This is a genomic window from Pseudomonas cichorii (assembly GCF_015471405.1).
Lineage (GTDB): Bacteria > Pseudomonadota > Gammaproteobacteria > Pseudomonadales > Pseudomonadaceae > Aquipseudomonas > Aquipseudomonas serbiensis.
The window spans coordinates 115,344-170,324 of sequence record NZ_BLVZ01000009.1 but is presented as its reverse complement, the minus strand read 5'-3'; the positions used below and the strand labels follow the sequence as shown (position 1 = coordinate 170,324).

Annotated in this window: 62 protein-coding genes and 2 pseudogenes (2 of these 64 running past the window's edge); 31 read left to right on the top strand and 33 right to left on the bottom strand. The window is 56.2% G+C overall.

Annotation, left to right across the window (positions count from 1 at the left end):
• The 7 genes from JL015_RS16110 to JL015_RS16080 all read right to left on the bottom strand — a co-directional run.
• Positions 1-147, bottom strand: the 5' end (the start) of a protein-coding gene (locus JL015_RS16110; RefSeq protein ID WP_201019153.1) for a GntR family transcriptional regulator. The gene continues 582 nt to the left of window position 1, outside the view; the window shows 147 of its 729 coding nt (coding positions 1-147); the start codon lies at positions 145-147; its stop codon lies beyond the left edge, outside the window.
• Positions 148-167: 20 nt separating this feature from the next.
• Positions 168-767, bottom strand: coding sequence for a nicotinamide riboside transporter PnuC (gene pnuC / locus JL015_RS16105; RefSeq protein ID WP_201019152.1), 600 nt, complete (start codon positions 765-767; stop codon positions 168-170).
• Positions 768-791: 24 nt separating this feature from the next.
• On the bottom strand, positions 792-1,628 hold the full coding sequence (locus JL015_RS16100; protein ID WP_201019151.1) for a 5'-nucleotidase, lipoprotein e(P4) family: 837 nt from the start codon (positions 1,626-1,628) through the stop codon (positions 792-794).
• Between the two features lie 8 nt (positions 1,629-1,636).
• Positions 1,637-3,784, bottom strand: coding sequence for a TonB-dependent siderophore receptor (locus tag JL015_RS16095; RefSeq protein ID WP_201019228.1), 2,148 nt, complete (start codon positions 3,782-3,784; stop codon positions 1,637-1,639).
• A 182-nt stretch (positions 3,785-3,966) separates the two neighbouring features.
• Entirely contained in the window at positions 3,967-4,845 is an 879-nt protein-coding gene (locus JL015_RS16090) for a sulfurtransferase (RefSeq protein ID WP_201019150.1), read from the bottom strand.
• Complete coding sequence (locus tag JL015_RS16085) at positions 4,842-5,996, bottom strand: phosphotransferase enzyme family protein (protein ID WP_201019149.1); 1,155 nt, start codon at positions 5,994-5,996, stop codon at positions 4,842-4,844. The genes JL015_RS16090 and JL015_RS16085 overlap by 4 nt, the downstream gene beginning before the upstream one ends.
• Positions 5,996-6,913 carry an ABC transporter substrate-binding protein gene (locus JL015_RS16080; RefSeq protein ID WP_201019148.1) on the bottom strand — a complete coding sequence of 306 codons (918 nt, stop codon included), beginning with the start codon at positions 6,911-6,913 and terminating at the stop codon, positions 5,996-5,998. Before JL015_RS16080 ends, JL015_RS16085 begins: the two co-directional genes overlap by 1 nt.
• Positions 6,914-7,217: 304 nt before the next feature.
• On the opposite strand from JL015_RS16080, the gene JL015_RS16075 reads away from it, so the two are divergent.
• Together JL015_RS16075 and JL015_RS16070 are read left to right on the top strand one after the other, a co-directional pair.
• Positions 7,218-7,622, top strand: a complete 405-nt coding sequence (locus tag JL015_RS16075; protein WP_025260451.1) for a MarR family winged helix-turn-helix transcriptional regulator — start codon at positions 7,218-7,220, stop codon at positions 7,620-7,622.
• Positions 7,623-7,632: 10 nt separating this feature from the next.
• A complete protein-coding gene (locus JL015_RS16070; protein WP_201019147.1) occupies positions 7,633-8,778 on the top strand; it encodes an HPP family protein in 1,146 nt (381 codons plus the stop codon).
• Here JL015_RS16070 and JL015_RS16065 read toward each other — a convergent pair.
• The 11 genes from JL015_RS16065 to JL015_RS16015 all read right to left on the bottom strand — a co-directional run bounded on the left by JL015_RS16065 (position 8,775) and on the right by JL015_RS16015 (position 18,593).
• On the bottom strand, positions 8,775-9,059 hold the full coding sequence (locus tag JL015_RS16065) for a DUF971 domain-containing protein (RefSeq protein WP_201019146.1): 285 nt from the start codon (positions 9,057-9,059) through the stop codon (positions 8,775-8,777). The genes JL015_RS16070 and JL015_RS16065 overlap by 4 nt on opposite strands.
• Positions 9,056-10,012 (bottom strand): HEAT repeat domain-containing protein, encoded by a 957-nt coding sequence (locus JL015_RS16060; protein WP_201019145.1) that lies wholly within the window; start codon positions 10,010-10,012, stop codon positions 9,056-9,058. Before JL015_RS16060 ends, JL015_RS16065 begins: the two co-directional genes overlap by 4 nt.
• Positions 10,013-10,019: 7 nt before the next feature.
• Positions 10,020-10,856 (bottom strand): ABC transporter ATP-binding protein, encoded by an 837-nt coding sequence (locus tag JL015_RS16055; protein ID WP_201019144.1) that lies wholly within the window; start codon positions 10,854-10,856, stop codon positions 10,020-10,022.
• Positions 10,853-11,641: an ABC transporter permease gene (locus JL015_RS16050; RefSeq protein ID WP_201019143.1), complete on the bottom strand. Its 789-nt coding sequence runs from the start codon at positions 11,639-11,641 to the stop codon at positions 10,853-10,855. The genes JL015_RS16055 and JL015_RS16050 overlap by 4 nt, the downstream gene beginning before the upstream one ends.
• Before the next feature lie 10 nt (positions 11,642-11,651).
• Positions 11,652-13,061, bottom strand: coding sequence for an ABC transporter substrate-binding protein (locus JL015_RS16045; protein ID WP_201019142.1), 1,410 nt, complete (start codon positions 13,059-13,061; stop codon positions 11,652-11,654).
• A gap of 130 nt (positions 13,062-13,191) precedes the next feature.
• Positions 13,192-13,437: a 4Fe-4S dicluster domain-containing protein gene (locus tag JL015_RS16040; RefSeq protein WP_201019141.1), complete on the bottom strand. Its 246-nt coding sequence runs from the start codon at positions 13,435-13,437 to the stop codon at positions 13,192-13,194.
• Positions 13,438-13,452: 15 nt separating this feature from the next.
• On the bottom strand, positions 13,453-15,189 hold the full coding sequence (locus JL015_RS16035) for a fumarate reductase/succinate dehydrogenase flavoprotein subunit (protein WP_201019140.1): 1,737 nt from the start codon (positions 15,187-15,189) through the stop codon (positions 13,453-13,455).
• A 214-nt stretch (positions 15,190-15,403) separates the two neighbouring features.
• Complete coding sequence (locus tag JL015_RS16030) at positions 15,404-16,150, bottom strand: GntR family transcriptional regulator (protein ID WP_201019139.1); 747 nt, start codon at positions 16,148-16,150, stop codon at positions 15,404-15,406.
• A gap of 187 nt (positions 16,151-16,337) precedes the next feature.
• Positions 16,338-17,654: a methyl-accepting chemotaxis protein gene (locus JL015_RS16025; RefSeq protein WP_201019227.1), complete on the bottom strand. Its 1,317-nt coding sequence runs from the start codon at positions 17,652-17,654 to the stop codon at positions 16,338-16,340.
• A gap of 223 nt (positions 17,655-17,877) precedes the next feature.
• Positions 17,878-18,138: a DUF1652 domain-containing protein gene (locus JL015_RS16020; RefSeq protein ID WP_201019138.1), complete on the bottom strand. Its 261-nt coding sequence runs from the start codon at positions 18,136-18,138 to the stop codon at positions 17,878-17,880.
• A gap of 215 nt (positions 18,139-18,353) precedes the next feature.
• Complete coding sequence (locus tag JL015_RS16015) at positions 18,354-18,593, bottom strand: hypothetical protein (RefSeq protein WP_201019137.1); 240 nt, start codon at positions 18,591-18,593, stop codon at positions 18,354-18,356.
• Between the two features lie 66 nt (positions 18,594-18,659).
• On the opposite strand from JL015_RS16015, the gene JL015_RS16010 reads away from it, so the two are divergent.
• Positions 18,660-18,893, top strand: coding sequence for a hypothetical protein (locus JL015_RS16010; RefSeq protein ID WP_201019136.1), 234 nt, complete (start codon positions 18,660-18,662; stop codon positions 18,891-18,893).
• A 133-nt stretch (positions 18,894-19,026) separates the two neighbouring features.
• Here the strand turns inward: JL015_RS16010 and JL015_RS16005 are convergent, their stop codons facing one another.
• A complete protein-coding gene (locus JL015_RS16005) occupies positions 19,027-19,215 on the bottom strand; it encodes a hypothetical protein (RefSeq protein WP_201019135.1) in 189 nt (62 codons plus the stop codon).
• 45 nt (positions 19,216-19,260) lie between these two features.
• On the opposite strand from JL015_RS16005, the pseudogene yejK (JL015_RS16000) reads away from it, so the two are divergent.
• Positions 19,261-20,249: pseudogene (gene yejK / locus JL015_RS16000) on the top strand (nucleoid-associated protein YejK).
• 52 nt (positions 20,250-20,301) lie between these two features.
• A complete protein-coding gene (locus JL015_RS15995; protein WP_201019134.1) occupies positions 20,302-20,703 on the top strand; it encodes a hypothetical protein in 402 nt (133 codons plus the stop codon).
• Between the two features lie 45 nt (positions 20,704-20,748).
• Here the strand turns inward: JL015_RS15995 and JL015_RS15990 are convergent, their stop codons facing one another.
• Complete coding sequence (locus JL015_RS15990) at positions 20,749-21,099, bottom strand: hypothetical protein (RefSeq protein ID WP_201019133.1); 351 nt, start codon at positions 21,097-21,099, stop codon at positions 20,749-20,751.
• Positions 21,100-21,559: 460 nt separating this feature from the next.
• The gene (locus tag JL015_RS15985) at positions 21,560-21,886 is read right to left on the bottom strand and encodes a hypothetical protein (protein WP_201019132.1); all 327 of its coding nucleotides are present in this window, start codon (positions 21,884-21,886) and stop codon (positions 21,560-21,562) included.
• Between the two features lie 181 nt (positions 21,887-22,067).
• Here JL015_RS15985 and JL015_RS27735 point away from each other — a divergent pair, with 181 nt between their 5' ends.
• The 3 genes from JL015_RS27735 to JL015_RS15970 all read left to right on the top strand — a co-directional run bounded on the left by JL015_RS27735 (position 22,068) and on the right by JL015_RS15970 (position 23,897).
• A complete protein-coding gene (locus JL015_RS27735) occupies positions 22,068-22,226 on the top strand; it encodes a hypothetical protein (protein ID WP_236250228.1) in 159 nt (52 codons plus the stop codon).
• Complete coding sequence (locus tag JL015_RS15975; RefSeq protein WP_236250227.1) at positions 22,223-22,882, top strand: hypothetical protein; 660 nt, start codon at positions 22,223-22,225, stop codon at positions 22,880-22,882. The genes JL015_RS27735 and JL015_RS15975 overlap by 4 nt, the downstream gene beginning before the upstream one ends.
• A 364-nt stretch (positions 22,883-23,246) precedes the next feature.
• Complete coding sequence (locus tag JL015_RS15970) at positions 23,247-23,897, top strand: hypothetical protein (RefSeq protein ID WP_236250226.1); 651 nt, start codon at positions 23,247-23,249, stop codon at positions 23,895-23,897.
• Positions 23,898-24,114: 217 nt separating this feature from the next.
• On the opposite strand, the gene JL015_RS15965 is transcribed toward JL015_RS15970, so the two are convergent.
• Positions 24,115-24,540 (bottom strand): hypothetical protein, encoded by a 426-nt coding sequence (locus JL015_RS15965; RefSeq protein WP_201019131.1) that lies wholly within the window; start codon positions 24,538-24,540, stop codon positions 24,115-24,117.
• 75 nt (positions 24,541-24,615) lie between these two features.
• On the opposite strand from JL015_RS15965, the gene JL015_RS15960 reads away from it, so the two are divergent.
• The 7 genes from JL015_RS15960 to JL015_RS15930 all read left to right on the top strand — a co-directional run bounded on the left by JL015_RS15960 (position 24,616) and on the right by JL015_RS15930 (position 27,267).
• The gene (locus tag JL015_RS15960) at positions 24,616-24,771 is read left to right on the top strand and encodes a hypothetical protein (protein WP_201019130.1); all 156 of its coding nucleotides are present in this window, start codon (positions 24,616-24,618) and stop codon (positions 24,769-24,771) included.
• Between the two features lie 39 nt (positions 24,772-24,810).
• Entirely contained in the window at positions 24,811-25,176 is a 366-nt protein-coding gene (locus JL015_RS15955) for a DUF4406 domain-containing protein (RefSeq protein ID WP_201019129.1), read from the top strand.
• Complete coding sequence (locus tag JL015_RS15950) at positions 25,122-25,622, top strand: hypothetical protein (protein ID WP_201019128.1); 501 nt, start codon at positions 25,122-25,124, stop codon at positions 25,620-25,622. Before JL015_RS15955 ends, JL015_RS15950 begins: the two co-directional genes overlap by 55 nt.
• 4 nt (positions 25,623-25,626) lie before the next feature.
• Positions 25,627-25,821: a hypothetical protein gene (locus JL015_RS15945; protein ID WP_236250225.1), complete on the top strand. Its 195-nt coding sequence runs from the start codon at positions 25,627-25,629 to the stop codon at positions 25,819-25,821.
• Positions 25,818-26,483, top strand: a complete 666-nt coding sequence (locus tag JL015_RS15940; protein WP_201019127.1) for a lambda exonuclease family protein — start codon at positions 25,818-25,820, stop codon at positions 26,481-26,483. The genes JL015_RS15945 and JL015_RS15940 overlap by 4 nt, the downstream gene beginning before the upstream one ends.
• Positions 26,483-26,725: a hypothetical protein gene (locus JL015_RS15935; protein WP_201019126.1), complete on the top strand. Its 243-nt coding sequence runs from the start codon at positions 26,483-26,485 to the stop codon at positions 26,723-26,725. Before JL015_RS15940 ends, JL015_RS15935 begins: the two co-directional genes overlap by 1 nt.
• A 203-nt stretch (positions 26,726-26,928) precedes the next feature.
• Positions 26,929-27,267, top strand: a complete 339-nt coding sequence (locus JL015_RS15930) for a hypothetical protein (protein WP_201019125.1) — start codon at positions 26,929-26,931, stop codon at positions 27,265-27,267.
• On the opposite strand, the gene JL015_RS15925 is transcribed toward JL015_RS15930, so the two are convergent.
• On the bottom strand, positions 27,239-27,664 hold the full coding sequence (locus JL015_RS15925) for a hypothetical protein (protein ID WP_201019124.1): 426 nt from the start codon (positions 27,662-27,664) through the stop codon (positions 27,239-27,241). The two genes, JL015_RS15930 and JL015_RS15925, sit on opposite strands and share 29 nt — an antisense overlap.
• Positions 27,665-27,678: 14 nt before the next feature.
• On the opposite strand from JL015_RS15925, the gene yejK (JL015_RS15920) reads away from it, so the two are divergent.
• On the top strand, positions 27,679-28,686 hold the full coding sequence (gene yejK / locus JL015_RS15920) for a nucleoid-associated protein YejK (RefSeq protein ID WP_201019123.1): 1,008 nt from the start codon (positions 27,679-27,681) through the stop codon (positions 28,684-28,686).
• A gap of 10 nt (positions 28,687-28,696) precedes the next feature.
• Here the strand turns inward: yejK (JL015_RS15920) and JL015_RS15915 are convergent, their stop codons facing one another.
• Positions 28,697-29,077: a hypothetical protein gene (locus JL015_RS15915; RefSeq protein WP_201019122.1), complete on the bottom strand. Its 381-nt coding sequence runs from the start codon at positions 29,075-29,077 to the stop codon at positions 28,697-28,699.
• A gap of 248 nt (positions 29,078-29,325) precedes the next feature.
• Between JL015_RS15915 and JL015_RS15910 the strand changes: the two genes are divergently transcribed.
• Positions 29,326-30,411, top strand: coding sequence for a DNA-methyltransferase (locus JL015_RS15910; protein WP_201019121.1), 1,086 nt, complete (start codon positions 29,326-29,328; stop codon positions 30,409-30,411).
• 12 nt (positions 30,412-30,423) lie between these two features.
• Here the strand turns inward: JL015_RS15910 and JL015_RS15905 are convergent, their stop codons facing one another.
• Complete coding sequence (locus JL015_RS15905; RefSeq protein ID WP_201019120.1) at positions 30,424-30,648, bottom strand: hypothetical protein; 225 nt, start codon at positions 30,646-30,648, stop codon at positions 30,424-30,426.
• Between the two features lie 81 nt (positions 30,649-30,729).
• Here JL015_RS15905 and JL015_RS15900 point away from each other — a divergent pair, with 81 nt between their 5' ends.
• Positions 30,730-31,683 (top strand): phosphoadenosine phosphosulfate reductase domain-containing protein, encoded by a 954-nt coding sequence (locus JL015_RS15900; RefSeq protein ID WP_201019119.1) that lies wholly within the window; start codon positions 30,730-30,732, stop codon positions 31,681-31,683.
• A gap of 11 nt (positions 31,684-31,694) precedes the next feature.
• Here the strand turns inward: JL015_RS15900 and JL015_RS15895 are convergent, their stop codons facing one another.
• Both JL015_RS15895 and JL015_RS15890 read right to left on the bottom strand, forming a co-directional pair.
• Positions 31,695-32,069, bottom strand: coding sequence for a hypothetical protein (locus tag JL015_RS15895; protein ID WP_201019118.1), 375 nt, complete (start codon positions 32,067-32,069; stop codon positions 31,695-31,697).
• Between the two features lie 170 nt (positions 32,070-32,239).
• Entirely contained in the window at positions 32,240-33,010 is a 771-nt protein-coding gene (locus tag JL015_RS15890) for a hypothetical protein (protein ID WP_201019117.1), read from the bottom strand.
• 357 nt (positions 33,011-33,367) lie between these two features.
• Here JL015_RS15890 and JL015_RS15885 point away from each other — a divergent pair, with 357 nt between their 5' ends.
• Positions 33,368-33,628, top strand: a complete 261-nt coding sequence (locus JL015_RS15885; RefSeq protein ID WP_201019116.1) for a hypothetical protein — start codon at positions 33,368-33,370, stop codon at positions 33,626-33,628.
• On the opposite strand, the gene JL015_RS15880 is transcribed toward JL015_RS15885, so the two are convergent.
• On the bottom strand, positions 33,625-33,879 hold the full coding sequence (locus JL015_RS15880; protein ID WP_201019115.1) for a hypothetical protein: 255 nt from the start codon (positions 33,877-33,879) through the stop codon (positions 33,625-33,627). The two genes, JL015_RS15885 and JL015_RS15880, sit on opposite strands and share 4 nt — an antisense overlap.
• Before the next feature lie 263 nt (positions 33,880-34,142).
• Here JL015_RS15880 and JL015_RS15875 point away from each other — a divergent pair, with 263 nt between their 5' ends.
• The 11 genes and pseudogenes from JL015_RS15875 to JL015_RS27725 form a co-directional block, all read left to right on the top strand.
• Entirely contained in the window at positions 34,143-34,508 is a 366-nt protein-coding gene (locus tag JL015_RS15875; protein ID WP_201019114.1) for a DUF4406 domain-containing protein, read from the top strand.
• 110 nt (positions 34,509-34,618) lie between these two features.
• Positions 34,619-35,539, top strand: a complete 921-nt coding sequence (locus JL015_RS27730) for a hypothetical protein (protein WP_236250224.1) — start codon at positions 34,619-34,621, stop codon at positions 35,537-35,539.
• Positions 35,536-35,778, top strand: coding sequence for a hypothetical protein (locus JL015_RS15865; RefSeq protein WP_201019113.1), 243 nt, complete (start codon positions 35,536-35,538; stop codon positions 35,776-35,778). Before JL015_RS27730 ends, JL015_RS15865 begins: the two co-directional genes overlap by 4 nt.
• Positions 35,775-36,098, top strand: a complete 324-nt coding sequence (locus JL015_RS15860; RefSeq protein WP_201019112.1) for a hypothetical protein — start codon at positions 35,775-35,777, stop codon at positions 36,096-36,098. Before JL015_RS15865 ends, JL015_RS15860 begins: the two co-directional genes overlap by 4 nt.
• A complete protein-coding gene (locus JL015_RS15855; RefSeq protein WP_201019111.1) occupies positions 36,095-36,433 on the top strand; it encodes a hypothetical protein in 339 nt (112 codons plus the stop codon). The genes JL015_RS15860 and JL015_RS15855 overlap by 4 nt, the downstream gene beginning before the upstream one ends.
• A 46-nt stretch (positions 36,434-36,479) precedes the next feature.
• Positions 36,480-36,707: a hypothetical protein gene (locus JL015_RS15850; RefSeq protein WP_201019110.1), complete on the top strand. Its 228-nt coding sequence runs from the start codon at positions 36,480-36,482 to the stop codon at positions 36,705-36,707.
• A 54-nt stretch (positions 36,708-36,761) separates the two neighbouring features.
• Positions 36,762-37,052, top strand: coding sequence for a hypothetical protein (locus tag JL015_RS15845; protein WP_201019109.1), 291 nt, complete (start codon positions 36,762-36,764; stop codon positions 37,050-37,052).
• A 41-nt stretch (positions 37,053-37,093) separates the two neighbouring features.
• A complete protein-coding gene (locus JL015_RS15840) occupies positions 37,094-37,306 on the top strand; it encodes a hypothetical protein (protein ID WP_201019108.1) in 213 nt (70 codons plus the stop codon).
• A complete protein-coding gene (locus JL015_RS15835; protein ID WP_201019226.1) occupies positions 37,306-38,418 on the top strand; it encodes a phage integrase Arm DNA-binding domain-containing protein in 1,113 nt (370 codons plus the stop codon). The genes JL015_RS15840 and JL015_RS15835 overlap by 1 nt, the downstream gene beginning before the upstream one ends.
• A gap of 293 nt (positions 38,419-38,711) precedes the next feature.
• On the top strand, positions 38,712-40,166 hold the full coding sequence (locus JL015_RS15830) for a tyrosine-type recombinase/integrase (RefSeq protein ID WP_201019107.1): 1,455 nt from the start codon (positions 38,712-38,714) through the stop codon (positions 40,164-40,166).
• Between the two features lie 293 nt (positions 40,167-40,459).
• Positions 40,460-40,833, top strand: a pseudogene (locus tag JL015_RS27725) (integrase); the annotation flags it as partial.
• 460 nt (positions 40,834-41,293) lie between these two features.
• Here the strand turns inward: JL015_RS27725 and JL015_RS15825 are convergent.
• Both JL015_RS15825 and JL015_RS27720 read right to left on the bottom strand, forming a co-directional pair.
• Complete coding sequence (locus JL015_RS15825) at positions 41,294-45,646, bottom strand: ATP-binding protein (protein ID WP_201019106.1); 4,353 nt, start codon at positions 45,644-45,646, stop codon at positions 41,294-41,296.
• 572 nt (positions 45,647-46,218) lie between these two features.
• Entirely contained in the window at positions 46,219-46,458 is a 240-nt protein-coding gene (locus JL015_RS27720; protein WP_236250223.1) for a hypothetical protein, read from the bottom strand.
• 686 nt (positions 46,459-47,144) lie between these two features.
• Between JL015_RS27720 and JL015_RS15815 the strand changes: the two genes are divergently transcribed.
• Positions 47,145-51,152 (top strand): TIR domain-containing protein, encoded by a 4,008-nt coding sequence (locus tag JL015_RS15815; protein ID WP_201019105.1) that lies wholly within the window; start codon positions 47,145-47,147, stop codon positions 51,150-51,152.
• A gap of 100 nt (positions 51,153-51,252) precedes the next feature.
• Here the strand turns inward: JL015_RS15815 and JL015_RS15810 are convergent, their stop codons facing one another.
• From JL015_RS15810 to JL015_RS15800, 3 genes are all read right to left on the bottom strand, one after another.
• Positions 51,253-52,428 (bottom strand): patatin-like phospholipase family protein, encoded by a 1,176-nt coding sequence (locus tag JL015_RS15810; protein WP_201019104.1) that lies wholly within the window; start codon positions 52,426-52,428, stop codon positions 51,253-51,255.
• A 107-nt stretch (positions 52,429-52,535) separates the two neighbouring features.
• Positions 52,536-54,506 (bottom strand): TRAFs-binding domain-containing protein, encoded by a 1,971-nt coding sequence (locus JL015_RS15805; RefSeq protein WP_201019103.1) that lies wholly within the window; start codon positions 54,504-54,506, stop codon positions 52,536-52,538.
• A gap of 166 nt (positions 54,507-54,672) precedes the next feature.
• A protein-coding gene (locus JL015_RS15800) for a toll/interleukin-1 receptor domain-containing protein (protein ID WP_201019102.1) crosses the window boundary here: on the bottom strand, positions 54,673-54,981 show its 3' end. The gene runs 2,745 nt beyond the window's last position; the window shows 309 of its 3,054 coding nt (coding positions 2,746-3,054); its start codon lies off the right edge, out of view — the gene reads right to left on this strand; the stop codon is at positions 54,673-54,675.

The following is a 54,981-nucleotide window of genomic DNA, read 5'->3' as shown; positions in this document are numbered from 1 at the left end:
CAATGTCACCCGCGTACAGCCGAAACGCTCGGACATCTCGCGCTCGGAGGGGAATTTCTGATCGGCTCGCGGTGTTCCGCCAGCGATATCAGCAGCGATCTCATCACGAATACGCTGGTAATGAGGGGGTATTGGATAAAAAGGCATGCATGAGTCCGAGTGATCAATCAAACGATGTTATGACGATAAACTGCTGCCGGGCGGGCTTCCTGACTCAACAGATCACGCCTCCAGGCCAGATAGCCGTAAAACGCCAGTACCACGAATCCCGCATACAGGCCCGCAGTCAGGTGCAGGTCCTTGTGCCAATACATGCCGACATACAGGCAATCCAGGACAATCCACAAGACCCAACTGACCACATACTTGCGGGCCGCCCACACGCTGGCGACAAGGCTGAAAGCGGTCAGTGAGGCATCCAGCCAGGGCACGGCTGCATCCGTGAAGGTCGCCATCAGGCTACCCAGCAACACCGCGCCCAATGCGCCAAACGCCAGACTCAATACCGCACCGCGCGCTGACAGGCGCGTCACATGGACCTTGCCTTGGTCGAGCCCTCCCTGACTCCAGCGCCACCAGCCATACCCCTGAAGAAAAGCAAAGATCAGTTGCAGGAGCATGTCCGAATAAAGTCTGGCCTCGTAGAAGATCCACACATACAACAGAACCGCCACCACACTCACCGGCCAACACCAGCGAATGCGCTGAGTGGTCAGCCAGACGCCGAGGATATTGATGAGCACGGCGATTATTTCCAGGGTTGACATGCTGTTCCCCTCGACACAAATGCCTTATTGCTGCAGATCCAGCGCCTGTTGTTTGAGCTCACGCTTGCGGGTTACGGGCAAATCCTCCTGATCACCGTAAGGGGCGCTGTACCATTTGCCATAGGTGGGATTGGGCAGCAGGAACCAGCGCTGTCCCAGCCAGGCCAGATAAGGCGCCGCAGCCTTGCGCTGGGCGGCGAGGTTGTTGCTGTCGGCCTGCACGAAATCACCGAATGAATCCCCCACCAGCATCAGCACACGGGCATGGTTGGCCACCCATTGGCGGCGGCAGGTCTTACCGTAGCCATCCTTTTCACAGTGCCCGGTGGGCGTTGCAGCAGCCAGGACCTGTTGCGCATCACTGATCGGGAAACCGCGCAGGCGCAGGTTCCTGACCGTAGCCTCGACCTGCGAATGTTCGCGGTTGGTCAGGTAATAGACCTGAACGCCGCGCTGGCTTGCGGCCTGAAGAAAGGTGACGGCTCCCGGCAAGGCCTGTGCTTTAGCCTGCTCGACCCAGAGGTTCCAGCGGTCATAGGAATAGGTCTGGTCATTGCGGATATCACGGGCATTGAGCGGCACGTTATCCAGCAGGGTTTCGTCGATATCGACAATGACTGCCGGTGGCAATCCTGTGAGATTACGTGGAGGTTGCGGCAAGGCATCCCAGGCTGGGTCTGCCAACGCCGCATCCAGTTGCCGGGTGGCGCTGGCAAACACCTGACGGTAGATCAACTCATGCTCGATGGACGTTTGCGTCCACAGCACGGCATCCAGTTGATCGTTGGCCGGTGGTCTTTGCTGACAGCCTGCGAGTGCGGCGAGTACGGCAAAAGTGCCGCCGATAATGAGCTTGCCCATGGTAGACCTCAGAAATTCACAGTGGCTGACAAACGCGCAGTGCGGGGAGCGCCGGGGAACAGATAACCGTCGCCAATGGACTCGCCGACATCGCGCCAGTAGCGCTTATCGAACAGGTTATCCACGGTCAGACGTAACACGGTGTCGTAACCTTCGACCTTGGTGCTGTAACGACCACCGACATCGAATACCGCATAGTCGTCCACTTTTACATTGCCCTGGCGGTTGGCGTACTTGCTGCCGCTGTACTGCACGCCGCCGAGCAGCGCCAGACCGTTGAAACCGGGAATGCTGTAGTCGCCATGCAGGCTGGCGCGGACCTTGGGAACGTTGATCGCCTGATGGCCATCGTAAGCATCGGTGCCACTGTCGGTAACCCGAGCCCGAATGGCGGCGACGCTGGCCGATACTTGCAGGTTCGAGGTCAGGTGCCCATTGGCAGACAGTTCCAGACCAGTATTTTTCTGTTTGCCCTGCTGCACATAGGTAAAGGTGCCGTCGTCATTGGGGCGGGTGTACTGATAATCCTGGGTGATCTGGAACAACGCGGCGGTCAGGCTCAAACGCTGCCAGTCGTGCTTGACTCCCAGCTCTATCTGCCGGGAAGTGGTGGGCGGCAGAACCTCGTCGGCATTGGTGCTGAACCAGGATGCTTCACCTCCCAAAGACAAGCCTTTGCTGTAGCTGATGTACAGGGACGTGTCCGGGCGTGGCTTATAGATCAGGGCCGCTTGCGGCAAAAACTCCGAACGGGTCGTGTGGCGGGTCGTGGCACCGGAACTGTCGTAGGTTTCTTCGTCGAGGCGGATCTGACGCCCACCCAGAACGGTCTGCCACTGCTCGTTGAAACTGATCCGGTCGGTGGCGAACAGGCCGTATTGTCGGCTGTCGAGACGACGGTAGCTGTTGCCCAGTTCCCCGGAATAGGGTTCGAGAGTTTCGGGCGTGGAGCCAATGACGCCAGTACCGATAAATTCATTGATCGACGACCGGCGATCCACAACACGACGGAAGGCCGTAGTGCCGAAAGTCAGGTCATGCTTGAGGGTTCCGGTGCCGAACTGTCCGTTTATAGCCGCCTGAGCTTCGTCATTGCGGCGCGTATCGTCAGGGCTACGGTAATCGGAAATGTCGTATTCACCTTCAGGGCTGAAGTAATTGGGCACCGCCGCGCTCGCACAACTGGCAGAACCATAGCAGCCCCAGGCAAAGGTGCTGTAATCGTCGATCACCACACGACTTCGCGAGGCACTGAAGCTGGCTTTCCACGACTCGTTGAAACGGTACTCATACAAGCCATCGAGATTCAGTGACTGGATGCCTACCGGATTGGACCAACTCTGGTAAGCCAACAGATCCTTGGGATTGACGTTGTGGGGCACCGTTGTACCGCCCAGCAACTGGTAGCCCGGCACAGAACGCTGTTCGCGGTTCTGATATTCGGCGTTGAGTTGCAGCACGCTGTCAGGATTGATATTCCAGTCCACCGCCAGGGAAGCGAAGTCGCGCTTGCCATCCGCATGATCGACGTAAGAACGGATGTCTTCGTGCGCCAGGTTGGCCCGTACACCAAACTGTTGCTCGCTACCGAACCAGCTTCCCAGATCCGTCGCCAGATAACGCTCGCCCTGCTCGTTGGTGGACACCGTGACCGAACGTACATTGTCGGGCCGCTTGCTCACGTAATTGACCAGCCCACCGGGCTCCGACACACCACTCTGCAAACCGGCCAGCCCCTTGAGCACTTCAACCTGCTGCTTGTTTTCCAGAGCAACGTTCTGCTCGCCGGTGATGGTCCGGCCATTGATCTTGTAACTGCTGGCCGAGTTGAGGGCAAAACCGCGCACCACGAAGTTTTCGTAGTAGCCGACGGGTGCGTAGCTGTCGCCCACCGAAGCGTCGTTACGCAGCACTTCACTGAGCAGGCGCGCTTGCTGATCCTTGAGCCGTTGTTCGGTGATCACGGCTATCGATGCCGGGGTATCCAGCAGCGGCGCCTGATCAAAACCGCCCACCGACGCCTTGCTGGCCTGATAGCCGGTATCCTGCTGACCAATGACAGTGACTGCCCCCAATTGCACGCTGGTATCTGAAGCCGTCGAGCCATCGGCCCATGCCACACCGGCCAGCAGGCCATTCCCCACGCCACAGGCCATCAAGACCCCAACTCTCAACAGGTTTGGCGAAAACCCTGGGGCGCATGTTCGATGAAACTTAACCATGAAAGCTCCTTGGTGGGCGCTGCATACCGACGCGATTTGCCAGGCGCAGGGCCGCAAATGCGCCGGGGTCTGCAATCAGCCCCCGGTACAACTGAATGATTGATAGCCAGAAGGCGTCAGGCCGGAGCTGCTCCGGTGGTCATTGGCAAGCGGGGGTCGGCGGCCCATTCCTGAAGAGAGCCGTCATAGATAAAGACGTCGGAGCGGCCGAGCAATGTAAGCGCCAGCGCTTGTGCAGCCGCGGAGATCCCGCCGCCGCAGTACAGAATCAGTGGTTCTTCGCTCTCAAGCAGCGGATCGAGCGCTTCACGCAACGCATCGGCCTCAAGGTAGCGGCCCTGCTCATCGAACAGCGTGCGAGCAGGCAGATTCAGACTGTCGGGGATATGACCACGTCGCGCATAGCGGCTCACGGCACTGCCATCGAACAGGCCAGCCGAGAGTGCGCAGACCAGAGTGCCTGGACGCTCTCCGGCAAGTACCGACTGAACGCCTGCCCGATCAATCCAGAACCCATCCCGGTATTCGGTTTGCCAGATGACAGGCTGTGTAGCCACGGGGCCGACCTCCTGTGGCAAGCCGGCGCGCTGCCAGGCCTTGAAACCACCATCGAGCACCTGCGCATGCAGCCCGACACTGCGCAGCACCCACCACAGGCGCGCCGCCCAGAATCCGTCGTTACGGTCATAAATGACAATGCGTCGCTGATCGCTGACGCCCAGTGATCCCAACGCCGCTGCCAATGCCTGTGCATTCGGCAAGGCAAAACTGAACGTGGCTTGCGGATCACTCAAGGCCGCATACAAGTCAGCATGCAGCGCGCCGGGAATATGTCCTTGCAGCCAGCCCTCGTAACCACTGCGGGCGTCGTAATCGCCATCGAAGCGCGGCGTCGCCAATTCGACTGTGGCATCGAGAATCAACAAGGCCGGGGCAGCCAGAATCTCCTGCAACTCACCGGCTTGAATAAGGATTGAATCCACCGCAGTGCTCATGGCTGCACACTCCCTGCAAAACTGTTGAGATGAGCCAGCAAACGCTGCCCTTCAGCTCCCGCGAACCAACGGGTATGGCCGATGAGGTAAGCGTCATAGGCAATATTGGCGTTGGCCACAGACCCCACCACGCCCTGGTAATAGGCTATTTCCGACAACGCGAAATCAGCGTGGACCAGAGGCAAGAGCGCGGCCAGCGTCTGGAAATCCCGGGCCGAAAGCGGTTTTACGCTTTGATAACCGGCCAGAATCGCATCCACCGACTCAAGATGAACCACCTCGCGGACGCCGTTTTCCAGCTCCAGCCAGGCAATACAGTTGCGCTCCAGAGTGGTCGCCAGATCAAAAAGCGCGAAGGTCAGGTCGGCCAACCCGAAGTCCAGCACGCTGGCAACCTGTGCCGCACCTGACCCGGCGCTCCAGAGCAGATTGGATGCGTGCAGATCGTTATGGGTCCACAGGGGCGGCTGCTCGGCAAGCAAGGGATACAGCGCCCGATGGAACGGCACGTGCAGCACTGTCAAATCATTGCGCCAGTCACGCTGGCTAAGGTAAGCAGCGAGTGCGGGATCGGCAGCGCTGGCAGCTTCGATGGCAGCAATCGGGTCCGGCTGACTGAACAAACGAAAGTTGGCCAGCAACACTGCGGCTTGTCGTGGTGGTGCCGAATAGCCCGTGGCGGCTTCATGCAATCGCGCCAGAGTCTGACCTGCTGCCCAGGCATGTCGAACATCCTGAAACGGCGTCCAGGACAACGCATCACGATACAGATCCTGCCCTGCTGCCAGGGCATGCACTTCATAGGTCCATTCGCCGATGGCAATGGCCGTATCACCCTGCTCATCAGCCAGTACTTCGGCAACCTGCACACCGTTCTGCCGCAGATGAGCGATGAAACGATGCTCTTCGGCCAGCCATGCGGGTTCCCGCACAGACCGATGATGACGCTTGACGAACACCGACCCGGTCGAAGTATTGACGAGGCAGGCCGCCGAAAATGGCCTGGGACTGTGCCAGGTCAACGCCTGCAACGCGCCGACCTCGGGATAACGCCGTAGCAGTTGCTCGACGGACTCGGCAGATATCACCGGCCAGTCGGCCTCGACCGGCTCCAGTCCAAGACCATGTGCGCTCAGGCGTTCGGCGGCCATCAGACAGCCTCCGGCAGGTAAGCGTTAGTGGTCGCGCCCTGCCAGGCATTCCCGTCATTGAGCACCTGATGCTCATGCAGCCAGTGCGCGTAAGGCTCAAGCAGACTCTGGCGCTGCTCTCCCCAGCGGCCCTCATGCAGCCAGGTCGGAGCAATTCGCTGCAAGGATTGCGCGAGCAGTTCGCTGGGGAAATAAGGCGTGACCTGCTCGTAAGCCTGCAAGGCGCTCAATGGCTCCCGGGTGACAGCCAGGAAACCCCGTGCGGTGACCGCGAGAAAGGTGCGGATCAGTTCCGGGTCAGCGGCAAGGGTGTCTTCATGGGCACCCAGCAGGTAGCTGTGATACGCCGGGGCACCGATCTCATCCACCGGCCAGACGACCCGCTGCTCATCGGCAATCGGGCTGGCCATCAACGCCTCCCAGGCCCAGTAACCGCCAAAACTCGCATCGGCAACGCCCGCTGCCAGTTGCTCGGGGCGTAACTCACGAACGCCACTGTCGACCACGATCACCGCATCCGGATCGCCGCCGTCGGCCTTCACCAGATGACGAACCATTGCCAGGCCACGAGGCGTCGGATTCAACGCCAGACGCCGCCCCGCCAGATCCCGGGGCCGGGTGATACCTGAACTGGCGAGCGTCTGAATCGACTCAAGCCCACGATGATTGATAGCCGCAATGCCACACAACGGCTGCCCAAGCGCCCGCCGTACCAACAAGCGATTACTCGGAAACACACCGAAATGCACCGCCTTGCCCAACAGGTGATCGAGCGTATCCCCACGCCAAGGGTCATGAACCACCAACTCGACATCCAGACCGGCATCGCTATACCAGCCCCGCTCACGCGCCAGATAAAAACCTGCCGAATTAGGCCAGGGATGGAAATATTCGAGCATTACCCGTACACCAATCATCACCGCGCTCCTGCCCGACCACATCGTTGTGGAAGGCTCCTGTCTTCTGAGTGCGGGTTTTATAGAAGCAAAATCTGGTATATACCAATATCGTTTATTGCTATGGATATAGCTTTTTTGGCGCACTTCACGGCCCCGTCGCCCGGCACTCGATTTGCGATCACGCATAGCCTGTAGGACCGGATTTATCCGGGAAGACATTCTTGTGAGCGATGAAGATTCAATGAATGCCTCCATCATCGCCAAAATACATCACGCCATGATATAAAAGCCGCCCTTCCCTCAACCGAAGCGACGCTCCCCCATGGCTGACACCCTCCACAAGCAGGATTTTGAAACCCTGTCCGAATTCCGCTACCAACTGCGGCGCTTCCTGCGTTTTTCCGAAGAGGCCGTGCAAGCCTGCGGTGTTACTTCCCAGCAGTACCTGCTGATGTTGCACACCCAGGGTTTCAGCGAGCGTGAGTGGGCAACCGTGGGTGAACTGGCGGAGCGGTTGCAGATCGTGCCTCATGGCGCAGCGGCGCTGGTGAAGCGCTGCGAGGCGCTAGGATTGGTGCAGACGCAGCGCAACGTCGCGGACCGACGAGAGGTACAGGTCAGTCTTACGGGCAAAGGCAGCGAGGTGCTGGCGCAACTGGCTTTTCTGCATCGAGAAGAACTCAAGTCGGCGGGCAAGCGTTTCCGCGTGCCTTTCGAGCAGGAGTAATCCCAAAAACATGCCTTCACCCTCCGACACAACCCTTGTGGCGCGCTTGCGCTCGCTATGGCCTGCACCCCACGCCATCGACACCCGAGAGAAAGTACGCGCCAGCATCGGCGCGGCCTTGGGCATTCTGTTGGTCGCCACCGTTGCTGCACTCTGGCTGCACGGCGCACACGCCATAGAGAACAGCTTTCTGGCCATGGCCATCGTCGCGCCCATCGGGGCCAGTGCGGTACTGGTGTTTGCCGTCCCATCGAGTCCCTTGGCGCAGCCCTGGTCTGTGGTGGGCGGCAACACGGTCTCGGCGCTGGCAGGCATTGCCTGCGCCAAATGGATTCCCGATGCCACGCTGGCTGCCGCGCTGGCGGTCAGTCTGGCGATTGCCGCGATGCTGGCGACCCGTTGCCTGCATCCGCCGGGAGGCGCTGCGGCGCTATTGATGGTGATTACCGGTTGCGATCAGTTTGTGTACGCACTGAGCCCGGTCATGCTCGACTCGTTGCTGCTGGTAGCAGCCGGCGTGATCTACAACAATCTGACCCGCCGCCCCTGGCCGCATGTCCAGCAGGCAAAAAGCGACTCGCCTGCCAGCCGTTTCAGTGATGCGGATCTGGATGCCGCCCTCGCCCATTACAACCAGGTGCTGGACGTCAGCCGTGACGACCTTCACGAACTGCTGGAGCGTGCGGAGGCCTCGGCCTACCAGCGCAATATGGGCGAGATCCGCTGCGCAGACGTGATGAGCACTACGCCGATTGTCGCCCGCCAGGAAATGCCGCTACGCGAGGCCTGGGCCTTGATGCGGCGACACAAGATCAAGGCCTTGCCGGTGATCGACCGGCAACGCCATCTGATGGGCATCGTGACAGTGGCGGATTTCATGAAGCAGATCGACCTGGACGCCCACGAAGGCGTGGGCTGGCACCTGAGGGCACTGCTGCGTCAAGTGAGCAACAAACAACCGGCGAGTATCGTCGGCGAGATCATGACCCGCAAAGTGCGCGTCGCCAGCGCCGAACGCCTGCTGACCGATCTGGTGCCAGTGTTTTCGGAAAATGGCCATCGGCATGTTCCGATCATCGACGCCCAGCGGCACCTGGTGGGCATCATTACCCAGTCCGACTTGATCAAGGCGCTGTATACGGCTGTTCGGGTTTAAAGCGTGATCATTGCTCTTATATAGGCCCAGGGATAAATCCCCTGCATATGCCCATCGCTGAAGATCAACTGCACGCCATAACCCTGATCGACGATGTCGGTGATGCGGACCTCTTCATTCACCAGATCGATCCGCCCGCGCAGCCGTGCAGCCCTACAGTGCGAGCACGGGCATAGGGCACGCAGTTGGCCGTGGACCAGGGCTTGCGCCTGACCATCGGGCCACTCCACATGCAGCAGCCCGCCGTGTCTGACGTTGCGGATCGCCGAAGGCAGCATCATGGCTCCAGTTGCGACAGTGCAATGCGAACGGCCTTGCGCACTTCAGGGTCGCCATCGTGCTCGGCCAGTCGCAACGCAGGCAAGGCTTGCGGGTCGCCAAACTCGCCCAGTGCCAGAGCCGACTCCTTGCGCAGATTGCTGATGCTGTGTGACAACAGGCTCTCCACCGCTCCACGCGCCGGGCTGTACTTGAGCCGGCCCAATGAGCGCACTGCACGCAAGCGAACCTGCCAATAGGCATCGTCCAGTGCCACCAGCAGCGCGCGGCCAGCAGACTCGTCACCAACCTTGCCCAAAGTGGTCGCAGCCTCTTCGCGCACTTGCCACTGGGGATCGTTCAAAGCTGTCGTCAAAGCTTCGATAACCGCTGGAGTGCCCGCAAAGCCGACCGCGCCAGCGGCCATGCGCCGGACTTCAATATCGTCGTCTGTAGCCAGACGTTGAGTCAGGTCAGCCAGTGCTTCGGTGTGTTTCAACCAGCCAAGAATACCCACGGCCTCGCGGCGAATCGCAGCAGCCGGGTCATTCAAGGCTTCACGGGCGACTTCGGCGCTGGCGGGCAGTCTCAATTCACGCAGGGCACGCAAGGCGCTACCCCGCACGAAAGGATCGGCATGCCGCGCCCAAGGCAACAGCAACTGACCAGCGGCTTCAGTCTTGAGCTGCGAGAGGCTTTGTGCAGCCGCCTCACGCACTTCCTGCCCGGTGTCGGTCAGGGCCTGGCACAGGGCGGTCACCACCGATGCCTCCTCCCAGGCTTCAAGCAAGCGCGCAGCTTCGGCGCGCACGTTTGAAGCGGGGTCCTGACGCAAGGCTTCGGTCAACCAAGGCAGGCTGTCAGGGTCTTCGAGGTCGGCCAGTGCAATGAGGGCGATTCTACGCACCACCGCATCCGCATCTTCAAGACGCGGCTGGAGTTCGAGAATGTCGGGGTTATCGGTTATCAGGCTCATGAACGGCTCACAGTGCAATACGTAACAGGTCTTGTTGCAGGGGCAACCCCAGCGGGGTCAGGCGTGGCAAAGGCGGTGCATCGGGACCATGATCGAGCAGTTCCAGGCAATGACGCTTGAGTTCGACGAAGCCAGGACTGGTCAGCAGAGACGGCTGTCGCGGGCGTGGAAAGTCCAGCTTCAGGTCGGCGATGAAACGCCCAGGACGAGCACTCATCACCAGAATGCGATCCCCCAGAAACAGCGCCTCATCGATGTCATGGGTGACAAACACCACCGTGGTGCCGATCCGGCCCCAGATATCGAGCAGCAGTTGCTGCATGCGCGAACGTGTCTGGGCATCCAGCGCACCGAAGGGTTCATCCATCAGCAGCAGACGCGGACGGTTGATCAGCACACGAGCAATCTCGGCCCGTTGCTGCATGCCACCGGACAATTGCTTTGGCCAGTGCCCGGCGAAGTCTTCAAGACCCACCCAACGCAGCATTTCCAGCGCCTGGCGGTGGCGTTCACGCTTGGATACGCCTTGCATTTTCAGGCCGAAAGCGACGTTATCGAGAACACGACGCCATGGCAGCAAAGTGTGATGCTGGAAGACCATGCCGCGTGTGGGAGATGGCCCGTCGACGATGGATCCGTCGACCCGCAGTTGCCCGCTGCTGGGCTGCAAGTGCCCGGCGAGCGCCCCCAACAAGGTCGACTTGCCGCAGCCAGAAGGCCCCAGAATGCACACGAACTGCCCAGGCGAAATGCTGAAGTCGAGTGCCTGTACGGTTTCAAAAGCGTCATCACCGTCACCCAGACGAATGCCGACGTTTTCTCCTTGAACAAGTCCTGAGGTCATCGTTGTGCTCCTGTCTGGTTATTCCACGGCATGCACCACGCGCCCAGGCGTTTGACCAGCGCACTGCTGACCAGCCCGAACAGGCCGATCAGCAGCATGCCGACCATGATGTCCGAGTAGTTCTGCAAGGTGTAGGACTCCCAGGTGTAGTAACCCAGACCCCACTGGCCGGAAATCATCTCGGCGGTCACCAGACAGAACCATGAGGTCCCCATGCCGATGGCCAGCCCCGTGACAATGCTGGGGCCTGCGCCCGGCAGCACCACTTCGCGCAGGATCGCCAGCCGCCCTGCCCCGAGGCTGAGGGCCGAAGCCACCAGACGCCGGTCGACGCTTTCGACGCCATGAACGGTATTGAGCAGAATCGGAAACAGCGCCCCGGTAAAGGTGATGAACACCATGGACAGCTCTGACGATGGAAACATCAGAATCGCCAGCGGGATCCAGGCCACGGCCGGAATCGGCCGCAGCACTTCAAGAGGTGGCAGCAGCACGTCCGAAGCCCAGCGCCAGCGGCCGATCAGCACACCCAGGGCGATGCCCAACACCGCAGCCGTTGCATAGCCAGCCGCAACGCGTCCCAGGCTGGCGCTGACATGCCGGAACAGAGCCGTCGAAGACGTCAGCTCATGCAGCGCGGCAAAGACTTCACCCGGTGTCGGCACGTTGCGAAACGTCACCAGGCCCAGGTCCAGTTGATGGCTGGCCGCGACCTGCCAGAACAACAGGCAGGCCAGAATCGACGATCCCCGCAACACCCAGCGGGCAAGGTTGGATAGCCTCATCGAATGCACCTCAACGCGCCGTCACCGCGGTATCGCCGGTCAAACCTGCGAAATCCAGGACTTGCCCGCCACGGGCTTGCGCATCGCTGACTGCCTGATCCTTGAGCAGGAAGGCATCCAGGCGGCCCTGTGCAGTCTTGACGAACCAGGCGCTATCGGCGAGCAACTTGATGCCGCTGTCGCTGGCCTGGGTATAGAACCCACGAATCTCGTGACCGTTTTTCTTCAGCTCGGCCAGTTGAACAATGGCTTCCTCGGGCGAGGCGTAATTGCGTACCTGGGCTTCGCCCTTGACCCAGATCTGCGCGACCCGCTTGAAGTCGGTGATCGGCTTGCCAGTCACGGCATCATTGGCCAGCAGAGGCTGGGCAGCGTAGTTGGCCAGTGCCTTGTCATAATCCAGACCGCTGGCCTTGAAGGCGGCGCGCAGGTACTGGTCGTCGATAAAAGTGTCGGTGTTGAGCCCGCGATCAGCCTTTTTCAGCAACTTGAGGGTGTCGATGGCGGTGCTGACGGCCTGGCGGTATTCCGGTTTCCAGGTCAGGTCGCGGGTCTGCAACCCCAGTGGGCCGTGGTAGAGATAGTTGACCGAAGCCTCGATACCGGCGACTTTTTCGATCAGCTCGCTGTACTTCTCAGGCTGCTCGGCCAGCAGGCGATTGGCCTCGATGGTGGCGCGCAGGTAGGCGACGACGATTTCCGGGTATTGTTGAGCAAAGTCCTGCTCCACAAGGGCGCCGTGGAAAGTGGGCGCCTTGGCCTGGGAGCCGTCGAATATCTTGCGGGCGAAACCACGGCTGACGAACAGTTCGGCAAAGGGCACAAAGTCAGCGTGGGCGTCGATCTTGCCCGCCTGCAAGGCCGAACCTGCGACTTCCGGCGCTTGCGCGATGATGGTCAGGTCACGCGCCGGGTCCCAACCCTGAGCGGCTACAGCACGTAACAACATGCCATGGGCGGTCGAGGCGAAAGGCACGGAAACCGTCTTGCCCTTGAGTTCGGAGATCGACTGTACCGGGGATTTTTCAGGTACGACGATGCCGTTGCCACTGCCCTCGACACTGCCAGACAGAACGTTGATGAAGAGGCTGCGACGCCCTGCTGCTTCATGGGCCACACCATTGAGGCTGCCGGGGAAATCGGCCATCGCGCCGAAGTCCAGCTTGCCGGCGACCATCTCGTTGGTCAGCGGCGCACCACTGGTGAAGTTCTTCCATTGGATGTCGTAGTCGACATCCTTGTACTTGCCGTCATTGGGCAAGTACTTCTGCAGCAGTCCCAGCTCACGAATCATCAGGCCGCCAGCGGCGCAGTTGATGGTTGTGTCCTGAGTACCAATGGCAATGCGGATAGTCTGGGCCTGAGCCCCGAAAGCGGTGGCTGCCAGCAGCAGGCTGGCCAGAGTCGTGCGTAAGAACATAGGTTATCCCCTCGAGTCAAAGATGCGTCGATCGTCTCCTCCACGGGTCAAGTGGTGGGAAACGAGGGGTGCATGGCAGGCGTCCGGTGGTTTGGCCGGTGGCATTTTTTATGGTTATGGCTGGGCGTGATCAGCGCAGCAGGTAAGGAATCTCGACCTTGACTGCACCGGTCGGGCAGTCGGTTTCGCAGGGCATGCAATACCAGCATTCATCGAACTGCATGAAGGCCTTGCGAGTTGTGGGATCGATGGCCAGCAGGTCCATCGGGCACACGTCCACGCACACCGTGCAGCCCTTTTCGGCGATGCACTTGTCGTTGTCCACGGTGACCGGAGCGGAGCTTCTGAAGAAAATTTCCTGGGGTTGAAAGGCCATGGTGCAGTCCTCGAATCAGGCAGGTTGGCCGGGGGCGACCCGTAGCCGGTTGTAGGCGGTGCGCTCGTCGTTATCCAGGGCGACGAGATAGGGTTCCACCGGTTTCTTGAAGCTGGTCATGCGGCCATCCGGGCCTTTTTTCAGATGGCAATGGCAGAACCAGTCCTCATCGTTGCGCTGCGGATGATCGACGCGGTGGTGGTAAAGGCCCCAGCGACTCTCTTCACGAAACAGCGAAGCACGGGCAGCCATCTCGGCGCAGTCGCGGATCACCGTGACCTCCAGAGCGCGCATCAGCTCATGGGGATTGTTGGCTTTCATGCTGGCCAGATCCGCTTCGATCTCGCTGAAGCGTTGCAGGCCGATCTCCATCTTGCGGGTCACTTTCGGCGGCTGCAGGTAGTCGTTGACCATACGCCGCAACTTGTACTCGACCTGCGCGGGTGGCAGGCCGTGCTCGCGCAGCAGCGGCGCATAGACCCGCGCCTTTTCGTCGGCGACCTGATCGGCACAAGGCTGCTGAAAATCACGGCCGGCCACATGCTCGGCGGCGTTGACCCCGGCGAACCAGCCATAGGTAAAAGCCCCGAGCATGTAGTTGTGCGGCACCGCCGCCATGTCACCGGCCGAATAAAGGCCCTTGACCGAGGTTTCCGCACGCTCGTTGACCCAGACTCCCGAAGCGCTGTGGCCGCTGCAAAAGCCGATCTCGGAAATATGCATCTCGACCATCTGCTGGCGATAATCGGTGCCGCGTCCGGCATGAAACTGCCCGCGACTGGGACGCTCGTTGCTGTGCAGGATCTGCTCGATATTCTGGATGGTTTCTTCGGCCAGGTGATCGAGCTTGAGAAACACCGGGCCATTGCCGCCTTCGAGCTCCTGGTGGAACTCCCACATCATCTGACCGCTCCAGTAATCGCACTCGATAAAGCGCTCACCCTTGTTATTGGCGGTGTAACCGCCCAGAGGACCGGTGACATAGGCACAGGCCGGGCCGTTGTAATCCTTGATCAGCGGGTTGATCTGGAAGCATTCGAGGTTCGCCAGCTCGGCACCGGCGTGATAGGCCATGGCGTAACCGTCACCGGCATTGGTGGGGTTTTCATAGGTGCCCATCAGGTAACCCGACGACGGAAGCCCAAGGCGACCAGCCGCGCCGCAGCAGAGAATCACCGCTTTGGCCTTGATCACGTGAAAGTCGGCGCTACGGCAATCGAAACCCATCAGGCCGCTGACAGCACCTTCGGTGTCGGTCAGCAGGCGAGTGACAATGACCCGATTGGTGATTTCCACCCTCGCCCGCTTGAGCTGGCGATACAGCACTTTCTTGATGTCGTGGCCCTCAGGCATCGGCAGTACGTAAGCGCCCATGTGATGGACTTTCTTGACTGCGTAGTCGCCAGTCTCATCCTTCTCGAACTTCACGCCCCAGCGGTCAAGCTGCTCGATAGTCTCGAAACTGTGTTCGGCATACGCCAGCACGGCCTTCTGATTGACGATGCCATCGTTGGCGACCGTGATTTCCTTGGTGTACTGCTCTGCGGTGGCGTGGCCGGGAATGACCGCATTATTCAGGCCGTCCATCCCCATGCTGATGGCACCGCTGCGCTTGACGTTGGCCTTGTCGATCAGCAACACGCGCAAGTCGCGATTACGCTCCTTGGCCTTGATCGCCGCCATGGGGCCGGCAGTGCCGCCGCCGATGACGACGATGTCGTATTCGCGCTCGATTGTCTGAAACTCGGCCATGCCCTGCTCCTCTCCGGTTCGATACGCCCGCTGACATTGGCAGGCGATGGCGCAGCAGTAGCGGTTTTCATCACGGTCGCTCTGCGCGCTCATAACTTGTTATAACAAGATATACGAGGATGATATTGGCTATGAGGGCAAGGCCAGAAATACTTTTTCGGACTAAGGATATTCTGCTGCCTGCAGGACGCAGGCAGCCGGACAACACGCGACTCTAGCGGTCGATACGAAGGCGGTACTGGAAGGCGTCGCCGCAGTAATACAGGTATTCGAAGTCCAGCGGCTGCCCATCGGCCGTGTGGGTCAATCGCTCGATACGCATGATCGGTGACCTGGGTTTGACTCCCAGCGCAGCGACCACCTGAGCATCGGCTTCGATGGCATCTATGGCCAGATCGGCATGCCCCAGGGCGATGTCGAGGTCGTTTTCCAGAATCAGAAAGATATCGCGAGTGGCCAGATCCGCCGATTCCAGACGTCGACCTGTAGCCTCGGGCAGATAAGTGATTTCCAGCGATACCGGCTCGCGGTTGACCAGCCGCACCCGGCGAATCTCGACCACGATCTGCCCTTCTTCGAGCCCCAGCCGCTGGGCAACGATGGCATCGGCAGGTAAATACTCGAAACCGCACATGCGGTTGGCGACCTCATGCCCGGAAGCCGCCAGCGCTTCGGCCAGTCCTTTCAAGGAACTGACGTTCTGGAACGCCTTGGGTTTGGAAACAAAGGTACCCTTGCCGTGAATCTTGAAGATCAGCCCTTCTTTCTGCAGATCACCCAACGCTTGCCGCACGGTAATGCGACTGACGCCAAACGCGGCCCCAAGCTCGCTTTCTGAACCCATGCGGCTGCTTGGCGCATAGGTGCCATCCAGAATCCGCGAACGAATATGCTCCTTGAGCTGTGCGTACAACGGAACGGGAGATTGGCTGGTCAGCTTTACAGGAGGCTCGGAGTTCATAGGGTTTCGGCTTGCAAGGGGTAACGCTCGGGAGTGATTGAGTGCAACGTTCACTGAGGCTGTCAGTAACTGCGGCGGCCAATAGACTAACTCAGCCGGGGAAGGGATTTCATCATTTGCGGCCTGGCCGACTGACAGTTGGGCTATGCGCGAATCCAGTTGTCAGTCAGCCCATCAGGTCGAACGTTTAATTCGAGTTCTGATTAACGAAGCTGCTGACTGCACGCACCACAGAGTTCGCACCTTGCTGAATCTCCTGGATCACACGGTCTGCATCATTGGCCAGTGTCAGCGCCTCAGTGGCCTGCTCGGTGCTGCGCTCAATCACGCCAACAGCCCCCGAAGCAAGGCTCTGGTTTTCCTTGACCACACTCACAATATCTTCCGTTGCCTTGGTGGTTCGAGAAGCCAGTTGCCGCACCTCATCGGCCACTACGGCAAAACCTCTGCCCTGCTCACCGGCGCGGGCAGCTTCGATGGCAGCGTTGAGAGCGAGCAGGTTCGTCTGCTCGGCAATACTGCTGATGGTCTTGACGATTGTCCCGATAACCTGGCTCTGGGAATCAAGCGCTTCAATGCCTTGAGTCGCCTCTTGCATGGACCGGGTCAGACGATCCAGAACCTCGACCGTACTCTTGATGACTTCACGCCCCTGCTGGGCAGAGCTGTCAGTCTGGACAGAGGTTTGATACGCCATGTTCGATGCCTCGGACACCGCCTTTTCACGCTCGACCTGCTCAGTGATGACGGTTGCGAATTTGGCAATTTTATACAGTTTGCCATTCGCATCGGTGATGGGGTTATAAGAAGCCTCAAGCCACACATCCCGCCCGTATTTATCGACCCGACGGAAGCGATTGACGATGAACTCGCCTCTGCGCAGCCTTTCCCAGAAGTTTTTATAAGCTTCTGAACCGGACTCTTCAGGCAGGCAAAAGATGCTGTGGTGCTTGCCTTTGATCTGGGCAAGCTCATAACCCATGGCCTTGAGAAAGTTCTCATTCGCGCCGATCACGATGCCCTCAAGCGTAAAATCGATTACCGCCGTCGAGCGGTGCAGCGCGTTGACCAGGGCTTCATTCTCCCGGGACGCCTCGATCGTGCGCGTCAATACACTTGAATAAAGAGTAATTTGCTCGATGCCGCCGGCTTCGTTCTTGAGGGGCACGACAATCGTTCTGAGCCAGACCTTGGTACCTTGCTTGTGGTTCAGACGCAGTGTCCCGCTGAAATGCTTACCTTCCCGGATAGCATCAAGGGCTCGTCTCTGGTGAACATCACCACTCAACTCCGAGGGACTCAGTGAGTCAAGACGACGCCCGACAATCTCACTCGACGAGTAGCCAAGCTCTGCCTCGAACAAGGCATTGATGGATTGAACGCTCCCTCGCCCATCCAGCACGGCCGCTACAGTCTCTAGATCAAGAACCTGACTGGCCTGCTCCAGCATGGCGAGACGAAGTTCCAGCGCCTTATTGGCTTGTTTCAAACGGGAGTTAAACATCGCGTGTATCCGAGGAAAGTTGCCTACTTCATCGGGTGCGGGGCGGGAATCTTTAGGGGGTTGGGGATGAGAAAGTGCAGTATTCAAGGCACGCGAACCGGACCTTGAGGGCAAGGAGCAAAACGGGCTCCAAATGGTTTGTTTTCAGACCTGCCGCAGGAAGATGAACGGGCCTGGAATGAAGCCCCCAAGCCCGCCTGATACGGGCTTTGTCCTGCCCATCTTATCCTTGACGCTTGATATCTTCCTTCTCGGCCGCCTTGGCGCGTCTGGCCTCGTCCTTGATTTCCCCCACCAAAGCTGCAATTGCACGTCCACCGCTGAGCTTGGCAGTCGAAATCCCGGTCATTGTCAGCTCCGGAACATGCGTTTCCGGATTCCTCAGTTCAATGGACATTAACCCGTCCGGGCTGATGGTGCACTTGCAGATCGTAGGCCTGAAGGCCACTTCCATAACGTGACGCAATTCAAGATGAGAAAGCATTTGACCGTCCCTGTAGACGCTGTATAGCGGATTAACACTGCAGTCTAGACCAAGGTTGCAGGTGTGGTTTTTGTCTGACGGAGCATGTGTAAATTTATATGTCGACACGGCACACAGACCACACAACAACATGAAGTTATTGGCATAAGGCCGAGTCGATTTCACTTATCGACAGGGCCTTTATTGACCTCTCTGATATGGGTCCTCTAAAGCCTCTACTCTGCATCGATGAGGCTGTCAGTCTTGGGTTCGTCGTCGTTCTCCTGATCCGCTTGAGCATCATCGCCAGACCCTGGATTGCCCGGAGGCGGGTTCCAGTCTTCCGGGCGATCACCACCCTGCTTTGGCTCGGACTGGGTTTGCTCAAGGTCGGAGCCATGACCTTCGCCGGTGTCGGTCGTCTTCTCAGCCGGCCCTGGGTAAGCACTCTCAGGTCCGTGGCTTTCGATTTCCATGGCGACTCTCCTTTCTGTGCACAGGATGTCTGCGCTTAAGGTTGAGAGAGGCAAGAAGTGCCGGGAGTGCAGAGCAGCAGACAGGCGGTGACGGTGTGGGGGAAGCGGGCCGAAAACATGCCGATAAGCGAAATACTTCAGATCAACATCATGAAAATGGACTTGATGTCGGATGAAGAGCTTAAGGCTCACCTGAAATATCCGCGCCACCAAATCGTTATCAGCGAAAAGTTGCGCGAAGCGTTCGATAACGAGTCGCGCAAGGAGTTGAGACGTAATCCAGGGGATGTTGAAGGCTAGATCACGTTTAGTTGAACACCATGCCCATGTAGAGCCCACCTACAACCAATTTGCCACCACCTACAGCTTTGACGGTCGCCTGGTCATTGTCAGGGTGATCATGACTCCCCCGACAACGAAAAGTGCTGCTGACTCATAGCTGGGCACAAAGACAACCAAAGCGTAATGGATAGCGATCAGGGTCAGTCCAGCGCAACAGACTTTCTTGTTCGATAGCGCGGCGCAATAGCTCTGCGCGGTCTTCATGTAAGTCCTCAGTTTTTTCATTCGCTTCATCCTTGATGTAGTCATCGATTCTAACACCAGAACCCCAACTGAGCATGCCACCACCGGATACGGAGGGTGGCTCGCACCCGAGGTAATCGATATGCCCGTACTTCACAGCGTCATTCACAAGATCGACAAGAAGCCAGATGGTAGCCCAGCCGTTCTGTTTCTCAGTGGTGCCGCCAGTCGCGTGATGATCTGATATATCAGTTCAACAAAAGCTACAACGCTACCGCCGGTAAAGGCTGGGGGCTATTCCACCCCGAGTCGGGTGCCTATCCACTGAGCGGATGGTTCGACAAATACCTGGATAACGGGATCAACTTTCTGGAGTTCAGCACTACCGCTGTAGAGCATCTGGTAAAGCTGATGGAAGAGTCGAACCTGACAACCAGCGGGCACGCCCTCTTCTGCCACTACCAGCAGGGCATGACGGAATACTTGGTCATTGCTCTTGTACAGGAAGCGGTGGCCATGACCGAAGAGCTACGCCTGATGACTATCAAGCGACTGGAGCTCGACCATATCCGCCTGGTTGCGCGGATCAACCTCAGCGAATGGAAGAGCAACCCAGCATCCCGCCAGTACATCTCGTTTCTGAAAGGCAAGCAGGGTCGCAAGGTCAGCGATTATTTCCGCGACTTCATCGGTTGTCAGGAAGGTGTGGATGGCCCAGGCGAAACCCGCACCCTGCTCAAGGCATTCAGCGACTTCGTGGAAAGCGAAGACCTGCCGGAAGAGTCGGCGCGGGAGAAAACCAAGACCCTGGTGGATTACGCCAGCAGCCAGAGCAAACTGGATGAGTCCATTGGCCTGGAAGAGCTGTCTGAGCTGATAGACGAAGACCGCCCGCGTGCGTTCTACGATCACATCCGGAACAAAGATTACGGCCTGTCTCCAGAAATCCCCGCCGACAAACGCACGCTGAACCAGTTCCGCCGCTTCACAGGCAGGGCCGAAGGCATGTCGATCAGCTTCGAGCAGCACCTGCTCGGATCGAAGATTGAATTCGACAAAGCCGCAGGCTCGCTGACACTGCGCGGACTTCCAATCTCGCTTATTGACCAGCTCAAGCGTGCAACCGCCTGATCGTTACGGACCGCCGCGCCTTTCACAGGGCGCTGCCTGACTGGAGAAATCCATGAGCCACAACTGCGCATACGTTCGGCAGCACTATCAGGTGCCCGCCGAGATTGGCCGCCGCATCATCACCTACGGCAAGCCCGGCGTTATCCTAGCCGATCGAGGCCACTACATCGGTGTGGTACTGGATGACGACCCGAAGAAGAGCATAAGCAACTACCATCCCACTCACGAGATGCAGTATGGCGAGATGGCCGAAATGCTGCCGCTCAAAGAGTGGCTGGTCCTGCCGTTCAAGCATGACTGGGATGATCTCAACTGGAGCCGAGAAGCCCGCGAAGATTTGGTCAGGGTCTGGGCTGCCACTCGAAGTCAGGTCAGATACAAGGCATATGAGCGAATTCAGGATTACTGCCACAGCATAAAGGCAATGCTCCACTTCAAAGTGCGGCGCGCCTGAACTGCATTCGCCCAATTTTTCACACCGGGCAAATGCGAGCAAAATTCAGTCTTTCCGGCGACTGAACCAACATTGCAGTTCATCCACCACCTTAGAAAGCTGGAGCTGGTCGTCGATGGAAAGTTGGCGGGCCTTGATCAGGAGCACCCCTTCTCTGTGCGGATCCTCAAGCCCAGCTGTCTTCATCAGTTGATCAAGTTGCTTGATCCATATGCTCGAGTTCTCGTCAAAAAGTGATCTATCGAAGCGATCCAAACCCTGACTACACTCGAAAAAAGCTGTAGCGATTGACTGATCCTCACCTTGAGGATGAGGAAGCATCAACACTGCACGGGCAGAAGCAAACTTCTCTGCTGCATAGCTGAAAGACATCATTTCTCCTTGGTCCGGCTCCATGCCGATCACCATTTATAGCCCATCCCAACCAAGTTGCCATTACCCTCAGATGACGGCGTCGGCAGCGATTACGATTTACGACGGCGCTCGTCGCCAGATTTCTGGGCTGGAGTCCTGTCCTCTCCTTTGTTGAATCGGTGGTCGTGCCCACCATTAGTTTTTTGCCTTCCATAGGGTACAAAACCGTCATAGCCGCCTCGCGAAGACGACTCTATACCGGGCGCTGGATGATCTACCGCGTCAGAGCAAGGCTGGCCTGGCAAGCGCTTTGACGAGAGAAGGCTGGCAGCCCCCATCTCAGCCAGTTCGGATGCTAGATCAAAAAGATCGCCCCTGACCTCCGGACTACCGAGGACCTTAATAATGAGTTTTAGTTTTTCTCTCACGGAGTTCTCCTGCTAAAGCCTCGGTTCAGCCTAAAAACTGAGCCCGCCTACAACCGATTTGCCACTGCGCGAATTCAGCATATGGCGTATGGGTCGCAATCAGTTTTTTTGGTTGCTTGCTCAAGTCTCCATTTGGGAGCTGCAAGCACCATGGGGCTGAAAAGACCATCAAATCGATCTTCAAGCATCAGGGACTCGACCGACAGCTCAAGGCGCCCCTCTCTCTCCAAATGCCTGAACCCGGACTGGATTTCACCAGACTGAACTAGCTTGATCGCAGCCTCAACCGGGCCGTAGTCACGGTTCATGCGCTCCCATACGATTGGGTAGTAGTCGAATTCGTGGCACTGCCTGATAGCATCTGCGACCGCCTTTTCAAATTCCTGCCCCATATCTTCCATGCGCGCTCTCGCTTCTTTCTTGAGTCCGCAGAGCCTACCTATCCAGCCACCTATTCGCCAGCCCGGCAATGCCGAAGGCTGCCTGGAGTATTTCCATGAACATCTACCGGCATACATTCACGGCCGTCTGCCCGTCAGATGGCGAAACGATCATCTACAGTAGGAGATCCGCAGCCAGACAATGATTCGGGTCGAATACATCAAGACTGCTACGGCGCTGATCAAGCAGGGTTGGCATGAGCAGATTGCCGATGAACTAGCTGAACAACTCGGAGGCCAACAAAACATCACCGCCGTGCATCGGGGCGTTGAAATCGAAACGGTGAGGCTGAGCGGATGATCCACTACCACGGCACACCTATCGGCGGCAGACGCGAAGATGCCGCAAAACGCCTCGCAGGTCGACACGCCTTGGTACCGTTCCCGCGCCAAGACGATATAGACTTCGTCGCAGAGGCCTGCAAATCATTTGTGTTCGATAACGGTGCATTTTCGGTCTGGAAGAAAGGCGGAGAACTGGACGTTGATGGATACACGCGATGGGTTGAAGAGTGGCACCGACACCCAGGTTTCACTTGGGCATTAATTCCCGATGTTATCGATGACAATGAAGAAGCCAACGATAGCCTTGTTCGTCAGTGGCCAGAGGAGTTGTGCGGCGTGCCGGTGTGGCACCTGCATGAATCACTGGATCAATTGCAGAGGCTGGAAAGGTGCTGGCGGACAGTAGCTATTGGCAGTTCAGGGCAGCGGCGCTCACCTGGAACCGCTGCATGGTTGAAACGGATGGCTGCCGCGATAGACTCCATCTGCGACGAGCATGGTCGCCCCATATGCCGCCTGCATGGCCTGCGAATGCTCGACCCTGCGATTTTTTCAGCGCTTGCCCTTCACCTCCGCCGACTCAACGAATGCCGCAGTAAACGGCGGCAGCATCAGCCGATTCGGCATGTATGCCCCGCCCACGGCAGGCCAGAGGGCCTGCGTCATCGCTGATCGAATCGAGGCGCACAACAATTCGCCGATCTGGCGACCAGAAATGCAGACTGAGATAGCGTTTTAGGTGAAGCGGGATTGATCCACGGGAAACCACTCTTTTTTGTCAGGGATCTGGGTTTACACCTCATAGCGCCAACGATCCTTGCACTCAATACATTCATAGCTGGTGACAAGGCGGCCTCGCTCTTCATGGGTCCCAACGTTCGAGAAACCCTTTGATACTCCAGTCACCTCAACTTCTTCCATTGCCTGGCGGCAGCAGTCGTTAAACATCTTTTATCTCCATAGCCGACTCCATGTCGGGCCACACACAAATACCCCACTTCCTCGAATCACGCCAGCCCGGCTGCCTAGAGCATTTATGACCCCCTACCTGATCACTGGCCCGGCGCAGATCGGCGTCAGCGCTGGTCGCACCAGCGGCCATATGCTGCGCAAGATCCTTGATGCGCACGGCGGTCAGTTGCCTACCAACGTGCACGCCTTCTTTCAGAACACCGGTAAAGAGCGCGAGGAAACACTGGCATTCATCGACGCCATGGCCAGTTGTTGGGGTGTAAATATCGTCTGGATGGAATGGTGCCGGGTGTACAGCCAGGCCGACGATGCGCCCTGGTACAAAATCGTTGACGAGACAGCTAGTCGCAATGGCGAGCCGTTTACAATGATGCTGGAGTACTACGAGGCGTACCGCAAAGCAGAAAAGTCGTTGCCCGCTGTCCTGCCCAATTTCAGCAACAACATGTGCACCGCCTATCTCAAAGTGAAGATCGGCGAAAAGCACATGCGAGCCCTCGGATACAACGAATGGGACTGCATCGTCGGCATACGCTACGACGAGCCACGGAGCTACAGCAGAATGATGACCGCAAACGAGCGCGGCGGCACCCGGTGGGATAGCGTGCGCCCCTCTTACACGGCGGGCATCACGAAAGAGAATGTTGCCGCTTTCTGGGCAGAGCAGCCTTTCGATCTTGGCATGGATTCCGATGACGGAAACTGCGATTTGTAATGGAAAAAGGGCGAAACCAAGCTCATCAAGACAATCCAAGAAGACCCGTCTCGGGTGATCTGGTGGTTAGGTACAGAAGAGCGGTTTGGCCAAATATTTCGTCAGGACCGCCCCAACTACAAGTCGCTTGCGTGGTCGGCTGATTAGCGCGCACGGCAAGGCGACTTCGATTTCGACTACTTGGCAGAAGACATCGACTGCTTCTGCGGCGACTGACTCAACCCTTTAAGACCGAAACCAGGCCGGTGAGTGCGCCGATGATTCCGGCAGAGATGCCAAACCAGTAACCGAAAGCCTCACGGCGGTGCTTTTGTTCTTCTCTGACTGCATCACGGATTTCTTTGAAACCCTTGTCGGTCAAATACCTTGGCTGCTTCGGGTCTTTATCCCATTCAACCTGTTCATACATTGTGGCGTCTTCAATAGACGGCATTTGCACCAGCAACTTGTCAGCTTTCTTGCGGTAGTAGTCAGTTTGAACAAGACGCTTCCACTCGTACAGGTCGTTCGATTCCTCAATATATACGCCCATCTCGCCGCTTTCATGAGCCTCTACGGTGTTTAGAGGCTTTCGCTTATCAAGATCTTGTAAGTGCTTCTCGATTTTCCTGAGCAGCAATTTGTACCGAAAGTAGCTGAGCATCCACATCGACTCCTTTTGACGTTCTACGAACTATAATCGCGCGGTATTCCCATAGCCAAAGAAAGACGCCGCAAGATGGTCATCCTTTCCTACGCCTTGCTTGAACGGGCCGAAATGGAAGTGAGAAGCCATGCCCCCCCGGATCTGACCCTGGAGCTGCGCAAGGCCTTGGAGGCTGCTGACAAGCAGATGATTGCGTACAGTGAAAGTTTTGCACTGACCTCCCAGTAAATTCTATAGAAGCAGGGCGGCACCCGGAAAGGAACCCTCATGTCAAAAATCTACTTGTCTGGCCCAATGACCGGTCCTCCTGATTTGAATTTCCCTGCATTCAACGCAGAAGCCACACGACTACGCAGTCTGGGATTTGATGTCGTAAACCCCGCCGAGATCAACCCAGACGGCGGAACGTGGGAGGAATGCATGCGCCGAGACTTGGCCCAGCTAGTCACCTGCGACCACGTTGCTACCCTGCCCGGCAGGGACAAATCGCAAGGCGCACAGTTGGAAGTCTACATCGCCGATCGCCTGGGCATTCGCGACAGCCCGGCGCACACCATCACCGAATACCAGGTGCAACCATGCTCAAGCCTGTATCACTCAGGCTCGCAGGTAACAAAGTCACCAAGTTCCTGACGGGCGATCGGTATGGCATGTTCGAGCAGTTCCAGAGGTACATCCCTCTCGAACAGGGTTACTTCAAACCGCAAAGTTTCGTCATTTCTGAAAACCTCAAAGATGACGTTTTGCCCCCGCAAGCACTCGAGCGCAAGACCGTCATGCCCGGCGACAACGCTGGATGCTCTACCAAACCGGTACTCAACTCCGAAAACGATCACTTAAAAACTCCGTATTTTTCTGGAGTGAACGATACCCGAATCTTTTTTTCGCCGCATAGCTGCTGTAGCGGCAAGGACGAAGTCATGCCTGAAGAAAACAAACTGCATCCCGACCTGGCCCGTATCTATGGCATCTTCGGCCTGCACCACTCACACGCTGTAGGAGTGCTGCTGGTCAATATCCAGAACACAAAGCATTTTGCCGACCTGCTGCATGCTGTAGAGCGTGAATTCTTCATGTGATCTTTTGATTGTCGCGAAACGGCAAGAGATCGACGCCTATGCAGCCGCGTGGGCTGCACTCAAGCCAAAGCAGCGAGCTGCGATCGGTCTGGAGTGCCACGAAGCACTGAAAAGTATGGCAGCGACTGTCGATGGCGACTTCATCGATATGACTGGCCCCAAAGATGACCAGGCTCAGGCCGAGGAAGCGACGCAGTGAGAACGGAACTCCAAGGTACCGAAAAATGGCATGCCGATCGCTCTGGCCGCGTGACGGCCAGTCGGTTCAAGGATGTCGTGGCGTGGGGTAAGCCTGACAAAAACGGGAAGCGCGAACCTCTTGGCGCGCGTACGTCCTATATGCGTGAGCTCTGCTTTGAAAGGCTCGCGAAAAAGTCCAAGCACCTCGTCAGCAGCGCTTCTATGAAGTGGGGGCACACGGAGGAACAAAAGGCGCAGGACGCCTACGAGATGCTGACAGGCAACATCGTCGTGCCTTCCGAATTCATTGTGCATCCAAAGTATGACTGGCTCGGTTGTTCGCCCGACGGCCTCATCAATGACGACGGCGGCACGGAATCAAAATGCCCTTTCAACGAGGCCATCCACGTCAAAACCTGGCTTGAGGGAATGCCCGAGGAGCATATGCCGCAAGTCCAAGGTTGCATGCTCGTTACGGGGCGGAAGTGGTGGGACTTCCTGTCATTCGATTCACGTCAGGATGAAGAGTGTCAGCTGTACGTTGAGACGATTTATCGAGACGAAAAATACATCGCCAACCTGCTTATCGAGCTGGTCCAGTTCAACCTTGAGCTAAATCGAATGGTTGATGAAGTCGCGGACAAGGCTCGGGCACAAGCACATCGACTGGGAGCAGCTTAATGATCAGCCTCGAACTCAGCAGCATCCAACACAACCGGGTCGAGTCGGCCCGCCTCGCCCAGGCCATGGCGGAATACGAGAGTCGTGGCGGTAACATCACCCAAGGCTCTTGCTTCACCGGCAAGCCAGTCCCACCCAAGCGGCGGGACTGGGTAGACCCTGAAACGGTGCTCAAGCGCAAATCTCGGCCGATGTCGCTCGCTGAACGTCGGCGGCTCCGACAAATGGCGGAGGCGATATGAGCAAGCGTAAACCCTGCAACCGTAGAGCTCAGATCGAGCGCAGTCTTCGCGCTCTGCTGGGCACCAATCATGCCGCCGTTATCAGCATTGGAGCTTGGAGCCAAGTCAAGGTCGCAGCATGAAGCGTATCAACAACAGAGTGCGACAGCGCCGAAAGCAATTGCACATCAAAATCCCTCCAAGCGGTTATGCGGAGTTGTGTAATGACTGCGGATCAGAAAGCGAGGTCAGCCAAAGCTGCCGCCAAGCGCGCCAAATATGCAGAGAAGGAGTTGCGTCACCGGGTTCGACCAGGCATTGAGCAGGCCCTGAATAGGGTTCGCCAACGGGGCAAGACACCTATCATCAGTGAGGTGATTCAGATCGCGATCATGAAGATGGATTTGATGGGTGATGAAGAGCTTCAGGCCTTTCTGACTTATCCGAGCCACGAAATCATGATTAGCGAAAACGTTGCGCGGGAGTTTCTCAATCAGAGCTTGGCGGAGCTGAAGCGAGATCCAGGCGATGAAATCATAGGCCCTTGCGATTCTCAGCACTAAACCACTGCTGAAGTTTCGTCACCAATTCAGCGACCCGCCCCACATCCTCAGCAGAAAGGGTTGCAGCTTTTGTCGCAATAGCTCCGCTTCCATTCGGAATCTCGAGTCCCGAGCAATCCAGAAACGAATCCAGTTCAGCAACCCATCCTGTTGCCGGCTCACTGAGTCGATCACGCGGAACACTCGATAGACCTTCGCTGCATTCGAGTAAGGCAACCTCGATAGCTCTGTCTTTACCAATTTCATTCCATGCATCAAGCATTTGCTCCGCGCCTGCAAAACACTGCGCCGCCCTCGAAAAAACCACCATAAAGCCTCCAATGCTTTGTTTATGAGAACGGCATAAAACACCATTACAACCCAAATAGCCACCATCCTCATGGAGGGCGGCGCGCACCTGAGGTAACCCAAATGCCCATACTTCACAGCGTCATTCACAAGATCGACAAGAAGCCAGATGGTAGCCCTGCAGTTCTGTTCCTCGGCAATGCCGAGCAGGCCGAGAGCCAGGCGCGTGATGATCTGATGTATCAGTTCAACGAAAGCTACAACGCCACCGCCGACAAAGGCTGGGGGCTATTCCACCCCGAGTCAGGTGCCTATCCACTGAGCGGCTGGCTCGGCAAATACCTGGGTGACGGGATCAACTTTCTGGAGTTCAGCACCACCGCCGTAGAGCACCTGGTCAAGCTGATGGGAGAGTCGAACCTGACAACTGGCGGGCACGCCCTCTTCTGCCACTACCTGCAAGGCATGACCGATTACCTGGTCATTGCTTTGGTGCAGGAAACGGAAGCAGTGACCATGACCGAAGAACTGGCTCTCATGACAGTCAAGCGCCTGGATCTGGACCACATTCGACTGGCTGCGCGAATCAACCTCAGCGAATGGAAGAACAACCCAGCATCCCGCCAGTACATCTCGTTTCTGAAAGGCAAGCAGGGTCGCAAGGTCAGCGATTATTTCCGCGACTTCATCGGTTGCCAGGAAGGTGTGGACGGACCCGGCGAAACCCGCACCCTGCTCAAGGCATTCAGCGACTTCGTGGAAAGCGAAGACCTGCCGGAAGAGTCGGCGCGGGAGAAAACCAAGACCCTGGTGGATTACGCCAGTAGCCAGTCCAAGCTGGGCGAGCCCATTGGCCTGGAAGAGCTGTCCGAACTGATCGACGAAGACCGCCCGCGTGCGTTCTACGATCACATCCGCAACAAGGATTACGGCCTGTCGCCGGAGATCCCGGCAGACAAGCGCACCCTGAACCAGTTTCGTCGCTTCACAGGCAGGGCCGAAGGCATGTCGATCAGCTTCGAGGCGCACCTGCTGGGGGACAAAATCGAGTTCGACAAAGCTGGAGGCACGTTGACACTGCGCGGACTTCCAACACAGCTCATTGATCAGCTAAAGCGCGCCGACGCCTGAGCAAAATTGATTATGGCTTAAGCGTGAGAGCCGTTGCGTGCGCGTCGCTGATCTCTTTACAGGCCATATCCACATAAGGGTGATCGACACGGCGGTAAGAGCTATTGCCCAAGATGAGCGCCGTCGCATGGCTCAATAGGTCCTGAGTGTCGAGGCCGCGGCTTTCTGCTGCGCCAATCACCGCTATCAGGGCTTGCTCCAAGGCGATCTCTCTATCTTTGCTCATCACAACTCCTTGATCCGGCTCCATGTCGGGCAGCACACAGATACCCAGCTTCCCAGATTCACTCCAGCACGGAAATTTAAAAGATTGAGGTAGCGCAGAAGTCGTCAACAACTGCTGCGTTATCTCAGTTTTATCAGCCTTTCTTTCCAGAAGGCGCGTTGCCACGGTCACCACCAGAAACCTTGCCGGTGGTGCTTGGCCAATTACCTCCTGGCCCTTGATGCGAAGACGGGCCTCGGCCTCCAGTCGATGGCCCCTTTCCCGAGCCGCTGCCACCTTTCCCACTTGATCCCTTTGCCATGATTTCATCCTCGTTAGGTGTAATACACCTGAAAGCGTAGGCCAAAAAACGATTTCCTCCACTTCCACAAATCACGCTAGCCCGGCAATACCGAAGGCTGCCTGGAGTCTTTATGGAGAACCATCGCATCATGATCGGCGACTGCATCGAAATGATACGCCAGCTTCCCAATCAATGTGTGCACACATGCATCACCAGCCCGCCTTACTTCGGCCTTCGCGATTATGGCGTTGGAGGTCAAATCGGACTGGAAGCAACACCAGCAGAATTCATTGCTCGACTGGTTGAAGTGTTCTGTGAGGTGCGCAGAGTGCTGCGCAACGACGGCACGCTATGGGTGAACATGGGCGACAGCTATGCAAGCAAGCCAAATGGCCCTCTTAGTACCGGGCAGAGCAAGGCTCCACACATTTCTGTGAGAACGACTCATGCTCGCCGTTCAAGCCAAATACCTGAAGGACTCAAGCACAAGGATATGATGGGCATACCTTGGCGTCTGGCTTTCGCCCTGCAGGATGACGGCTGGTACCTGAGACAGGACATCATTTGGCACAAACCGAATCCGATGCCGGAATCGACTCGGGACCGCTGTACAAAGGCCCACGAGTACGTTTTTCTGCTCAGCAAGTCGCCTCGTTATCACTGCGATATGCAGGCCATCAGGGAGCCTGCAGCAGAATCGAGCGTAGCACGATGGGCTCAGAACATCGAAGAGCAGGCGGGCAGCGACCGCATACCAGGCAAAACCAACGGCAACATGAAAGCCGTAGGTGGTCCACGATCACGCCGGGACAGCTTCCAGCGTAATGATTCAAAGCGCGAGCAAGCCATTCCCGGTCAAAGCAAAGGGACACACAGGCCGGATCGTCCGGAGAGCGAATGGGATATAGCGAGCCGGAATAAACGTAGCGTCTGGACCGTGCCCACCCAGGGATTCAAGGGAGCCCACTTCGCCACCTTCCCGCCAGATCTGATCCGCCCCTGCGTTCTGGCCGGCGCTCCGCGTGGCGGCTTGGTGCTCGATCCGTTTGGCGGAGCTGGGACCACGGCGCTGGTGTCGATGCAGGAAGGTCGCCGGTCGATCACCTGCGAGCTGAACCCAGAGTATGCGGCGCTGGCTCGCGACCGGATCGACGCTGCCTGGCTGGATGGCGCAGCGCAGATGGACGTATTCCACGACTCTCCGCCGGCGGCTTAAGTTTGGGGCGAATTACTTCTTGCCTCCACTCTCAAAGCTCCCCGACACAAACGGCCAACCGCCACGGCGCTTTTTGCCTGACTTTTCCAGGGACTTGGCAATCCGCTCACGCTCTAGCTTCTCGTACAGTTTGGCCCTGTATTCGACAGGAGTTGCCTCGAGCTGTGCAGCAAGATCATCAAACTGATGTTTCTGTCTGTAGCGCTCAGATTTGGTAGGTCGTTCCTTTTTCGCCACGTCCAACTCCTCTATTCGGCTCCATGCCGAAATACACAAATAACCCACTTCAACGAATCACGCCACAGGCGAGGATGAACCATGCCTACCCAGAACATCGTCAGCGTCAGCGGCGGGAAAGACTCGACCGCGACGCTGCTGGTGGCTATCGCGCTGGAGACAGAAAACCTTCAGGCCGTCTTCGCCGACACCGGCAACGAGCATGAGCAAACGTACCAATATCTCGACTACCTGGAACGAGCAACTGGCGTTCCTATCACGAGGGTGAAGGCCAGCTTCAAACGGCAGATCGCTGGAAAGCGGCAATTCATTGCGACCAAATGGCGAGAGCAAGGAATCGAAGAATCGGTGGTCCTGGCTGCACTCGAAGTGCTTCAGCCAACCGGCAACCCATTCCTTGACCTGTGCATCTGGAAAGGCCGATTCCCCAGTCGCAAAGCACAGTTCTGCACGATGGAGTTGAAGCGCGACCCGATGCTCGAACAGGTGGTTATGCCAATGATGGGCAAAGGCAACATGCTGATCAGTTGGCAAGGCGTACGCGCCGACGAATCATTGAACCGCCGTTACCTGCCGGAGTGCGACGAGGTAGGCGGCGGACTGTTCAACTACCGGCCGATCTTGAAGTGGGACATCCCTACGGTGTTTGAAGCCCACCGCTACATGGGTATCGATCCGAATCCGCTCTACTCTCAGGGCATGGGCCGCGTCGGATGCATGCCCTGCATCAATTGCCGCAAAGATGAGCTGCGGGAAATTGCGCTGCGCTTTCCAGAGGTAATCGACCGCATCGATCAATGGGAGCGAATCGTCCAGCAGGCCAGCAAGCGGGGCGCTGCGACCTTCTTCGCAGGCTCCAATGCGAAACACCCGAAAGGCTCCATCGCGGACATGAACGCACTTGAGGTTATGGAGATCGCAAGCATCCGACAAGCTGTCGAGTGGTCGAAGACCTCCAGAGGCGGCATTCAGTACGACCTGATGATCGCAACTGACGCAACCGCCTGCAGTTCTGCTTACGGGCTTTGTGAGTAACCACAAACCAGCTATCGCGCCAAAAGATACTTGAACGGTAGATCACCGTAGGCCCAAATCATAGTTCCGGTTATCACCAAGATAAAAATCAGCGCATCGGATTTGTTGAGCGCGGGTAGGAATGTCTGCCGCAGCTCATTTAAACCAGCCCATCCAAAGCCCGTCGGGGTTATCGAAAGTCTTACCTTTAACAAGACGCTTTCAGCAAGGAGCGCGAAAACCGTCATCACTGCTCCGCTTCGACTGAACCACGACCCCGCGTCTAAATCGGGAATTTTTGGGTAGGGAGCAGCCATCGAAAGCAAAGGCACAGCAATCGCAAAGATGATCAATGCCCAAGCAATTTTTACGCATTTCCTCAGGCCCTTCTCAGTAGGTCCAACCACGACATCTCCTTTTATCCCGATTCAGAAAGCCGAATATACTGGCGAGGATGATCCATGTCCGCATTCCAATACGGCTCCGTGTGCAGCGGCATAGAGGCCGCAACCGCAGCCTAGCACTGGCTTGGTTCTCTGATTTTGAAAGGCCCTCTGAATGACATATTTTTGTTGGTTTATGATTCATAATTGGGCATTAAGCCACAATCTTTTAGCTTCGAGAGGGAAGCTCTTTGGGGCAGATACTTAAGAAAACTATTTCTTATCATGACCTCATACAACTCACGTCCTTCATGAGTAAAAGCATAAAGTGCCGCACATTCAATCTCAGCGGGCGTCAAGAGCGACTTGGCGATCATAAAATAGCTCTGTTTAAGTGATGGATTACTGAGATCACAAAGATCAATATGCAACAATAACTGTGAAAGTATTTTAAACGACCTAATAGGCCCACCCTCAGCCAAAGGTAAAAATTCCTCACCCAAATGATAAATAATAGTAGGTTTAATTTGGGAAACTCTCAAAGGCGCAGCATGAAATATCTCATCCCACACTATAATATCTAAATTCGCCTTTTCAGAAATATACTTCATAACTGAGGCACCTGAAACACCACCATCAATTACCGCACCCAATTCGAGCTCATCAATACTCTTTGAGTAAAGCTGAAGAAGGCCAAAAAAAACCGACTCAAAACTCTGCTGCTTAAATATTTTCGTTTGTTCAAGCTGTAAGTCAAGAGCAGACTTCGCTTCCTCTCGATTACCTTTCAATTCTTCAAACTGGAAACCAAGCCCCCTAACAACAGCAAATAAAGCCAAAAAGCTCAATATAGGATTAAGAACACCTCCAAAATAGTCCCCAAAAGTCCCCCAGCTAATACCCCCATCAAGCCCCATACAGTAATAACCGACCACAAACACAGTCAGTACCAAAAAGATAAGCATCAACCCAACCCATAGCAATAGATTATTATGTGCTGGAAATCGAATTGCATTTCTTAGTTTACCAATTATTTTTTTTATCAAAATCTGCACCCTCAGTAAGTTTCAGATAGTCTCTTGAGCCCTATCAAATCGCATCACGCAGCACCATTCCAAATAGTGGAGACTGCCTAGAACCAAATCAAGCACTGCACCACTCACACAACCACAGCAAACTCCTATCTCAAGCAGAAACTCAACTATTTGAACGCCAATTTTAATATTTCCCTAATCACAAGAAAGCAACAACTTGATTCTGCTATGACTGCGTAAATCCTCCAAAAGAACTCAAACGAATCACGCCACAGGCGAGGATCAATCATGTTCAAAAAAACCTTTTCCAACCCTGTGACCTTCAAGGCCCTCTGGGCAGCTCAGGAATGGCTTCAGCAGAACGGCTATAGCTACGGCTCAACCTGCCGGGAGATGCCAATCGGAATCCTCAAGGGCGATTACGTTATTGCCAAATGGAAGAACCTGACGCGACAGGAAATCAGCGAGCTTGACGGTGATCTCCAGGGCGATATGCGCGAAGGCCCTATCACGTTGACACTCAAAGAGGTGCCAGCCAGCGAACGCTAAGCAGAAAACAACTGATGTGCCGCCACCTCGGCGCGGGAAATAACTGCAGGCTTTCCAGCAGCAATGAATCCATTGATGCAGGATCTTGTGGCTGCGATGTTAAAGCAGTTGTTTCTCGCCTTCATGCCATTCAGCACTGTTCTTGAGATCAGGTATTTTCCGCAATTCCGGCATTCAACATTCCTGAACTCTCCTACGGAAAACTCTTCCGTGCCTTTCCCCTTGCAAATCACGCACACGTAGCTATCCATCACCACCTCCTTTCGGTTGATAGGTGAACTGTAGCTGCTCAAAACCAGCCCGTACGGCTGAGCACATTGAGCAGACGAATCACAGCAGCAATGACGCTTATCCAATTGGTCAATCGTTTCATGCGATAGAGCTCCGGCTTGGTTTAGGTAACCAGCATGCCGTCATGACACTCGCCGAAACACACCTGAAACATCTCGTTCTATTCCAAAACCTTCCCCCTTGACATACCGCCTCGTCGCGACACGACCGGCAAGGAGCTTTCATGCCCAAAATCTACTTGTCAGGCCCAATGACTGGCCTGCCGGACCTGAACTTTCCTGCGTTCAACGCTGAGGCAGAAAGGCTTCGCCGCTTGGGCTTCGATGTGGCCAACCCCGCCGAGATCAACCCAGACGGCGGAACGTGGGAGGAATGCATGCGCCGAGACTTGGCCCAGCTAGTCACCTGCGACCACGTTGCCACCCTGCCCGGCTGGGACAAATCGCAAGGCGCACAGCTGGAAGTCTACATCGCCGATCGCCTGGGCATTCGCGACAGCCCGGCGCACACCATCACCGAATACCAGGTGCAACCATGCTCAAGCCTGTATCACTCAGGCTCGCAGGTAACAAAGTCACCAAGTTCCTGACGGGCGATCGGTATGGCATGTTCGAGCAGTTCCAGAGGTACATCCCTCTCGAATAGGGTTACTTCAAACCGCAAAGTTTCGTCATTTCTGAAAACCTCAAAGACGACGTTTTGCCCCCGCAAGCACTCGAGCGCAAGACCGTCATGCCCGGCGACAACGCCGGATGCTCTACCAAACCGGTACTCAACTCCGAAAACGATCACTTAGAAACTCCGTATTTTTCTGGAGTGAACGATACCCGAATCTTTTTTTCGCCGCATAGCTGCTACAGCGGCAAGGACGAAGTCATGCCTGAAGAAATGAAACTGATTCAACCTGTACCTGTTGTCCGCGACGAGGACGGCTACTGGAGTCACCCCGACGAACCCAACTTTGACGAAAATCATAAAGCCTTCAAGGCTTGGCTCGTTGCGCAGGGGCTTGAGGTGACGCAGTGGCACATGGATGCGGATATCAGCGAGCCGCACCCGTACGATGATGGCGCAGCCCATTGCCTGGGCTGGGAGCCTGTCGCACCAGGTCCTGAGTGGTTCCTGCTGGGTATCTTTGATTCGGAAGACGGGCCTTGCGTGAGCTGGGTGCGCCGCAAAGGCGAACAATACTGGTCGCTGAATGGCGATGATGGCTCATGGGATTACCCGAACCTGATGGCGTTGGTGCGCGACAACTTTGGCAGCGCCGCCGAAGGAACCAGCTTCGGCCCTGGGCTGGGCAACGGGCTTAAGGTCGGCGATACCGTGAAGGTTGGCGGGGTGTGCAAAGCTGACCCGGCTGGTTTCCTCCCTGATGCCGACAGTATTGCTGATCACATGTTCGAGAAGGCAGTTGGTAGCGATGCAGGGGAATGGGTCGACAACTACCCAGACCTTGATGAGTCAGCGAAGGCGGCTCTTGAAAAGGCCCTGGAACCTCTGAAGGCCTGGGCGCGCGAGTATTGCGAACCCCAATTCTTCACTATCGAAGGCATCTCGGATCACATCATCACTGCCGAAGATGTGCGACTGGCCAGGGCGCACGGGGTAACCCCATGAATCGCCTCGCTCTCATCCTGATGCTGCTGGCCGCCAGCGCCAGCGCGGCTCCTAACCCAGCACCGGCCCATCGCCAAAACGTGATCGAAATCGAGCGCGACAGCCAGCGCGGTGTGACGTGCTACATCCTGAACGGCGTCGGCATCAGTTGCGTGCCGGACAGCCAGCTCAAGCCAGAAGCCAAGCCAACACCCACGGATGCGCCGGATCGGCGCGTTGATGAGAGGTATTCGATGTGAGCAAGAAGAAAACCAACTTCACGATCGTTTCCACTGCAGAGCTGGAGGCGCTTCGCAGGGACAAGCGGAGACTGGACGCTCTTGAGGCCTGCAACTGGGACGTTGAATTCATCAGTTGCGCGAATGCCGATGCAGGCGACTACAGCATCGGCATTGAAGTTTCTGGGCAGTACATGGCCGCCCCTCACAAGCGCGTCGTTGGCGAGAATTGGCACGAGAATCTGCGCGCAGCAATCGACCAAGCCATGACAGCCGAGGCGTATCCGCCAGGGCGTCCTGAGTACGATCTGTATGGGAACCCTGAGCGGAGAGCGGCATGAGCCCGCCACTGATCAGCAGCCAGCGATACTTGAACCGGGACGTAGTTGCGCGCAAGGCTGCCAAATTCAAGGTGTTCATTGTCCGCACGCTCGATATAGAACTGCGCGGCAAGACCTACCGCCTGCTACTGGACGGACATCACAATCTGGCCGCCACCCGCCTTGTCGGCGTAGAGCCTGCCTGGAGAGGGCCGCCGCCAAAGTTCGAGCGAATCATGAAGCGGATGCCTGCCGATGAGTTCGCGGCATTCATGATCAACAACCTCACCGACAGTGACTGGTATTTCCACAATACCGGCCAAGTCGTCGCAGAACTTCTCGCAATCCAGCCTTAACCCCTTCCCTAACAACTCAGCCTGCAGCAGCGGGCAAGGATTTCTCATGCCAAAAATTATGGTGATCACCACCATCAAGACCTTTTTCGATGTGCCGGAAGGCGTCGATATCCAGCGTGTTCGCCATCTGGCTCTGCCAGATCTATCGGAGATGGAAGATAACACCGATGCGGTTACCGATCAGCACGGCCATGTGTTGAACCGCATTTATCTGGGCGATGCCAGTGTGCGCTCTGGCTCAGTTGAACATGCGATAACCGAAGTGATCGCTTAATCCCCCCCCCACATCTATCTGCCAGCCGCTCGGCGGGCATGGAGAGCCATTGCCATGACGAAACACAAACACACTCCAGGACCCTGGCGTCACGAAGGACCGGATTACTTCCATGACTTCAACATTCTGCACCCAGGCGACTCGCTTGCGGTAGCCGCAGTTGTCTCAAACATGCGCCAGCTGCCGGAAATTGAGGCAAACGCAAAGCTGATCGCCGCCGCACCAGAACTGCTGGAAAGCCTTTCAAATCTGGTCGGCCTGGCACGACTGGGCGCAGCCAACATCAGCAAGTACCACGCTGCGCTGGCTCATGCCGAATCGGTCATCGCCAAGGCTTCCGCCTAACCCCATCAATTCTGCCGCCGTGCGCGGCAATGGAGCCAATTATGAGAAAGGAACTGATAAAGATCAGTGAGTTTCGCCGGAGGCGCTGGGGCGAGAACGGCACCCCGCCCTGCTCACAGGCAATTCGCAACTACATCAGAAATGGCCAGCTACCAGGCGAGCAAATCGGCAAGCTCTGGTATGTCGATTGGTCGGCGTACAGCAAAGCAAACGGCAACGAGCTGGTCGCCATGGTATTGAAAGGAGCTGCATGATGGTCCCAAGGCCGCGCAACAAGGCGAACAAGAACCTCCCGCAGAACCTGTACTTCGATTCGCGGCGTTCGAGCTATCGCTATCGGCGGCCCACAGATGGAAAGTGGTTCCAGTTCGGTACCGACCGAATCAAAGCAATCGATGCGGCGAAGCAGTTGAACCTGGAATTCATGGCCGGTGCTGATCTGGTAGGCGCAGTACTGGGCAACTCATCGGAGACTTTCGCTGGATTCCTCGACACCTATGAGCGTGATGTTCTGCCGCCGCGAGAGCTGGCCAAGGGCACCCTGGGATTGTATGCCGTCCACTTCCGGCGCTTTCGGAAACACTTTGAAGGTAAGGCTGTGGATCAGATAACGATCCGCATGATTGCGGAAATGCTGGACGCACTCACGCCGCGCACAGCAAACCAGTGCCGGGCGCTGCTGATCGACATATTCAATCATGCCGCCGCGAAAGGCCTGTGCCCGGACAACCCGGCAGCCAGCACCATCAACAGGATCGAGAAGAAGCAGCGTAAGCGGCACACCATCGATGGCCTGAAAGCCATTCGGGAGGCAGCACCAGCCTGGCTGAAAAACGCAATCGACCTGGCCCTGATCACGGCCCAGCGCCGCACCGACATTCTGAATATGCGCTTTGACGGGGTTCGAGAGGGTTTTCTGTATGTGGTTCAGCAGAAGACCGCAAAGGCCAGTGATGCGGCCTGGATTCGGTTCAGGGTGACTGAAGAACTGCAGGCGGTGGTCAGCCGATGCAGGGATGACATTGCCTCGCCATACCTGGTTCACCGCCGACCAGACCGGAAAAAGCAGATTCAGGCGCAAACGAAAGATCACTGGACGAAAGTCGAGGAGCGATATTTGACGCGAGCCTTCAAAGAGGCTCGGGAGGTAGCGGGCTGTTACAAAGGCTGGAAGGAAGAGGAAATGCCAGGCTTTCATGAGGTGCGGGCGTTGTCGTTGCACCTGTATCAGAAAGCCGGAAAAGACGGGCAAAAGATCGCCGGTCACGCCAGCGAGAGCATGACCAAAAACTACCAGCGGGATCACGCCGAAATCGTCTGGTCGGATGCCACTCCGGACCTCGATATCAGTGAAATCGCCGGATAGTTTTGCGCCAGTTTTGCGCATCTTTTGCGCGCGCACAAAAAAGCCGATCTATCTGATCGGCTTAAATGACTGATTTTACTCAGGAAATATGGTCGGGACGGAGTGATTCGAACACTCGACCCCTAGCACCCCATCTCCTTTTTCATACTTCTTGAAAGACTCCGAAATTTCACTCTGGATTTTTCTAAGCTAGTATTTACTTGAGCTCCAGCGGTGTTCTGCTCTACGAGAGTCCAGCAACGTCCATCAAGAGCCGATGTTTTTGTGGGGGTAAAAGTAGGGGGTTCCATTTCATGGCCAAAATCACCATCAAAGAACTCGAGTCGCTGACCGCCAATGATGCCGGCCGGATCCTCCGGGAGGATGGCAATCTCGCCGGTCGAATTTCCCTGCGTAAGGACGGCGTGTCGGTCAGCTTTTTCTATCGCTATCGGTGGGGCGACCAGAACAAAGAGTACGCCTGCGGAACCTGGCCGCGCAAATCCCTGACGGACATCCGCAAGGCACGCAACCAAGCCCGAGCGCTCATCGATGAGCAAATCAATCCTAACGAGCAAAAGAAGATCGCCAAGACACAGGCATACGCCGCGGCTGATATAGAGGCCGAACAGGTAAAGATGTCGAAGGCGCAAACACTGACCGTCCAGGATCTGGCCAGCGCCTGGCTGTTGGATGGCGTCGCGCGCAAAGACGGCAATGCCGAGTTGCAGCGCCGTTTTAGCAAGGACCTATTCCCGGCACTTGGCAGGACCGCGGTGAACAATGTTTCCGAACACGATGTTCGGGCGCTGATCCGCACCGTGGTCAACCGCGGCGCTCACCGTCAAGCCATCAGCTTCTTCGCCGACCTCATCCAGATGTTCAGCTGGGCTAGAAAGCGCCAACCTTGGCGGACGTTACTGGTTGAGGGTGATCCGACTGAGCTGGTCGACATCTCCCCCCTGATCCCTGCCGACTACGAAGCGGAAAGAAGCCGGATCCTTTCCCCGGCTGAGCTGTTGGAACTGCACACCCGCTTCCAGCAAATGACTGCCGATTACGACGCCCTCCCCGCGGGCCAAAAATACGACGGCATTCGACCGCTAAAGAAGGAAACACAGCTTGCGCTCTGGATCAGCCTGGGCACGCTATGCCGGATTGGCGAGTTGCTCCAGGCCGAATGGAAAAATGTCGATCTAGACCAGCAGACCTGGTTCCTCCCCAGCGAAAATGTCAAAGGCACCCGTGGCAAGAAACAGGATCACCATGTCTTCCTCTCCCCCTTCGCCCTGCATTTCTTTCAGGAACTCAAAATCCTGACGGGCGACTCGCAATGGTGCTTTCCGAACAAGCTGGATGATGGGCATGTGGATGTGAAAGTGGTGAGCAAACAGGTCGGCGATCGCCAGGCCCGGTTCAAAAACCGCAAGGCCCTCTCCAGACGGTGCCATGACGATACCCTGGTCCTTGCCGACGGCCAAAACGGCGACTGGACGCCGCATGACTTGCGCCGTACGGGGGCGACCATGATGCAAGCCTTAGGCGTTAGCCTGGATGTCATCGATCGCTGCCAAAATCATGTACTGGCCGGCTCTCGGGTGAGACGCCACTACTTGCATCACGACTATGCCGACGAGAAGACAAACGCCTGGAACCTGCTGGGCGATCGACTCAGTGCGGTGCTGTCCTCGACCTACGAGCACACGCCAAACGAGTCGAAGTTGTCTTTTCCCGCATATAGCGCGAATAGTTCTTTACCGCCGTCTTAAGTCGGCGTCTTTATGTTGAGCCCTCATCGCCGAGCACGGTCTTCGGCTTCATGACCGGCAGAAGTCGGCCGATTCTGTTGGAAAAGTCGGTCTTTCCAGACTGCCCTCGTGCTGACTGCTGAATATGCCTTTTTTGCGCGCAGCTACGCGAAATCCAAGCCCCGACCTCTGCTCAAAGTAACGATTTCAATCTCAAGCGCGTACCTTTCTGCCGTGGAAACCATGGCCGACTTTTTCAACAGAATCGGCCAGATGCGGTCGTTCAATGTCTACGATATTACGGACGATTCAATGTGCTCAGCAAGACCAAGCATCTAGACAAAAGCAAGCACGTCGTACCATTTCCCGAGCAAGCTCTGGTCCTGTTGCACGATTAAGTAAAACCCGCGTGGTGGATGAATAAGGCAAGGGCTGGGTGTTCGTCGCGCCGGTCTATCCAGAGCGCCCCATCAACCCCACTTCTATGCTCAAGTCCTTTCAGCGTATCTGGCCGGCGTACGACATCACTGCCCACGGCTTTAGCGCTACCTACCGGACCATTGTCCACGAGCACTTGGGTATCGATCCAATTGTGCTCGATCTGTCGTTATCCCACCGGATGCCAGGTGCACTGGGTACTGTGTATGCGAGTGCACAAATGCTAGTTCAACGCCGGGAGGCGGCTTAACAATGGGCTGACTATTTAGACCAGTTGCGGCAAAAAGCCGCGCGAGTGACCACAGATTGACGACACAGTGAAAAAAACCAGGAGAGTGGAGGGGAAACGAGACTTGCATCTAGCGTCCTGCACATTGAAATCTAAGGGATTTATTATATTCCTGAAACAGGAATAGACTTGATTCTGGACTTGTTTTTGGGGTGTATCAAAAGCAAGAAAGAGAATTATTCAAAGGCACGCTACTAGATTCTGCTGATAGCCAATCGGAAGTATGTCAATAACCCGAACGCATCAGTGGCTCAAATTTAGATCCGAGATCCATCCCCACCGACAAGCCCCCCCTACAGAGTCCGCCATTTCCTTGACCTGAGAGAAAGTTTTCACGCCGCCAGTCTCTCCATAGCTACTGGCGACCGGTATTCGTTGTAGCTATGGATCCTGAAATTGTTGTAGGGCATCAAGTATTTGATTACTCGCCAGAATGCATATCACGTGCGGCGCGACCGAGCCATGCAACCTGCGCCCTCCCATCTTGCGCCAAGAATGCAACTCCATGCGAATCGATCCAAACCCGACAATCAAAATCCATCAGCGACTCTCGCACTACTGCTTTGCGTTCGCCCCGTAGCCACCACACCAAGGTCATGTCGTGTCTTGTCAGGAGATCCATTAAAATATCGCGCCTCGCAACAAGTGCATCCTCTCCCATAGCTCGCCCGACAATACCAAAGACGACGGTATCGTCATGTCGCACGACTCCATGCTGGAGATCCAGCGATAGACCCCAGTCCCGAAACACTCGAGGCAAGGGCAGGATGACGGGGCCCTCCTCATCACTACGGTCGGGATCGCCACACTCGCCGGCAAGCTGCATCCAGGGAACCGGTAGCCACGCCCCATATCCAAATTTTGGGTCGGTCAGGCTAGTATCGAACTCACCTTTCAACGATGGCCACTCGACAAGTTGGACGTCAGAGTTCGATTGCAGGTCAATGCGGCCAACACTCCCAAGCTCACCCTGCACTTCCGGTAGTTCCAGTGCTTCGAGTAATCGTGGTAAATCCGCTGATTGAATGAGCCCAGGAGTGATTTGCCACCAGATGTCGATGTCCTGCTCTTGACCAAGAGGCCACATTCCCGGAATCGCGGGTCTTTTCCAGATGTTTTCTGCTGCAACGCGGATCCATGGTCCCTCCCCCCAATGTTCGGGCAAGGGTGGCACATGGTTGATAATGTCGATGGCAGGAAGGTCGAATGCTTCGCTGTCACCCCAACGTTGCAAGTCTTCATCATCGGCCATGGGCCACTGAGGGAGGCATGGCATACGCCAAAAGGTATCATTCAGGGACTGATACGAAGCGTGCGACGCCACGTGCAACCAGCGCGATGGATCGAACACCTCGATGTAGCCGATCTGATGTGGCGTGTCGTACGTCCTCTGTGTGCGGGCCGATCCAGATGTCATGCGGTAGTTATCGGACAGGAATGCAAGCATTGTCTGCCATCCGATCCACTGGTACTTCTTACCAATTCGCTCGGTCCTACCTGATCTTTCGATACGGCTGTAACCTTGAGTCTCTGGCCCAGTATCAAATTCATTAAATCGCTCGGTCGTCCAGCCGAGCTGCAGGCAATTCCAAACAACAAAGCGTGCTGCGAGTGGAATATCGAAGATTCCACTCGGTGCCCTGCTCCCGTGCTGGCTTTCTTCATCGCAGTAGAAGCGTACCGGTTCGAGTGAATGCGGCAACGGCTCCGAAGTGAAGTGCTTCGTTCCCGAAGTTGCCCCCATCACGTACCAAAAGAAGTCGCGGCCTAGAGCCGATCCAAGAATGCTCCCAAAGCCCTTCGACCTATCCAGTGCGCGCAAACTGTCTTTTGTTGGAACCAGGGCTAGGGGCAATGAGCTCTTGTATGGAGGCTCAATGATTGAGCGATCAATGCCATCAACCCAGCCACGGTCACACGCCACTTCGACTATACGTCGCGCGTAGTGACGGATCGTGAGGTGACAATGGGGAGTGCCTCTGGCGAAGATTGCACCATACACTTGTCTAGCGGCTTGCATGCAGGAGTTACGATCGCGACTGTCGATGAGTACTCCCCAAGTTGCCGCCAGTACGCTCTCCAGCACATAGTCATCATTTACCGGCAGAAAATCGGCAAGAGTCCTAGGCAGGACGCTCGGGCATGCGACGAGCAGACGCGTCAGACCACAAGTCGCACTTTCTCGAAGTTGTTGCTGAGAACTCGCACAGGACCAAGCCAGTATACGTACCGCGGCCAGGGCAAGATCATCACCAACGTGAGCCAAGTCGGAGTCCTTAGCCCAACGGACCAACCCAGAAAGGTTCGATCCATCGTTGCTCCAGGGCGAGATCAGTTTAACCGTCCAGCAAGCATCACGTGCGCCAGGACTTCTCATCCGCCTTAGGCGCCGATGCAGGTAATGTTCCATTGCAAAGGGGTGGCCAGGAATAAGTGCCAGGCGAATTAGCTCGTCGAGATCGTCAGTGCCTGAGAAGAATGCGCCTCGTCGGCGATACATCTTCCACAATGCACCTCGACCTCCGGCGAACTCATCAGGAGCACATCGCCACCTCATGCTGTCGGTAACGGCCATGCGTAGCTCCATATCCGGCGTAAACCAGCCATCCTCGTCAGGCTCCAGCGGGAGAAGATTGGGCAGTTCGACGCCAGCAAGCTTGGGTACTGCCAGGCAAAGTGCAGCGAGCAAGCCCGAACGGCGAGAAGCGAGAGGTTCATGATTTTCACCAGGCGCGGCAAGCGCGGCAAGCACTCCTCCCGGTGCAAGTGCGGTCTCAAGGGTGCCGCGCTTCTGAGCTACATCGTTTTTGCCTTCAAACAACTGATGAAGCAGACGATCGGCGATGAATGTGTCCGACAGGCGCTCGAAGCCAAACTCCACAATGTCATCGTCATCTTCGATTCGGTCCATCAATGCTCCCGCGGAGCATAAAAAGCCGACCAGCCCTTCGATTCCTGTCGTGGTATGCGCGATTGAGTCGGCCTCAGACCGGAGTAAATTGAATTTCCCCGACACGATCATGGCTGCGGCCATCTTGTTCAGCGATCGCCGTACGGGTTGACGCCTAGAGGGGTCGAGGGTAAACCGGTTACGTGCATCTGCCTCGAGCCGCTCAATCCAGGCGCCCCAGACTTCCAGCCAAGAAGGTAGCCAGTGAGAGGGTGTTGTGCGTCCCATCAAGCTCTTGACCAGCAGTTGGACATATAGAGGGTTGCTAAGCTCTCCGATCAGTGGTGCGACTGGAGCCTTGATCCCATAATGGATAAAGTACGCCCGAAGAGCATTCGGTTCGATTCCGGCAAAGCCCGCATGCTGATGCTCTACCCAAGGCTGTTGCTGCGGATCGAGCTCCGGCAGGACATGCATCCGATAGTCAGACCTAACGCTAAGCGCTAGCGTAAGGTGGGGTCGGGCCACGATGTCACGTACGATGCCATTGAGCTCGTTCTTCCATCGTGTTCGATTGGGTGTCTCGTTGAGCGCATCGATAACTATAAGTGCACGTTGCCCTGATTGTGCTGCGGCGTTCTCAAGGGTGTCGAGGAGCTCGTCGAAGGAAGACTCCCCATAGCCCCATACCTTTATGAGGGCGCCTCGAAGGTCGGTCGCATCGGGAAGCGTTTGCGCAAGAGCGCCGATCGCAATGCCTCCAGAGGCAAGCACGCTCCGAACTTCATGAACCAGCGTGTGCGTCTTGCCTTGGCCTGCCGGTCCCGCAAGAAGGAGTACTCGCCGCTGGGCAAAAGCTAAAAATTTCTTTAAATCACGCAGTGCAGCCATTGCGAGCGATTTGATCTCCTGCAATTTATCCAAATCCATGTTGCCCGATAATGTCTCACCAGAATCGTCTAATTCGGTTGCATGCTCGAGCTGCGCCGCCGTTTCAGCGATGCGTGTCAGTGTGCGCTCTATGAAGTCGAAGTCTGGTGGAGTAGCCCGATTCCAATTTTCACGCAGACAAGATGCGATGCGTTGCATGGCTGCTTTGATGGACTCGAACTCAGGAGCATCGAGCTCTTCCCAAATTTCTGACAATATTTTATCCAGAGCCTCAATAGCGCTACTACGGACGAGGAGCCAGTTGAACACGCGTCGGACGTCTGACTCGACATGTGTCGCGCGCGTATAGCGCGGGCCGGCATCGTGTTCCAACTGAAGTGCTTTACGTTCGAGCCATTCTTGCAGTCGCAACTTGGCACTAGGATGAGACTTGCTCAGAATCACCTTCAGGTGGCCTTCAAGCTTGCCCTCGAAGTCAGCTGTATCTTGAAAACGGTTGAGCGATCCTATCCATTGACCCTTAGCTTTGAACGGTGCCGCATCAAAGAATGCGTTCAACAAGCTGAGCTGCTCGGCATCACAAGTCGTCGTATCCGGATCCTGAAGGCGATAGACGTAGATCTCAGGTGTTTTGGCTCCGAGGCGCCTGGCCTTCCAGGCCCGATCGAACTCATATTCACTACCCGACCGAAAGGAAGTGCCATCATCTTTACGGAATTCGTTGATCGGGATCGGCGAACCAAAGCGGCAGCGAAAAATACCGATGTAAACGTCGCACTCTTCAGGTACAGGCATGCGGCTGTTCACCGATACCTGGGGTGACGCCAAGGCATCAAAGGGAACGCCCGGCCCCCAGTCCCATGCCACGATCTCTAGCCGCGCAAACTGAGCGATCACCGGGTCAGCGTTTAGGCTTTCGACAACAAGAAATGCTGCGGTGCGTTCAGCCTCACAGTCGCCGGGAGAGGAAAGGAAGATACGGAAGGTGCGCATGGGAGGACTACCTAATCGATGGCGCGGATTGGCCAGCGAGCAAGATGGTGAAAAGGAAGAAATTCTGAATCGCTATTGCGATCTTTCCGCAGGAAACGCGAACAACCAATGAGTTGCAGAAGACTGGAACAGAGAGCATCGCAGCGCAAGCAGGTCACGAAGCCCGCCATAGCCGAGAAGTAACACGACAGGGTGCCACCCCGATTTGACTTCATTGTGGCGCTAACTATCGCGGTGTCCTTTACGCATGTCCGCATCTAGGATAGGAAGGTATTTGTATACCTGCTCGCAATCGCGGTTGCTCGACAAGGTCGGCCGGAATAACGAGAGAGCCGTCCTCGTTGAGTTGGCATATCTCAGGAACGTACTTTTGCCAATGAGCCCATCGATGATGTTCGATCAGATCCTTTCGGGAAAGCGATGGTTTCTCATTGGTCATTCCTACCCCTAGATCAAGCCACCTCTGACAAGAGGCCAATAGTGTTGCCCAAGCACGGTCAACTCGCAAGATTTACTCTGCATGGCTACATGCCACATATGCGCGACGCCGATTGGCAGCACCAAGTTGACCTTCACGTACCTTTGGAGCACAGAAAAGATGTATTCTTCAGTGGGTTCGGTACGGGAATGCTCCCATCCCTAAGCTTCTCCGAACGCTCCGGCTCGTATGTCGGATCAAGCGGAAAATCGTAATCCGGGCTCGAAAAATGAGTCGTCAGGGCCTGCAGGTCGACCAGGTTGATCGGCGGCGGCGCTTTGCGCAGCGAAACGAAACGAAACGAAACGAATGTTTTCACGTTTGTTTTGAACACCGGTCACTGTCCCCAAGGGCCGAGAGACTGGTCGATATGCGCGTAGACACTTCCCGGCGTGACATCCCGCTCCGTGACAGGCATCATTTTTGATTGCGGTTCAATGTCGTCAATTAGAATGGTCAACCGTCGCTGCCTGTGCTTGGCATGAATCGCTCGCCTACCCGCCTCACTACTCAAAATCCCTAAAACTACACATCCAATTTCCTTTTTTGCGTCGTCCACTCAGGCGAAATAATTTTGCGGCTCACAACAGAGTCACTGGCTCAGTGAGCTCATTAACCGAACATTGCGAAATGCCGAAAGTCAGATGTCCGCCGATCCTGTAGAAAAAGTCGACCCGGGCTGACGGTCCAAGCATTGAGCGGTGAAAACGTAGTTTTTTGCACACTGCTACGTGAAATCTGAGTCCTCTGCACCCTCTACTCAAAACACGGATTTCAATCTCAGACGCGTACTTTTCTGTCGTGAAAACCGAAACCGACTTTTCAACAGAACCCGCCAAAAGCGGGCATTCAGTGAAACCGTAAGGCGCACTGTCAGCGAGTGGTCATTGTTAAATGAGCGCGCTCATGCTCATCTCTCCGAACCAGAGCGGGATGGGATACTAAGGGGTTTATTGACTGCTGAAGCAGAGTGCATTTTTTGGGCTAGGATTTCGTCTATGAGGCCAACTGGAGCCGACCATGGATGACTTGCAAGTTGTTTACTCTCGCACTAACCGCGCGTTTTTCAGTTATGCGCGCGCCGACCATCAGCTGGCAATGTGGCTCTGGCGTAAACTTGACCGCTACAAAACACCGAAGGAGTTACTTGACGCACCGGGTGCGTTGTGCACTGTTCCCGCCAAACTGCATCCTATATTTCGTGACCGTGAAGACTTGGCGAGTCGAGGTAAAACCTTCGAAACTATACTCGCTGCACTTGAAGACAGTGATGCCCTGATTGTCCTTTGCACCCCTAATTCGGCGACTTCCGAATGGGTGAATAAGGAAATTTTGGCTTTTCAAGCTTTTAATCCTGCACGGCGCATTTTTCCGGTGATCGGTACATCCAAGCCCGAGGCTGATCGCAACCGCCCAATCGAAGATTATTTACCAAAGGCTCTCAAGAACAGCGAGCTTCTCGCTGCAGACTTACGAGAGTTTGTGATGCCAGGTGGCAATATCGTGGGCGACGGTAAGCAGGGAGGAAGCCTCAAGCTTATCGCCGGTCTTCTGGGTGTTCCATTGGACAAGTTGGTTCGTCGCGAGCGCGTGCGGCAACGCAGAACGATCTTTGCTCTTGCCGCCACAGCCATCACCTTCGCCGGTGTGGCTGCCGCGGCTGTTGTACTCGGGCTACTCGCAGACAGAAACGCGGATCGCGCGCAGGAGCAGTCCGACCGCAGTCTCGCGCTTTTGCTGTCCTCCCAATCACGCAATGTGCTTAAAAAAAACGACCAGCGTGCACTGCTGCTTGCGGTCGAAGCTGCGGGGGCGACGGCGTCGCATGGGTATATTTCGCCATCCGCCCGTACCGCTCTCGAACAGTCGCTCTCCCGGGTGACGGGCGTAGGTCTGTCGGGGCATAGAGACAATGTCGTATTGGCTGAATTCAGCGAAAACGAACAGACACTTGCAACTGCTGCATTCAACGGAGAAGTTCGCCTCTGGGATGTCAAGAACCCGGATTCTCCGCGGCTCTCAAGCATCCTCCACCTCCCAGAAATACCTCAGTCTCTGGTGTTCGACCAGGCAGGAAACAACCTCGTCACGCTGAGCGGGACAGGCTCCTCTAAAACCAATGCGCTCGTGTGGCCGCTCCACAATACCGGTAAGTATCCCGCGTCACGGCCACTTTTTGACGACGCGTTGCCGGATTACGCAATGGCAACATCGCAGCAACTTATAGCGGTCGCTGGAGACTCCGACGAAGTCCATCTGGTTTCACGCGCGGACCTGTCACATACCACCGTCCAGAGAGTGCTGCAGGCGCCCATTGATAGCGAGATCATAAAGCTGGCTTTTTCAAGCGACGGGAACATTCTGCTGGCGGGAACGCGCGCATCCCGTGTGTTGATCTGGGACCTGAACGATCCGGGACCTGAGCCCGTCGCCGACATCTTCGCGGATCATCAGGTTCCGCCTCCAGTACCCAGCCCAGCGAAGGTCGATATTCTGGGTATAAGCGACGACCATTCATCGTTGTTTACGGCAAGCTCGGAATGGTTCGACAATTCAACGTGGGCTGACCTTAATTTGAAGCTTTGGCGGCTGCATGAGCTGAGGCCCGTTGGCACCCCCACCCTCCTGCCTCATCTCGGCGCCCCCAACAGCAGCGCCATTCAGGCAGCCCGATTTATTGGCACAGGGAATGATCTGGTAACGGTGTCACTGGATGGACGTGTCCGTTCATGGCGAGCAGGCGGTGCTCAAGCAGAGCAAAAAACGGCTGAGTCTTTCATGTCTGGCGAATTTGTATCTTCGGCTGACATGTCAGCCGACGGAAAATTGTTCGCGCTCGCAGCAGGCAGCGAGGTACAGATGCTTCATCTGTCCGATATGAGCAATTCTGCCAACGCAATCAATGCTCTTAAACTTCCCGGGTTCGATGGGAGTGTGAAGTTTGTGCATTTTAGCGCCAGTGCAAAGTTGTTGGTCGCAGGGGGGCTCGATGGAACGGCCCGTTTGTGGAATCTGTACAGTGGCGATCCGAGCGCATTTATCCCGGTAACGCGTCCATCACCTTATGCGCCGGCACAAAACACTACGCTAAGCGACGATGGTACCTTCGCGGTCGTTCTCACCGCCGGTACCCTTGAGTTCTGGAACTTGCACGCGCCCCTCGCCCCTCAGTTAATGCGCTCTGTAGAAGTTGACTCCGCTCGGCTTGAGCAGATTGGCGATTGCCTTGGCTGTACCGTAAGTGTGTCTCCCGACCAACAATGGGCTGCGATTCAGACAGCTGAGCGAAACAGGGCGGAAATTCTTGAATTGACCCCAAATGGCCGTTCCTTATACGTCAATACGCGCGTTTGGAGCGGAATCGACGAGGTAACTTTCAGTCCGAATGGACGCTGGCTTCTAGCGCAGGAAGATGGCGCCGAAACAATCTACGATCTGTCAGTGAACGCACCGGGCATCCCCAGTCGAACGCTCGTGAACCTGCCACCAGGAAGCTACTCAAGAACGTTGTCTCCAGATAGCAAATATGTCCTTTATGAACGTTATCTCTTTGGGGCCGAACGCTCAATCGGCCGCGATCAAAAGGTGGGGGTACTTGCTCCCCTGGAGGGCATCAACGAACTCGCCAAACGCAGGGAAATCAAGGGGTTTTCAACGGGGATCGGCAATGCGGTTTTCTCTGCTGACGGGCAGTGGCTTGCGCTTGCCGGTGAGTCCAGTTATCCGGATCGCAGCGAAGACGACACGACTATTGAGCTCTTGCGTGTCGATAATCCAACTGTCGCGGTGATGACGTTGAGCGGCTCGGAGTTTACTACCAACCTGCAATTCAGTGGAGACAGTCGCTGGTTGCTGTCCGGATCTGAGGATTCGCTGCTGCGAGGAACGTATACGCAAACCAGACTTTGGTTGCTCGATGCGAACAACGCCATCCCTACACCACAACCCCTGCCCGGCGTCGTCACCTATTTGCATGCCGCCACCCTGAGTCCCGACGGTCAATTCTTGCTGACCATCAGTGGGGCAGCCCCTACCGCACGACTGTGGAAACTGACGGATCAAGTGACACTGGCGGCGACCCTGATAGTGCCTAAGCCAATACTCAACTGGCACTACAAGATCAACTTCAGCAAGGATGGCAAGGTGCTGACAGTTGCCGGCACCGACAGTCCTACGCCCTATTTATGGCGCCTGGATAGCACCGATATTCCAAGTCGTGGAACCCCTATTCCCAACGGCGACCGCGATATCAAATCGATTGACTTTTCAGCCGACAGCAAACACTTGATCATCATGAATTCGGGCCAAACAACGAGTGGCGTATCGGGAACGACGGGATCTCACGTCACTATGGTTGATCTTGAGACCTTTCCTCAAGAAGGATCGTTGTTCCAGACGCTTGAAACGGAAAACGCCGACCAACAAGCTGCCTATCGCCAGGATGTTGGTTTCATCCTTGCCCAAGGAAAATCGATTCGAGCTGGGTTGATCAGCGTTGCGAAAATGCTGGAGCGAGCGGAACGAGCAACCGGGCGCAATCTGACACTGGAAGAGTGGATCAAAACCGAAACAAGCAACCTGTATCAGCCGACGTTCTCGCGCCTTCCCGTGGATGCGCAAACACTGGAAGAGCTGCCCGGCATCATCGCAAGGCTACGCAGCGACGATCCGCAGAAGGCGAATCGATTGACGAGCAAACTGGTTGACTGGACCCGCCAACTCGACGAAGCGGAAGTCTGCAATAGCGTTGCCTGGGAGTTCTCCCAGCAACTGGACGGCCAGGCTGCACTCGACTCAGTGTCCTGCGCCTTATCGCAGTTTCCAGACAATGAAAATTACCGGGATACTCGAGGGTTAGCGTACGCGTTGCTTGGACGGCGGGATGAAGCGATCGCCGATTTTCAGTTCTTCGTTCGAGTCCAATCGGACAATCCCGCCAATACGCAAGATGTTGAGTCGAGGCAACAATGGATACACGCGTTACAAGCGGGTAAAAACCCATTTGAAGAACCCAAGGACTCTCTTTAGCCCTATCTTGGATGAGATCAGTAACCCTGTACTTAAACACCCACAAAAAGCCTGTTCTGATTCGCAATCAGAGCAGGCTTAGGCCGCGCACAGCGTACGGTTACACGAAACCCTTCAAGTGCGAAAGCGAGACACTTCGCGCCGCATAAGCAGTGCCCACCCGCTGAATATCCGGAATGTTTGCCACTGAGTCCAGTTTCGAAATGGTTGCAGGCTCGACGTCTGTAAGACCTAGCCCATCCAACCCGGACCGGGTCAACTCAGGGTTGTAACGCACATAGCTGAACAAATTCGGGCAGGTCGATTTAACGTTGTCTTTAACCATCATCATTTCGCCAAACTCCCGATCTATCGCCCCCCCGAAACGACACGCCCCCAGCGTCCGGCAAGCCATGTCCCACCCTGCACTGGCCGCATTCATAAGAGCCCCAGGAAGGTTTTTGGCGTAATGAACCAGGTTCATGTCACTCACCTTCAAATCCTGCCAGGTTTCAGCGGCACTGCCCGTGCCGACCGAAACGATCAACAATTTGTCGGCGCCCGTTTGCCAGTTAATCGAATAAGGCTCGGCAGTCACCATCTGAAACGCCAGGAAGGCTGGGTTGTTGTACGTCGTGATTCCACCGTCAACGAAAACAAACTGGTACTCAGCGTCGGTATTCGGGGCGAAGGTTACAACTTCGGGCGGGAAATAAGTCGGAGCCGCGGTGCTGGCACGCAACAACTGCCATAACGGCAAACGCAGGTTGCAGTCTTTGCGCTGGAGCTGGTTATATTTTCCGCGAGGATTGTTGGACACCGGCCAGGGTGAGTCGGTGGTGTGGTTGCGCAGCACCATCATCAACAACGTGCGTAGTCCATGACTACCCAGCGTGGCGTTGGGCTCTTGCGGTGTCGACGAATGTTTCAGTGCCCGGTCCAATTCCGCACGCAGTTTTGCCGCCAGGGGGTCAGCCTTGTAGGTGTACTGCAGACGTTTAAAGACCGATGCGGGATCGAACATGTCCTTGCCGCTGCCAACGTAAAACGCACGTATATCGTCCATCGACATCCCTGCAGAAATACATGCAGCGATAATTGCACCGGTACTGGTGCCGCAAACAAAATCAAAGAAATCGGCGAGAACCAGCGTTGGTGCATTTTTTTGGATACGCAGATCGGCTTCGAGTTTGGCCAGGATCTCGACGCTCATAAGACCGCGAATACCACCGCCGTCACAGGCAAGGATTTTTTTCGGTTCAGCAGATTCGATGCGGCTGACGAGTTGTTGGCTCATGGTGAATGCTCAAATATTTGGTTGGCGGCTTAGGGTGAATCAGTAAATTGCGGACATTGTCAGGTGTAGCTCATATATGACGATACGCAGTCGATTCAATCGTCTTCCTACCAAAGCTTGCGTGTATCCAGCCAGGCTACTCGCCCCGTCCGGCGCTTCACTTCCTTGTACATATGCTCGGTGCCACCTGGCCCGTCGCCGCCGCTGCCATTCCACAGGCAGATAAACCGCACCTTGTTTACCCCCCATGCAAGCGCACTGTATTGCAACCACAGGTTACAGCGCTCAAAAGGGCTCATGGCTTCATCGGGGCTGGATTTGGGTGGCGAACCAAGTTCGGTCGGCATGATACGCGGCGCAAACTCTAGCTGACTCTTGAGATCGAAATAGCGCGTACGCCACTGCTCGCCACCCAAGGAAGGCAGTATGGAGCGCTCAATAAACTCGGGCTCGGGAAGTGGCAGCATCAGTTGCAGGCGCACGCCGAGCTTGTGACACGCTTCGAAAAACAACAGATCCCCACCGCATGCACCTTGCGCTAACGCGAGGTCACCGGGGCCCGCACCGAAGCTCTTGAGCGCTGCGGCAATACTCGCGGCAGCAACGCCTTCCTTGTCTGCCGGAAAGCGAGGAGCCGCGCGATCAGGGGTGTCAATCATGTGGCCACTGAAGAGGAATACCTGGCGCGGTTCGAAGGGCGGGAAACTTTGGGCTATTTCCTGATCGATAATATCGAGCGCGACGGCTGTTTCGGCTGGACGGAACTCGAGATCGCGCAACAGGCAAAGTGTCTGGCGAATGGAGTCCAGCGCGAACCAGTCATGATTCGTAGCGGCGGCAGTGGCTCGATACTCTTTCCTCACGTCCTCAAGCGTGCTCACCAATAAACACAACTCGGCATAGCTCGCTTGAGCCCAGTAATCCTTGCGGTTGCGCTCTCGTGCAGCGAAGCTCGACCAGCGCACGCCCCCGGTCAACAGATCAATCGCTGTGGCGCTGGTTTCCGCTCCGAGATGACGGCGCAGAACGCTCAAGGTCAGTGCATTGATACCGGAATAGTAGTGATCCGGGGCGTTGCTGAACGCTTTGTAGTACGGCTCGATGGCTTGAGTCAGCGCCGAGTCCTGCGACCGCGCGGCGCCTATCCATTCTGTCGGAGTAGAGCCCCGAGAGCGCCAACGATTGATCCAGTTCTCCTTCTCCACACGCCCGGCAAGCGCCCGGATTTCCGGATCGTTTGGATAGTCCATGGTCAGATGGCGCATCGCCTCTCTCGCCTCAACCTTGCGATCAAGACGACCATAGCAAATCGCTTTTTTCTCACGCGCAAACTTGTTCGCCGGATCGAGAGCCAGTACGGCGTTAAATTGCTCCAACGCGAAATCGTAATGCCGAAGCTTGAGCAGTGCGTCCCCTGCCGCGCTTTTTGCCTCGATGCGCAACGCCACTGTCGGCGCTTCCTCGGCCAGCACGAGAATGTCACCCGCCAACCTTTTCTGCCGTGCTATTTCCAGCCGATTGGACCACTCCTTATAGGAAGCGCTGAACTCGTTGTGTTGTTCAAGCAGTAGCTTTTTCCAGTCAGGCTCGCACAAGTGCGGAAGCAAGCTATACACCGGACTCACCTTGCGCCCATGCCAAGCGTCAAGCGTCTCACGCACCATGTCAGTGAGACACTTGCGATCGAGAGCCAGCGTCGCTGGGTCAGGGGCGCCGTCCTTCAGGTTGTAACGCAATTTGCGATCAGTGTAGATATCAAACGGCTGGCTCTGTCTCGGTCCCTGGACAAGCACCACACCCCGCGCACGAAGCGCATGTCGCACACCGAGTTCATACCAGACATTGGGGTTGTCCAGCGTCAAGTCGGCGATAACGACATCCGCCATCAACAACTCCTGGAACATGTCGGTACGAATGTCCCCCGCCCGGAGCTCTTCATCAGCGCGGAACACTTCCAGACCGGCATCACGCAACGCCGGTTCGATGTACTCGGCGTATACGCGATTAAAGTCGATCATTTTCCCGTCATGCGCCGGTTTAGTACCAAAAGGCATGGCGACAAAGGCGTGGAGCTTCAAGCGCTTCTCCTTGAAATGGGAACTACATGGAACGTTTGCCTTGGGCAATAAGCACCGTTCTCATCAATATAGGGTAGAAATACGGATCAACAATTCCCTGACATCAACAACGCCCTGGCCACGCTCTTCACTTGCTCGTTGATCTTTGATTACAGGTCCAGAAAGCTTAATGGGATCGCGGAGCAGGACTTCTTTGTGTCAGACGCAGTTCATCCACTCGCTCCAACAGGTGGTTACCGAAGGCGGGCAATCGATAGATGTTCCATTTTTCATCACCCTCACTGTTACTCACTGCCAGCAGTACCTGCTGACCAGCGCCCAGGGCATGAAATTCCGTGTAACCGGGTATCAGCGCTACTTCCGCCAGGGTCACGGCATCGTGTAAGGCGACACCTTCACTCGTTTGCACAAGAACGAGACCTTGGTCGCCAAGGTCGACAATCTGACTGGCACCCGGGCGTAAAGGCGCCTGCTG

What these genes read in the sequence shown, in the direction of transcription:
- JL015_RS15845 (WP_201019109.1), top strand. Translation starts at nt 36,762, where the DNA reads ATGACGAAACACAAACACACTCCAGGACCCTGGCGTCACGAAGGACCG.
- JL015_RS15900 (WP_201019119.1), top strand. Translation starts at nt 30,730, where the DNA reads ATGCCTACCCAGAACATCGTCAGCGTCAGCGGCGGGAAAGACTCGACC.
- JL015_RS16045 (WP_201019142.1), bottom strand. Translation starts at nt 13,061, where the DNA reads ATGTTCTTACGCACGACTCTGGCCAGCCTGCTGCTGGCAGCCACCGCT.
- JL015_RS16100 (WP_201019151.1), bottom strand. Translation starts at nt 1,628, where the DNA reads ATGGGCAAGCTCATTATCGGCGGCACTTTTGCCGTACTCGCCGCACTC.
- pnuC (WP_201019152.1), bottom strand. Translation starts at nt 767, where the DNA reads ATGTCAACCCTGGAAATAATCGCCGTGCTCATCAATATCCTCGGCGTC.
- JL015_RS15910 (WP_201019121.1), top strand. Translation starts at nt 29,326, where the DNA reads ATGGAGAACCATCGCATCATGATCGGCGACTGCATCGAAATGATACGC.
- JL015_RS15995 (WP_201019134.1), top strand. Translation starts at nt 20,302, where the DNA reads ATGAGCCACAACTGCGCATACGTTCGGCAGCACTATCAGGTGCCCGCC.
- JL015_RS16085 (WP_201019149.1), bottom strand. Translation starts at nt 5,996, where the DNA reads ATGGCCGCCGAACGCCTGAGCGCACATGGTCTTGGACTGGAGCCGGTC.
- JL015_RS15880 (WP_201019115.1), bottom strand. Translation starts at nt 33,879, where the DNA reads ATGGATAGCTACGTGTGCGTGATTTGCAAGGGGAAAGGCACGGAAGAG.
- JL015_RS16060 (WP_201019145.1), bottom strand. Translation starts at nt 10,012, where the DNA reads ATGAGCCTGATAACCGATAACCCCGACATTCTCGAACTCCAGCCGCGT.
- JL015_RS15810 (WP_201019104.1), bottom strand. Translation starts at nt 52,428, where the DNA reads ATGAGCCAACAACTCGTCAGCCGCATCGAATCTGCTGAACCGAAAAAA.
- JL015_RS15975 (WP_236250227.1), top strand. Translation starts at nt 22,223, where the DNA reads ATGATCCACTACCACGGCACACCTATCGGCGGCAGACGCGAAGATGCC.
- JL015_RS15935 (WP_201019126.1), top strand. Translation starts at nt 26,483, where the DNA reads ATGATCAGCCTCGAACTCAGCAGCATCCAACACAACCGGGTCGAGTCG.
- JL015_RS16065 (WP_201019146.1), bottom strand. Translation starts at nt 9,059, where the DNA reads ATGATGCTGCCTTCGGCGATCCGCAACGTCAGACACGGCGGGCTGCTG.
- JL015_RS16095 (WP_201019228.1), bottom strand. Translation starts at nt 3,784, where the DNA reads ATGGCCTGTGGCGTGGGGAATGGCCTGCTGGCCGGTGTGGCATGGGCC.
- JL015_RS16035 (WP_201019140.1), bottom strand. Translation starts at nt 15,189, where the DNA reads ATGGCCGAGTTTCAGACAATCGAGCGCGAATACGACATCGTCGTCATC.
- JL015_RS15930 (WP_201019125.1), top strand. Translation starts at nt 26,929, where the DNA reads ATGACTGCGGATCAGAAAGCGAGGTCAGCCAAAGCTGCCGCCAAGCGC.
- JL015_RS15970 (WP_236250226.1), top strand. Translation starts at nt 23,247, where the DNA reads ATGACCCCCTACCTGATCACTGGCCCGGCGCAGATCGGCGTCAGCGCT.
- JL015_RS15965 (WP_201019131.1), bottom strand. Translation starts at nt 24,540, where the DNA reads ATGCTCAGCTACTTTCGGTACAAATTGCTGCTCAGGAAAATCGAGAAG.
- JL015_RS15985 (WP_201019132.1), bottom strand. Translation starts at nt 21,886, where the DNA reads ATGGAAGATATGGGGCAGGAATTTGAAAAGGCGGTCGCAGATGCTATC.
- JL015_RS16070 (WP_201019147.1), top strand. Translation starts at nt 7,633, where the DNA reads ATGCCTTCACCCTCCGACACAACCCTTGTGGCGCGCTTGCGCTCGCTA.
- JL015_RS16050 (WP_201019143.1), bottom strand. Translation starts at nt 11,641, where the DNA reads ATGAGGCTATCCAACCTTGCCCGCTGGGTGTTGCGGGGATCGTCGATT.
- yejK (WP_201019123.1), top strand. Translation starts at nt 27,679, where the DNA reads ATGCCCATACTTCACAGCGTCATTCACAAGATCGACAAGAAGCCAGAT.
- JL015_RS15955 (WP_201019129.1), top strand. Translation starts at nt 24,811, where the DNA reads ATGTCAAAAATCTACTTGTCTGGCCCAATGACCGGTCCTCCTGATTTG.
- JL015_RS15865 (WP_201019113.1), top strand. Translation starts at nt 35,536, where the DNA reads ATGAATCGCCTCGCTCTCATCCTGATGCTGCTGGCCGCCAGCGCCAGC.
- JL015_RS16090 (WP_201019150.1), bottom strand. Translation starts at nt 4,845, where the DNA reads ATGAGCACTGCGGTGGATTCAATCCTTATTCAAGCCGGTGAGTTGCAG.
- JL015_RS16025 (WP_201019227.1), bottom strand. Translation starts at nt 17,654, where the DNA reads ATGTTTAACTCCCGTTTGAAACAAGCCAATAAGGCGCTGGAACTTCGT.
- JL015_RS15840 (WP_201019108.1), top strand. Translation starts at nt 37,094, where the DNA reads ATGAGAAAGGAACTGATAAAGATCAGTGAGTTTCGCCGGAGGCGCTGG.
- JL015_RS15830 (WP_201019107.1), top strand. Translation starts at nt 38,712, where the DNA reads ATGGCCAAAATCACCATCAAAGAACTCGAGTCGCTGACCGCCAATGAT.
- JL015_RS16015 (WP_201019137.1), bottom strand. Translation starts at nt 18,593, where the DNA reads ATGGAAATCGAAAGCCACGGACCTGAGAGTGCTTACCCAGGGCCGGCT.
- JL015_RS16005 (WP_201019135.1), bottom strand. Translation starts at nt 19,215, where the DNA reads ATGCTCAGTTGGGGTTCTGGTGTTAGAATCGATGACTACATCAAGGAT.
- JL015_RS15835 (WP_201019226.1), top strand. Translation starts at nt 37,306, where the DNA reads ATGGTCCCAAGGCCGCGCAACAAGGCGAACAAGAACCTCCCGCAGAAC.
- JL015_RS16040 (WP_201019141.1), bottom strand. Translation starts at nt 13,437, where the DNA reads ATGGCCTTTCAACCCCAGGAAATTTTCTTCAGAAGCTCCGCTCCGGTC.
- JL015_RS15850 (WP_201019110.1), top strand. Translation starts at nt 36,480, where the DNA reads ATGCCAAAAATTATGGTGATCACCACCATCAAGACCTTTTTCGATGTG.
- JL015_RS15960 (WP_201019130.1), top strand. Translation starts at nt 24,616, where the DNA reads ATGGTCATCCTTTCCTACGCCTTGCTTGAACGGGCCGAAATGGAAGTG.
- JL015_RS27735 (WP_236250228.1), top strand. Translation starts at nt 22,068, where the DNA reads ATGATTCGGGTCGAATACATCAAGACTGCTACGGCGCTGATCAAGCAG.
- JL015_RS15855 (WP_201019111.1), top strand. Translation starts at nt 36,095, where the DNA reads ATGAGCCCGCCACTGATCAGCAGCCAGCGATACTTGAACCGGGACGTA.
- JL015_RS16055 (WP_201019144.1), bottom strand. Translation starts at nt 10,856, where the DNA reads ATGACCTCAGGACTTGTTCAAGGAGAAAACGTCGGCATTCGTCTGGGT.
- JL015_RS15885 (WP_201019116.1), top strand. Translation starts at nt 33,368, where the DNA reads ATGTTCAAAAAAACCTTTTCCAACCCTGTGACCTTCAAGGCCCTCTGG.
- JL015_RS15890 (WP_201019117.1), bottom strand. Translation starts at nt 33,010, where the DNA reads ATGCTTATCTTTTTGGTACTGACTGTGTTTGTGGTCGGTTATTACTGT.
- JL015_RS15815 (WP_201019105.1), top strand. Translation starts at nt 47,145, where the DNA reads ATGGATGACTTGCAAGTTGTTTACTCTCGCACTAACCGCGCGTTTTTC.
- JL015_RS15950 (WP_201019128.1), top strand. Translation starts at nt 25,122, where the DNA reads ATGCTCAAGCCTGTATCACTCAGGCTCGCAGGTAACAAAGTCACCAAG.
- JL015_RS16020 (WP_201019138.1), bottom strand. Translation starts at nt 18,138, where the DNA reads ATGCTTTCTCATCTTGAATTGCGTCACGTTATGGAAGTGGCCTTCAGG.
- JL015_RS16030 (WP_201019139.1), bottom strand. Translation starts at nt 16,150, where the DNA reads ATGAACTCCGAGCCTCCTGTAAAGCTGACCAGCCAATCTCCCGTTCCG.
- JL015_RS16075 (WP_025260451.1), top strand. Translation starts at nt 7,218, where the DNA reads ATGGCTGACACCCTCCACAAGCAGGATTTTGAAACCCTGTCCGAATTC.
- JL015_RS15825 (WP_201019106.1), bottom strand. Translation starts at nt 45,646, where the DNA reads ATGCGCACCTTCCGTATCTTCCTTTCCTCTCCCGGCGACTGTGAGGCT.
- JL015_RS15875 (WP_201019114.1), top strand. Translation starts at nt 34,143, where the DNA reads ATGCCCAAAATCTACTTGTCAGGCCCAATGACTGGCCTGCCGGACCTG.
- JL015_RS15990 (WP_201019133.1), bottom strand. Translation starts at nt 21,099, where the DNA reads ATGGAGCCGGACCAAGGAGAAATGATGTCTTTCAGCTATGCAGCAGAG.
- JL015_RS16080 (WP_201019148.1), bottom strand. Translation starts at nt 6,913, where the DNA reads ATGATTGGTGTACGGGTAATGCTCGAATATTTCCATCCCTGGCCTAAT.